Here is a 57,671-nt window from a genome sequence, read left to right as displayed (position 1 = left end):
GTCTACCGCGTGGTGCAGGAAGCGCTCACCAACGTCCACAAGCACGCCGGGGGCGCCAGGGCCCATGTCCGGCTCGCCTACCGCGAGCTCGAGATCGCCGTCCTCGTTCTCAACGGGCCCTCCGACGGCACCCCGGCCACGCCGCTTCCCAGCGGGGGGCACGGGCTGGTCGGCATGAAGGAACGTGTCACCACCCACGGCGGGGGCTTCGCCGCGGGCCCCACGCCCGACGGCGGTTTCCGCGTCTCCGCCTTGTTGCCCCTGGCAGCCCGCCCGATCTGACGCCCGCTTGGCGCGGGACGGTAAGCCGCTCTTCGAGGGCGGGGCCGGGGCGGTTCTTCTCCCAAGGCGGCTGGCCGATCCTTGAGGGGCGCGGGGAACTGCGCGCTCAGCCACCGACGGTGGCGCGGCCTTTGGCCACCGGCCCCCGCGGGGCAGACGCGGTTGTTGTCGGGCTGACAGCCCGGTGGGGGCGGGCCGCGCAGTTCCCCGCGCCCCTCAAGACAACGCCCTGCGCAAGGGCAAGGCACCTTCCCCTCGCCCCTCAAGACAACGTCCTGCGCAAGGGCAGCGCACCTTCCCCGCGCCCCTCAGGACAGCGCCCTGCGCAATGGCAGCGCGCTTTCGGGGTCAGGCCGGGTCGGACGGGTCGGCTTGTTCGGGGAGGCCGGGGGCGCCCTGGGCTTCGGGGTGGTCCGGCCCGGAGGGCGGGAGGTGGCGGCCGGTCAGGGAGGCGAGGGTGGCCCGTACGTGCGCGAGATGCGCGCGAATCTCGTCGCGGTGCTGCTCGTGCTCGCGCAGCGAGCGCTCGCTCTCACGGCGGGTGCGCTCCTCGTGCATGCGCGCCTGGGCGAGCAGCTCGGACGCCCGCTCCTCGGCCTCCTGCTGCTGCACCCGCAGGGCCTCCTCGGCGTCGGCACGCTCCTGGTGCGCCTCGTGGAGGCGCCGTTCGGCGTCGCCGAGGAGGTCGGCGAGCCTGCTGTCGACCCCGGCCTCGCGCTCGGCGAGCTCGTGTTCGAGGGTGTCGAGCCGTTCGCGGCGCTCCTTGTCGACCTCGGCCAGGGTCCGGCCGACGTCCTGCCGCATGGCGTCCAGGGCGCGGCCCGCCTCGCCGCGTACGGCCTCGGCTTCCGCGCGGGCCTGGCCGAGGATCTCGGAGGCGCGTCCGCACGCCTCGTCCAGGAGCCGTTCCGCCTGCTCCTCGGCGGCGGCGAGCCGGGCGGAGGCGGCGGCGCGGGCCTCGTCCTGGAGGGTGCGGCGGGCGGTCTCCGCGGTGTCGCGCGCGTGCTGCGCCTCGGCCTCGGCGCGGTCGCGTACGGCGGCGGCCTCCTCCTCGACCAGCCGCAGCAACTCCTGGGCGCCGTCGCCGAGCGCGTCGAACGAGGTGGCGCCGAGCGCTTCGACCTGGTGCCGCAACGAGGCGCACTCGGCGTCCATCTCGTTGGCGAGCACCGTCAGCCGGGCGGCCCGTTCCCAGGCGGCGTCCCGGTCCTCCGACAACTCGTCGAGGAAACGGTCGACCTGTTCCGGCCGATAGCCGCGTCCGCGCGCGGTGTCGATGTTGCGGGCTGACGATGCGGTGTTGCTGCTCATGCCCTGCCCCTCGCCGTCGGCCGTTCCGTCCTGCCTATTTTTGGCTTATGTCCGAATTGTACGGGCTGCGACACTCCGACCTGTCTCCTACCCATCCACTCCCTTCCCGATGGCCCCGAACGCAGACGGGCCGGGTGAAGAAGGGAAGTGCCCTTCGTCACCCGGCTCTTCGCCGCGTGCGGGGTGGGGGTCAGCGCGCGAGGGAGACGGCGAACGGCGTGAAGCCGTTCCGGCGCAGGACGTGGGGCACGACCAGGATCATGGCCTCGGCGGCGCGGGCGGTGCGAATGCCGCCGAGGTCCTCGATCCATGCGGGCCGCCAGCCCAGGTCGGCGAGCAGACCGGTGACGGTCTTCTTCGCGTCCTCGTCGTCCCCCGACACATAGGCGGTCGGCGGGGTGGCCAGGATCTCGGGAGCGGTCATGACCATGAACAGCATGGTGTTGAGGGTCTTGACCACACGGGTGTCGGGGAGCGCGGCCTGGAGGTGCTCGGCGAGGCTGCCGCCGGGGTAGCACAGGTCGCCGGGCAGGCCGTCCTCGGCGTCGCGGGTGGCGTTGGAGACATCGACGAGGATCTTCCCGGAGAGTTCGGCGCGCAGGCCGGTGAGGCGTTCCAGCGAACTGTCGCCGGGCGTCGCGTTGATCACGATGTCCGCGCCGCGGGCGGCGGTGGGCTGGTCGGCGAAGGCGACCGTCGGGGCTGCCCCGGCGGCGCGGGCGGCGGTGTCCACCGGGGTCCGGCCGCCGAGGGTGACCTGGTGTCCCGCGGCGGAGAGCTTGTTGGCGAGGTGGGTCCCGACGCGGCCCGCGCCCAGGATGCCGATGGTGGTCATGAGGTGATGCTCCTTGCGGTGTCGAGCGGGTAAGGGCGGGCGTCCGGTCAGACGATCGGCGACAGGACCTCGCGGGCGGCGGCGTGGACGCCGGGGGCCGCGGCCAGGAAGTCGCGGCTGCGGGTGCTCCAGGGCTCGCCCGCCAGGTCGGTGACGGTGCCTCCGGCCTCGGAGACCAGCAGGGCGCCGGCGACCAGTCCCGAGCGCACGTCGGAGAACTGCCAGAAGGCGTCCATCCGTCCGGCGGCGACGTGGATGAGCTGCATCGTGGCGGGCACGGACACGCGTACGACCAGGCCGTTGACGAGCATGGCGGTGACGGAGTCGCCGATCCGCCGGAAGGTGCGCTCGTCCTCGCCGGGCCTGGCCTGACCGGTGCCGATGAGCGAGGCGGCCAGACCGGTCTTGGCGGACACCGACAGGGGCCGGTCGTTGAGGCGGGCGCCGCCGCCGGCCACCGCGGTGTACGTGTCACCGGTCAGCGGCAGATGGACGACGGTGAGCACTGGCTGGTTGTCGCGGACCAGGGTGGCGGTGACGGCCCAGTCGTCCATGCCGTGCACGTGGTTGATGTTGCCCTCGGCGGGGTCGACCACCCACCACTCCCCGGGCGGGAGCGCGCCGCCCGCCAACTCGTCCTCGGCCCACCGCGATCCCGGCCGGGCCCGCAGCAGCGGTTCGCGCAGCACGCTCAGCACCGCGTCGTCGTTGGCGTGGATCTCCGCGACGACCTCGTCCAGGCTCACGCCGCGGGCGTGCGTGGTGTGGCGGGCGCGCAACGTGCGACCGGCGGTCCGCACCGCGGCCGTCACGTCGGACAGGAGGGTCGTGCCGGCGGCGAAAGGCATGGCTGTGCTCATGGGGGGCTCCCTGGTGTCGATGGCCGCGGGGCGGTTCTTCTCGCGCCCGCACTTCGACGGTAGGTTGCCCGTGGATTAACAACAAGTGCATGCTTTTAACTTGTAGATTTACTGTCATGCAACTGGATCTGAACCTGCTCACGGCCCTGAATGCGCTGCTGGAGGAGGGGAGCGTCACCGGCGCCGCGGCCCGCCTCCATGTGACCGCGCCCGCGATGAGCCGGTCCCTGGGCCGTATCCGCAAGGTCACCGGTGACCAGATCCTGGTCCGCGCCGGGCGCGGCATGCTCCCCACCCCTCGCGCGCTGGCCATGCGCGCCGAGGTCCACGCCCTCGTGCAGCAGGCCCACCGCCTGCTGTCCGCCCGGCAGAGCCTCGACCTGGCGGCTCTGGACCGGGTCTTCACCGTGCGCTGGCACGACGCGCTGACCGCGGCCTGCGGCACCGCCCTGACCACGGCCGTCCGCGAGCAGGCGCCCGGCGCCCGGCTGCGGCTGTCCGCCGAACCCGGCACGGACACGCCCGAGTCGCACCGGGGCGAGGTCGACCTCGAATCCAGCTCCGGCCGGTCGGCGCTTCCCGACATCCGCCACCGCCTCGTCGGCAGGGACCGGCTGGTCGTCGCCGTCCGGCCCGGCCACCCGCTGGCCGAGGGCCCGTTGAGCCCCGAGCGTTACGCGGCGGCGGAACACCTCACCGTCTCCCGGCGCGGAAGCCTGCGCGACTCGGTCGACGACGCCCTGGCCGCGCACGGCCTCGAACGGCGCGTCGCCGCCGCCGGGCCCACCGCCGCCTTCGCACTGCGGCTGGTCCTCGACACCGACCTCGTGGTCACCGTGCCCGACGCGGTCACCCGCGAGGCCAGGGACCACCTCGGCCTGCTCACCCTGCCGACGCCGCTCCCGCTGCCCGACGTCCCCTTGTACCTGCTGTGGCACCAGCGGTACGACGAGGACCGCGCCCACGTCTGGCTGCGCGACCTGGCCACCGAAACCGTCCAGGCGCTGTTCGCACCACTGAACGCCTGACCGGGCCGCCAGATCAGCACGCTTGACCGGCCCGCCTGAACGGCACAGCGGACGGCCCCGCCGCGGCGGGGCCGTCCGCTGACGCCTCTGCTACGACCCGGCGCGGCGGTACAGCCGTCGGCCGGGCCCTCGCGGGGCCGTTACAGCAGTCCGTCCCACATCTGCTCGATGAGGACCGACCACCAGTGGTCGGGCGAGGCGATGGCCGCCGGGTCCTGCGCGGCGAGCTGCGCCTGGAAGTCCACCGTCCAGCGGCCCGCCTGATCGGGCGTCAGCCCGATCCGCAGCCGCCACATCCGGCCCAGCAGCGCCAGGCAGCGGGCGAATTCCGGCAGGCTCGAATTGACGAACTGCGGCGGCGCGGGCTGTCCGCCCGGACCGGCCTCCAACGGCACCGCCACGATGTGCGCGGTGCCGTACTGCACACAGAGCTGACGGCCGAAGTCATTGCCCATCACCAGATACGAGCCCGCGTCCGACGCCGCCTGCACGCCGCGCTGCTGGGCCAGCTCCGCCAGCGTCGGCACCGGCTGGCCCGGCTGGGCCTGCGCCCAGAAGAACGGTCCGAAGTCCACCGGCAGCCCGGCCCACACCAAGGTCTGCGCCACGATGTCGGGCACGCCCTGCCGGGACACCGCCCGCTGGTCGAAGCGGAACAAGCCCTGCGGCCCGAAGGCCGACGCCAGTTCCTGCCCGATCACGTCGAGCGGCACCGGCGGCACCCGCAGCACACTGTGCGGGTCGGGCATCGGGACCCGCTGCGGCTGCGGGCGCGCGGGCGCGCCCGCCACCTGGTGCAGCTCGCCCTGGTGCGTCAGCAGATGCTGGACGCCCTGCTGGCGGCTGGCGTGGTCCCTGCCGTACGGCGCGGTGTGGCTGATCCGCACCTGCGGCCAGGTCTCGCGGATCATCCGCGTGCAGTAACCGCCCGGCAGGTCGCACGACTCCAGCTCGGTGTGCAGTTCGAGCACCTGCTCGGGCCGCACGCCCATCGAGCGCAGCTCGTGCAGGATCTGCCACTCCGGGTGCGGAGTGCCGGGCGCCGAACGCCGGATGAGCTGCTGCTCGCTGCCGTCCTGGCCGCGATAGCGGAGCACCGCCATGTAGCCGGGTCCGACCGTGGGCACCGCCGTCGGCTGCGGGTAGCCGTAGCCGGGCGGCGGGGGCGGGGCCATGCCGCCGCCACCGGGCGGGGGCGGCGGACCCATGGGCGCGCCGCCGGGACCCGCGAGCATCGTCGCCGCGTAGTGCGGGTCGTTGCCGCCGGGCCGGCCGGGCGCGCCGGGGCCCGCGCCGGGCGCCTGGGGTCCGGGCGGCCCCGAAGGCCCTGCCAGCATCGTGGCCGCGTAGTGCGGGTCGTTGTTCCCCGCGGGCGGCGGGGGCGGCGACATGCCGGGGCCGGGCGGCGGCGGGGGCGGTCCCGTCGGACCGGTGGGTCCGGGAGGTCCGGGCGGGCCGCCGGGGCCCGCGAGCATGGTCGCCGCGTAGTGCGGGTCGTTGCCGCCGGGGCGACCGGCGCCGGGCGGCGGCGGTCCCTGCGGGCTCTGACCACCCGGCGGATTCTGCGGTACGAGCTGCGTCGGGAGGTAACCGCCCGCAGGAGCGGCGGCTCCCGGCGGGGGCGGCGGCGCGTCCGGGCTGCGGACCGGACCGCCCGAGGGCGGCGGCACATGGCCGCGGGCGGCCTTCGCCGTCTCCAGGTCGGCGATGTCGGCGGCACCGCGACCGGGGCCACCGGGCGGAGGCACGGATCCGGCGCCGAGGCCGCCGGGCGGCGGCAGCGGCACCGCGGGTCCGCCGGGCGGCGGGAATTCCGAACCCCCCACGGTGTGCGGCACGCCGGGCCTGGCGGGCGGCACGGGAGCCTGCGGCTCCACGGGCGGGGCGATCCGGGTCTTGGGCAACCCGCTGCCGCTCGGCAGCAGTTCGGTGCGGGCCTGCTCGGCCTCGGGGTCCTGCGCGACGTCCACCTGGTCGGAGCCGCTGATCGGCGGCGCGAAGACGGTCGCGGGCACCGGGACCGACTGGCCCTCGCCGCTGTCGCTGGTCGTCTTGCCCGCCCAACTGCCGCCGGGCACGGCCGGTTCCGCGGGCGCCGCGGGCGCCGCGGGCGCGTCGGCCGCCGGGGCCGGGCGCCGGTAGTCGATCCCGCCGGACGCGGCCGGTGCGACGGGAGCGCTGTCAGCGGGGGAGGGTGCGGGCGTTGAGGCGCCGGAGGAGGCGGGCCGCCGGTAGTCGATCCCGCCGGAGCCGGAGCCGGAGCCGGAGCCGGAGCCGGAGCCGGGCGCGGAGCCCGTACCGTCGCCCGGTCCCGAGGCGGGACCCGAGGCCGCCGCCAGGCCGTACCCGCCGTCGGCGTCGGCCGCCGGGGCACGGTCGGCCGGGGCGCCGTCGGACCCGGGGGCGGCGGCGTGCCACGCGGGAGCGTCGGCGACCGCGCCCGCGGCGATACCGGCACCGTTGGTCCGGCTCGACCGGCGGTTGTCGGGGATGCCCATCTTGTCGGCCGCGTCCTGGAGCCACTGCGGCGGGCTCAGCAGGAAGGACGTGGCCTCCAGGTCGATGCGTTGCGGCGGGTCGGGCACCGCGTCGTTCGGCACCGGGCCGTACTCCTCCTCGTAACGCCTGATGAGCTCGCCGACGGGCAGGCCGGGCCACAAGGTGGCCTCGCCGCTGTCCTTGGCTATGACGACGCGGACGTCGCCGCCGTCGCCCGCGGACGGGCCGCCCTCGCGCGGCTCCGACCAGACGATGAAGCCGAGGTCGAATTCGCGGACCCGGATCTCCCGGGCCTCGTACGCGGGGACGTCGCCGTTGATCCAGCGCTCCGCCCGCTCCTGGGCCTGCGCGAAAGTGACCATGTCCGGCCTCATCCCTCCACCGGGACGGCGCTGGCGAAGCCCCCGTCCACCATCAGGTTCGCGACGGTCTCCAATTCCGGCGGATTGCCCGCGAGCCGGAGCAGGAACGCGTCGAGTGACTCACCGCAGGGCAGCAGCAGTTCCGCGACCCGGTCGGCGGGGGCGGCCCAGCGGTCGCCGTCGCGGACGTCGTCGTACGCGCAGAACCAGACCGAGCCGGTCCGCTCGCCCTTGACCTTGACCGCGAGCAGGCCGCCCTGGAGGTAGGAGATCGCCAGGAAGTCCTTGGTCAGGTGGTCGCGCAGGCACTTGTTCACGTACACCAGGTCGTTGACCGCGGCGTCGTCGCGGACGGTGAAGAACGGTTGGTCGATCAGCAGGCCGAGGTCCGGGTCGAGCGCGACGCCGCTCGGGGCGCAGCCGCCCGCCGCCTTCAGGAAGGTGCGGTAGCCGCCGGGCAGCCGGTAGCCCAGCTCCTCCTCGACGTCACGGACCTGCGACTCGGTGACCGCGACCGGGTCCTTCGGCAGTCCGAAGTGGACCGGGCGGGTCTCCTGGAGCGGCCGGGTGCCGCGCTTGGCGTGGTCGGCGGAGGAGGCGGCGAGGCCCCCGTGGTGCCGCAGCAGCGCCTTGACCTCGACCGGGATCAGCTCCATCCGGCGGGTCCCGATGACGTGGTGCCAGGTCCAGCCGTGCGGGGTCGCGACGGGGGAGAGGCTGCCCCACAGCTCGTGGCCCGAGGCGTGCAGCGCCGCGTTCGCCGACACGTAGTCGGTCAGCCGCAGCTCGTCTATCCCGAAGCCCTCGGGGGGCTCGGCGATCTCCGCCACCGCCCGCGCGTACGGCGCGAAGTCCGGAATCCCGTTGTCGTCCACCCAGACACCCTGGGGATGGCGGGCGGCGCGTACCGGGTCGGGAAAATGCACGACCTGTCCGGCGTAGGCCGCGTTCGGCGGCGGCACGATACGTCCCCCGGCCCGCGGACCGGGAGGTGCGCCCAGCCCTTGCCGACCTGTCGTCATGGCGGTTGCCCCCTGCTGCGTCTGGCTGATGACCACAGCCTAGGGCCTCACCACCAGGGCAGAGCCAGGGCCTGTGGATAACTTGCCTGATCCGCCCGCCGCCGGGCCCGCGTCGGCAGCCGCCGATTCCGCGCCGATTCCGCGCCGACTCCGCCTCGACTCCGCGTCGGCGGCTGTCGGCCCCCGCGTCGGCCCCGCGTCGGCAGCCGCCGGGCTCAGTCGCCGGTCGCCGCCGCCCGCAGCTTCTCCGCCTGCTTCAGCGCGATCGCCGCCCGCAGCGTCGCCGTCTTGTGGTCGGCGCGCACCGTCTCGTACGCGGCCGTGGCGCCGCCGGACCTGACCACGGTGACAAGGACGACGCCCGCCGCGCCGCGCGCGGTGTCGGCGATCGTGTACGCCACCTCCTGGTCGCCCAGCGCGGGCCGGCCCGCGGGCGGCGCCACCGGCCGGACGGTGTAGGAGGTGACCCCGCCGTCGCGGGTGGCCTTGAAGCCGCGGCAGGTCTTCAGCGCCGTGGTCAGCTCGTCCAGCACGGTCTTGGCGGTGCCGGGAGCGTAGGAGGCGATCACCTCCAGGCTGATCGCCTTCGCGTTCTTGTCCTTGTCCGCGGTGTCGGTGACCATCGCGCCGGTGTACACCTGCCGCGTGTGCTTGGGCCGGCTGCTCCACTGGTCGGCGACCGGCTGGCAGGCCGCGTTGTCGACCGTCGTGGCCGGGCCGAGGAGCTGCGTCTTGCTGCCCGCGGGCAGCACCTGGACGTGGGGGACGTCGGAGGACGTGAGCAGCGCGGAGGTGAGCTTGGCCGTCGACACCGCGCCGGACGCGCGGACCGGGCCCGGCTCCTTCTTCGCCTTGTCGTCGCCGCCCCCGCCGCCCCCGCAGGCCGCGGTGAGCGCGAGCACCGGCACCAGGGCGGCGGCCGCCAGCACGGCGGTCCGCGTGTGCGGGCCGCCGCGTCGCAGGTCAGCGGCCGACTCCCGGCTACCGGTCAGTAGGCGACTGCGTGCACGTATCGGCATCTGGTGTTCCCCTGTGTTGTGTCCGTCCCCGGGATCGCACGGGCGACGGTCCGTTGCCGCGCGACTTTACGGCACCAGGGGCGCGATTTCGCCTGTGGGGCCGCTCACAAAGAGGCGCGCGAAAGCGGCCCCGGGGCGTGCCCCGAGACGGTCCCCGCAGGCCCTTCAGCGGACGGTCACTTCGCCTGCGCCGCCTTCAGCTTCTCGCTCTGCTTGCGCGCGACGTCGATGGGCAGGGTGCCCGCGCCGCCCGCCGACTTCACCGACAGGTACGCGGTGATGGTGTCGCCGGTCCGCACGACGCTCACCAGGGCCGCGCCGGACTTCTTGTCCGCGGTGTCGGCCATCACATAGGAGACGGCCTCGTCACCGGTCGGCACCGCGGGGCCCTTGGCGATGGTGAACGGCGTCTTGGTGCCGGTGTTGTCCGTCGCGGTGAAGCTCTTGCAGGTGCCCAGCGCCGTCTTCACCGACTCGATGACCTTCTCGGCGTCACCGGGCGCGTGACTGGCGACCAGCATCTGGTTGATCGCGTCGGGGGTGGCGCTCGACGTCGTCTTCGCGAAGGCCGCGCCGACGAACGCCTTGCGCGGGATCTTCGGCTTGCTGCTGGTGATGTCGGCGAGCGGCTGGCACGCGGGCTTGTCCGCGGTGAGCGTGGAGGTGTCGGCGGAGTCGTCGGTCTGCGAGACCTGGATCGTCCAGCCGGGCACGTCGGCCTCGGCGATCAGCGCCTTGGTGAGCTGCGCCTTGGTGAGCGCCGAGCCGTCCGACGGACTGTCGGCGCCGCTCGTCGGAGCGGAGGCCGAGGCGGAGCCCGTGGCCTTGCCGCCCTTGCCGTCGGCGTCCTTGGAGCCGTCGGACGAGCCGGAGCAGGCCGCGGCGAGGACGAGGGCGGGGAGCACGGCGGCGGCCAGGCGGAGCCGGGTCTTGCGCATGGGGGGTCACGTTCCCTGATCGGCGGCAGCGGGTCCGCGGGCGCGGACCGACTGCCGATACTCCCGCCATGTCGGGCGCGCGTCCATGCCGCGCCGAAGCTGTGTCGCGGCTGTGCGTGCCTGACGCCCCCGCGGGGCGCGGCCCCGCCGCCGACATGTGTTCGGGTAGCGCCGGCCGGGGACCGGCCGTCACCCTGCGTCGACCGTCCGCGCCCGTACGACGATCGCCCGCGACCGTATGGCGGCCGGTTTTGTGCACATGCTGTGCCCGCGCTGCCGACGCTCCGTCACACGACGGTGACATGGCCCACACACGATGGGCGCGGTGCCGCGTCCGGCTTCCCGTCGCATGGCCTGTTTGGCACTCTGAACGACATACGGGGGATCGCCCGCCCAGGCGGGCGGATGGAGGGACGCACACAGATCATGACAAGTCAGACCCAGGCGGCGGGGGCCGCCGATCCGCGCTTGAGCTGGAGCGGTTCGGACGATCCGGTGGGCCCGCCGGTGCTGCGGCACCGCAGGGACGGCATCATGCCCGCGGTCGCCGCGGCGCTGCTGATCCGCGACGACGTACTGACCTGCACCGGTGCCAAAGGTGAGCAACCGCCCGTACTGCACCCGATCGTTCAGGACTTCCTGGACGCGCTGCCGGTCGCGCAGCGGGAACGGTTCGCCGGGCGCTGTCCCGAACCGGTGCTCATTTCACGCCACTTGACGGCAGTCGAGGCAAACCGGGGCAAGCGTGCGTCCCGCAAGCCGCTCACCCAGGGTGAGGCCCGCAAGGCGCTGCGCGGGGCGAAGCTCACCTCGCGGCGCATCCGGGAGGACGGCGACCCGACGCACGGCGCGTACGCCCCGCCCTGCCGCTCGTGCGCGCCGCTGCTGTCGCACCTGGGGGTCAAGCCGGTGGATCCGGCGGCCGAAGGAGTGTGAGCATCCCGATGGCGGGCACCACCCGTTTCCCGGTCGGCGTCGACGCCGCGCTGCGCGCCGCGGGCTGGCGGCCGGGGCGCTGGGACATCAAGCAGGCCGAGTTCTGGGCGGACCGGCTGCGGGCGTACGAGTCGCCGGGCGGCCACCGGCACGCCGTCTTCCCCGCCGCGGTCGAGGCGTGGGCGGAGTTCGGCGGCCTGCTGATCCCCGGCGCCTCGGGTCCCGGCCGGCAGATCGCCCCCACGGCCATCGCCGTCGACCCGCTGCGCGGCCTGCACCTGGCGCGGACCTTCGGCGATCTCGGCCGCGCCCTGGAGACCGACATCAGCCCGCTCGGCGAGGAGCCCGCGTCCGGCGCGCTGCTCGCGATCGACGCCGAGGGCCGCGTCTACACCGTCGACCACACCGGCGACTGGTACGTGGGCCCCGACATCGACCGCGCGCTGACCGCCCTGATCGGCGGCGTACGCCCGGTGCGCCTCACGATGCACTGACCTTCGGCGCGGTGAGCCGCGATGCACTGACCTTCGCCGGGTTGAGCCCCGAAAGACCGGCTCACGGCGAACCCGTCCACGACGGACCGCCCGCGTCCGCGGCCGTGGACGCGGGCGTCCCCCGGGCCATGACGACCCCTCAACTCCCGTACGTGTAAAGGACACCTTCGCGCGGTCGCGGCGACGTCCCCGACACGGGGATGAGCCTCAGGTAGCAGACCCCTAGGGGGAGGTACCTACTTTTGGTGGCCATCGGTTCGTACCGGCGGATGACGATCCCGGGCCGTCCGTTCCATACGGTCATGAGGCGGGGTGGGGATAGCCCCACCCACAAGACGGAGACCTCCCCCATCGTGCCGGGGGACGGCGCTCCGACAAGCTGAGCACACCGGCTCAACAGGGCCTGGTCAGGGCCCGCATCGACCTCACAGGAGATTCACGTGACAACGGCAGTGACGATTCCCAAGTCCGGGGGCAGCGGAGAGCGTCCGGCCGTTGCCGCAGCAGGCCGAGCGGTGACGAAGGCGTACGGCAGCGGCGAGACGCGCGTCCTGGCGCTCGACGCGGTGGACGTCGACATCGCGCGCGGCCGGTTCACCGCGATCATGGGCCCCTCGGGCTCCGGCAAGTCCACGCTGATGCACTGCCTGGCCGGGCTGGACACCGTGTCCGAGGGCCGGATCTGGATCGGCGACACCGAGATCACCACCCTCAAGGACAAGAAGCTCACCCAGCTCCGCCGGGACAAGATCGGCTTCATCTTCCAGTCCTTCAACCTGCTGCCGACGCTCAACGCGGCGGAGAACATCACGCTGCCCATGGACATCGCGGGCCGCAAGGTGGACCGCGACTGGTTCGACCGGGTGGTGGAGACCGTCGGTCTCGCCGGGCGCCTCAAGCACCGCCCCACGCAGCTCTCCGGCGGTCAGCAGCAGCGCGTCGCGGTCGCCCGCGCCCTCGCCGCCCGCCCCGAGATCATCTTCGGTGACGAGCCGACCGGAAACCTCGACTCCCGCGCCGGCGCCGAAGTCCTCGGCTTCCTGCGCAAGTCGGTGGACGAACTGGGCCAGACCATCGTGATGGTCACCCACGACCCGGTCGCCGCCTCCTACTCCGACCGCGTGCTGTACCTGGCGGACGGCCGGATCGTCGACGAGATGCAGAACCCGACCGCCGACGGCGTCCTGGAGCGCATGAAGTCCTTCGACGGTCGCGGGAGGACCTCGTGACCGTCCTGAAGACATCGGTGCGCAACTTCCTCGCGCACAAGGGACGCATGGCGCTGTCCGCCGTCGCCGTCCTGCTCTCGGTGGCGTTCGTGTGCGGCACGCTCGTGTTCACCGACACCATGACCGCCACCTTCGACAAGCTCTTCGGCTCCACCGCCTCCGACGTCACCATCAGCGCCAAGAAGGTCGACGACGCGCAGGAGACCGGGCGGCCCGACACCGTGCCCGCCTCGCTCCAGCAGACCCTGCTCAAGGTGCCGGGCGTCGCCAAGTCCTACCCCGACGTCACCAGCGACCAGGTGACGGTCGCCGACGCGAACAACAAGAGCATCAGCCCGACCAGCGGCGCCCCGACCATCGTCAGCAACTGGGACCCGACCGAGACCAAGGCCGTCGAGCTGTCCTCGGGCAACACCCCGCGCGGGCCCACCGACGCGGTGATCGACGCCGACACCGCCGACAAGCACCACCTGAAGATCGGCGACACGCTGCGGGTCATCGCCGCCCCCGGCGACTTCCACGTCACGATCTCCGGCATCGTCACCTTCAAGACCACCAACCCCGGCGCGGCCGTCATCTACATCGAGACCGCCACCGCCCAGGCCAAGCTGCTCGGTGACAGCCACGCGTACACCGGCTACGGCCTGACCGCGGCCAAGGGCGTCACCGACGACCGCCTCAAGGCGGACGTCACGACGGCCATCGGCGCGGGCAAGTACACCGTCGACACCGCCGCCGAGACCAAGAAGAAGGACAAGGACGACGTCGGCAGCTTCCTGAACTTCATGAAGTACGCGATGCTCGGCTTCGCGGGCATCTCGGTCCTGGTCGGCATCTTCCTGATCGTCAACACCTTCTCCATGCTGGTCGCCCAGCGCACCCGCGAGATCGGCCTGATGCGGGCCCTCGGCTCCAGCCGCAAGCAGGTCAACCGGTCGGTGCTGGTCGAGGCGGTGCTGCTCGGCGTCGTCGGCTCGGTGCTCGGCATCGGCGGCGGCATCGGCCTGGCCATCGCCCTGATGAAGCTCATGGGCCAGGCGGGCATGAAGCTCGACACCTCCGAGCTGACCATCAAGGCCACCACCCCGATCGTCGGCCTGGCCATCGGCGTCATCGTCACCGTGATCTCCGCCTACATCCCGGCCCGCAGGGCCGGACGGATCTCCCCGATGGCGGCGCTGCGCGACGCGGGGACCCCCACCGACGCGAAGTCCGGCCGGATCCGCGCCGCGATCGGCGTCCTGGTCTGCGCGATCGGCGCCGTGGCGCTGGTCGGCGCGGGACAGTCGGACAAGGCGTCCTCCGGCGGCGGACTGCTGGGCCTGGGCGTGCTGTTCAGCCTGGTCGGCTTCGTGATCATCGGCCCGCTGCTGGCCGGTGTGATCGTACGAGCGGTCAGCGCGGTCATCCTGCGGTTCTTCGGACCGATGGGCCGCCTCGCGGAGCGCAACGCGCTGCGCAACCCGCGCCGTACCGGTGCCACCGCCTCCGCGCTGATGATCGGCCTCGCGCTGGTCGCCGGCATGTCGGTGGTCGGCTCGTCCATGGTGGCCTCCGCCGACGACCAGCTCGACAAGTCGGTCGGCGCGGACTTCATCCTCCAGCCCGACGGCGGCCAGCCGCTGACCCCCGCCCTGGTGGCGGCGATCAAGTCGGCCTCCCACATGGAGCACTTCACCGAGTACGCGGGCGTCAACGCCAAGGTCACGCTGCCCGACGGCAAGACGGTCACCAAGCAGTTCAGCGCGGTCAGCCCGACCTACGCCGACGACCTGCGGCTCAAGACGGTCAAGGGCAATCTGAAGGACGCGTACGCGAAGAACGGCATGTCCGTCAACGAGGCGTACGCCAAGGACCACCACATCAAGATCGGTGACGAGCTGCCGGTGACGATGATCGGCGGCACGCCGACCAAGCTCCGCGTCAACGTCATCACCAGCGACGACACCACGGTCGACCACGGCGCCTGGTACACCAACCTGGCCACCGCCAAGCAGTACCTCCCGGCGGACAAGCAGCCGCTCGACCAGATCATGTTCGCCAAGGCCGTCGACGGCCAGGCCAAGGAGGCGGGCGCCTCGCTCACCGCGGCCGTCAAGGACTACCCGCAGCTCAAGGTCCGCGACCAGTCCGACTTCAAGGACCTCATCCACAAGCAGGTCAACCAGCTCCTGTACATGATCTACGGGCTGCTCGGCCTCGCGATCATCGTCGCCATCCTGGGCGTGGTGAACACCCTCGCCCTGTCGGTGGTCGAGCGCACCCGGGAGATCGGCCTGATGCGGGCGATCGGCACCTCCCGGCGCCAGCTGCGCCGGATGATCCGCCTCGAATCGGTGGTCATCGCGCTCTTCGGCGCGCTGGTCGGCCTCGGTCTCGGCCTGGGCTGGGGCACCACGGGACAGAAGGTGCTGGCCTCCCAGGGGCTCGGCGTCCTCCAGATCCCGTGGACGACGATCATCCTGGTCTTCATCGGCTCCGCGGTCGTCGGCCTGCTGGCCGCGCTGCTCCCGGCCTTCCGGGCGGGGCGGATGAACGTACTGAACGCGATCGCCACGGACTGACGCCGCCGGTCGGACCGGCCGGTGGCGCAGGTCACCACAGACGCGGCCCCGGAAGCGCAACCCCCCGCGCTCCGGGGCCGCCCGCGCGTCCCGCACCCCGGTCCGCCCCCCCGCCGGGCGTCCCCGCCCACGGGCTCCGCGGCCTTGCGCCTCACGCGATGGCCTGTGGCTGTCGGCGGTACGTCGTACGCTGGAGGTACCCCCGGCCCGTGACACGTGTCGGGTGCTTCGCGTTGCCTCTGCCCCGGGACGGAAAACCCCTCATGAGTCTGAACGGTCTGGTCGACGTCGTCGTCGAGGACGCCGCCCTCGCGGAAGCGGTGGAGGCCGCCGCCTCCGGCGCCCGGCCGATGGTGGACCTGGTGGGGCCGCCCGCCGCGCGTCCGCTGGCCATCGCGGCGCTCGCGGCCCGCGCGCACCGCACCGTACTGGCGGTCACGGCGACCGGCCGCGAGGCGGAGGACCTGGCCGCCGCGCTGCGCACCCTGCTGCCGCCGGACGCCGTCGCCGAGTACCCGGCGTGGGAGACGCTGCCGCACGAGCGGCTGTCCCCGCGCAGCGACACCGTCGGCCGCCGCCTGGCCGTCCTGCGCCGCCTGGCGCACCCGCGGGCCGACGACGCGGCGACCGGACCCGTACAGGTCGTGGTCGCCCCCATCAGGTCCGTGCTGCAACCGCAGGTCAAGGGCCTGGGCGACCTGGAGCCCGTCGCCTTGCGGACCGGGCAGAGCGCCGACCTGGGCACCGTCACCGAGGGCCTGGCGGCAGCCGCGTACTCCCGCGTCGAGCTGGTCGAGAAGCGCGGCGAATTCGCGGTGCGCGGCGGCATCCTCGACGTCTTCCCGCCGACCGAGGAGCACCCGCTGCGGGTGGAGTTCTGGGGCGACGACGTCGAGGAGATCCGGTACTTCAAGGTCGCCGACCAGCGCTCCCTCGAAGTCGCCGAGCACGGCCTGTGGGCGCCGCCCTGCCGCGAGCTGCTCCTCACCGACCAGGTGAAGGAGCGGGCCGCGGCGCTGTCGGTCGCCCACCCCGAGCTGCACGAGCTGCTGGACAAGATCGCCGAGGGTATCGCGGTGGAGGGCATGGAGTCCCTGGCCCCGGTGCTGGTCGACGACATGGAGCTGCTGCTCGACGTGCTCCCGGCGGGCAGCATGGCCGTGGTGTGCGACCCGGAGCGGGTCCGTACCCGCGCCGCCGACCTGGTGGCGACCTCCCGCGAATTCCTGGAGGCGTCCTGGGCGGCGTCGGCCGGCGGCGGCGAGGCGCCGATCGACCTGGGCGCGGCCTCGCTGTGGTCGATCGCCGACGTCCGCGACCGGGCCCGCGAGCTGGGCGTCCCCTGGTGGTCGGTGAGCCCCTTCGCGGCCGACGAGGCCGACGACCTGGCCGCCGACACCCTCAAGCTGGGCATGCACGCGCCCGAGCTGTACCGCGGCGACACCGCCCGCGCGCTCGCCGACACCAAGGGCTGGCTGGCCGACGGCTGGCGCACCGTCTACGTCACCGAGGGCCAGGGCCCGGCCGCCCGCGTGGTGGAGGTGCTGGGCGGCGAGGGCATCGCGGCCCGCCTCGACATCGAGCTGGCCGACCTCGCGGCGTCCGTGGTCCACGTGGCGACCGGCTCCATCGAGCACGGCTTCATCGACCCGGCGCTCAAGCTCGCGGTGCTCACCGAGACCGACCTGTCGGGGCAGCGCTCGTCCACCAAGGACATGGGCCGGATGCCGTCCCGGCGGCGCAAGACCATCGACCCGCTCACCCTCCAGGCGGGCGACTACATCGTGCACGAGCAGCACGGCGTCGGCCGCTATGTGGAGATGGTGCAGCGCACCGTGCAGGGCGCCACCCGCGAGTACCTGCTGGTCGAGTACGCGCCCGCCAAGCGCGGCCAGCCGGGCGACCGGCTCTTCGTCCCCACCGACCAGCTCGAACAGGTCACCAAGTACGTCGGCGGCGAGGCCCCCTCGCTGCACCGGCTCGGCGGCGCGGACTGGACGAAGACCAAGGCGCGGGCGAAGAAGGCGGTCAAGGAGATCGCCGCCGACCTGATCAAGCTGTACTCGGCGCGGATGGCCGCCCCCGGCTACACCTTCGGGCCCGACACCCCCTGGCAGCGCGAGCTGGAGGACGCCTTCCCGTACGCGGAGACGCCCGACCAGCTCACCACCATCGCCGAGGTCAAGGAGGACATGGAGAAGTCCGTCCCCATGGACCGGCTGATCTGCGGCGACGTCGGCTACGGCAAGACCGAGATCGCCGTGAGGGCGGCCTTCAAGGCCGTGCAGGACGGCAAGCAGGTCGCCGTGCTGGTGCCGACCACGCTGCTGGTGCAGCAGCACATGGGCACCTTCGCCGAGCGGTACGCGCAGTTCCCGGTCAAGGTGCGGGCGCTGTCGCGGTTCCAGACCGACAGCGAGGCCAAGGCCACCATCGAGGGGCTGCGGGACGGCACCGTGGACCTGGTGATCGGCACCCACCGGCTCTTCTCCTCCGAGACGAAGTTCAAGGACCTGGGCCTGGTCATCGTCGACGAGGAGCAGCGCTTCGGCGTCGAGCACAAGGAACAGCTCAAGAAGCTGCGGGCCAACGTGGACGTGCTGACCATGTCCGCCACCCCGATCCCGCGCACCCTGGAGATGGCGGTCACCGGCATCCGCGAGATGTCCACCATCACCACCCCGCCGGAGGAGCGGCACCCGGTGCTGACCTTCGTCGGCCCGTACGAGGAGCGGCAGATCGGCGCCGCGATCCGGCGTGAACTGCTGCGCGAGGGCCAGGTCTTCTACATCCACAACCGGGTGGAGTCGATCGACCGGGCGGCGGCGCGGCTGCGCGCCATCGTGCCGGAGGCGCGGATCGCCACCGCGCACGGGCAGATGGGGGAATCGCAGCTCGAACAGGTCGTGGTCGACTTCTGGGAGAAGCGGTTCGACGTGCTGGTGTCCACCACGATCGTGGAGTCGGGCATCGACATCGCCAACGCCAACACCCTGATCGTGGAGCGCGGCGACACCTTCGGGCTCAGCCAGCTCCACCAGTTGCGCGGGCGCGTCGGCCGCTCGCGCGAGCGCGGCTACGCGTATTTCCTGTACCCGCCGGAGAAGCCGCTGACCGAGACCGCGCACGAGCGGCTCGCCACCATCGCCCAGCACACCGAGATGGGCGCGGGCATGTACGTCGCCATGAAGGACCTGGAGATCCGCGGCGCGGGCAATCTGCTGGGCGGCGAGCAGTCCGGGCACATCGCGGGCGTCGGATTCGACCTGTACGTACGGATGGTGGGCGAGGCCGTCGCCGACTACCGCTCGGCGCTGGAGAGCGGCGGCGAGCCGGAGGAGACGCTGCTCGACGTCAAGATCGAGCTGCCGGTGGACGCGCACGTCCCGCACGACTACGCGCCGGGCGAGCGGCTGCGGCTCCAGGCGTACCGGGCCATCGCGGCGGCCAACACGGCCGAGGACATCGCGGCGGTCCGCGAGGAGCTGACCGACCGCTACGGCAAGCTGCCGGAGCCGGTGGAGAATCTGCTGCTGGTGGCGGGGCTGCGGATGCTGGCCCGCAAGGTCGGCGTCAGCGACATCACCCTCCAGGGCGTCAACGTCCGTTTCGGCCCGGTGGAGTTGCGCGAGTCGCAGGAGCTGCGGCTGAACCGGCTCTACCCGCGCACGGTGCTCAAGCACGCGACGAAGCAGATCCTCGTCCCGCGTCCGACGACGGCGCGGATCGGCGGCAAGCCGGTGGTGGGCCGCGAACTGCTGGAGTGGACGGCGGAGTTCCTGACGACGGTGCTGGACAACTAGGGCTGTTCCAGCCGGTTTCCCACCGCCCGGCGGACGTTCAATGGTCTGGACCTTGACAGGTCCAGACCATTCCGCTTGAGTCTGTCCCGACCCCACTCGAACCCCCACAAGGAGTGGTCACGTGTCGAGACAACGGCTCATAGCGTTCCTCACCGCACTCGCGGTCGCGATAGGAATCGCCATCCTCGTACCGCTGGCGTCCACCGCCTCCGCCGCGGGCTGCTCCACCGCGTGGAACTCGTCGTCGGTGTACACCGGCGGCATGGGCGCGTCGTACAACAGCCATAACTGGCTGGCGAAGTGGTGGACCCAGGGCGAGACGCCCGGCGCCGCCGACGTCTGGTCGGACCAGGGCGCCTGTACCGGCGGTTCGGGCGGCACCGGCGGCACCACGGGCGGCACCGGCGGGACCTGCAACTACCCGGCGTGGGTCCAGGGCCACAACTACGTCGCCGGTGACATCGTCAAGTACAGCAACGGCAACTACTACAAGGCCTCCCACGACAACCCGGGCTACGACCCCACCATCAGCACCTGGTACTGGGACCCGTTCGGCTGCAACGGCGGCGGTACGACCACCCCGCCCGGCAACCCGAGCGGATTCGTCGTCACCGAGGCCCAGTTCAACCAGATGTTCCCGAACCGGAACTCCTTCTACACCTACAGCGGCCTGACCGCGGCGCTCAGCGCGTACCCCGGTTTCGCGAACACCGGCAGCGACACGGTGAAGAAGCAGGAGGCCGCGGCTTTCCTCGCCAACGTCAGCCACGAGACCGGCGGCCTCGTCTACATCGTCGAGCAGAACACCGCGAACTACTCGCACTACTGCGACACGAGCCAGTCCTACGGCTGCCCGGCCGGACAGTCCGCGTACTACGGCCGCGGGCCGATCCAGTTGAGCTGGAACTTCAACTACAAGGCCGCGGGCGACGCGCTCGGCATCGACCTGCTGCACAACCCCAACCTGGTGCAGACCGACTCGGCCGTCGCCTGGAAGACCGGCCTGTGGTACTGGAACACCCAGACCGGCCCCGGCACCATGACCCCGCACAACGCCATGGTCAACGGCGCCGGATTCGGTGAGACCATCCGCAGCATCAACGGCAGCATCGAGTGCAACGGCGGCAACCCCGCGCAGGTGCAGAGCCGGGTCAACTCCTACCAGAGCTTCGTCTCGATCCTCGGAGTCCCGGCGGGCAACAACCTGAGCTGCTGACCCGGCGTCGCCCCACGGACGCACGCAAGGCCGTACACAGGTAAGGCCGTACGCGCCCAGCCCGTACGCACGCTTCATCCGACGCGCCCCGCTCACCACGAGCGGGGCGCGTTAGTGTGAGCGGCTGTGACGATCACCGGAGCGGGGACGAACGTACGGCCGCTGGCGGCGGGACAGCGCGCGCGGCTGCTGGTCGGGGACATCGACGGCGGCGAGCCGCGCCTGGTGTACGAGACGGCGGACAGCGCGCTGGAGGCGCCGAACTGGTCGCCGGACGGCCGCTGGCTGGTCTTCAACCAGGACGGGCTGCTGCTGCGGATCGCCCCCGGCGGCGGGGCGCCCGAGGTCATCGACACCGGCGGCATCACGGACGCCAACAACGACCATGTGCTCTCCCCGGACGGCGGCACGGTCTATCTGTCGGCGGGCGACGGGCACATCCACGCCGTGCCGTTCGAGGGCGGACCCGCGCGCCGGGTCACCAACGACCGCGGCCCCGGACCCTTCCGGCACTTCCTGCACGGCGTCTCGCCCGACGGCCGCACGCTGGCGTACGTGGGCGTCGAGCCGTACGGCGGCGACGAGTGGGGCTACCGCAACATCTTCACCGTCCCCGCGGCCGGCGGCCCCGACACCCGGCTGACGGACTCTCCCGCGCCCGCGGACGGCCCGGAGTTCAGCCCCGACGGCGCCTGGATCTACTTCAACTCCGAGCACGGCGCGACCGTCCCCGGCCACGCCCAGCTCTTCCGGATGCGGCCGGACGGCACCGAGTTGACGCGGCTCACCTCGGACGCGCGCGTCAACTGGTTCCCGCACCTGTCACCCGATGGACGACACGTCCTCTACATCAGCTTCCCGCCCGGCACCGAGGGGCACCCGGCCGACCGCGACGTCGTCCTGCGCGTCATGGACCCGGACGGCGGCGCCCCGCGTGACGTCCTGGCCTTCCCCGGCGGCCAGGGCAGCCTCAACGTCAACAGCTGGGCCCCGGACAGCCGCCGCTTCGCCTACGTCGACTACCCGACGGCCTGAGCCGGTCCCGCTGCGCCCGGCCCGCCTAGCCGTTCGGCGGGCTCGTCCGGTGCATGATCACATAGCCCTCGGCGTTGACGATCTGCTGATATTCGGCATTCGGGTGGAGCTGCTTGGCGTAGGTGAGCGGATCGGGCACCCAGCCGGAGGAGTTGTCGATCACGATGTAGTCCGGGCTGATGCCCTGCGTGTCGCCGACCCAGTACACCGTGGTCCGGTGGACGAGACGGCTGATCGGCCCGACGTTCGCCTCCACCGAGGAGCCGCTGGGCACCGTCTCGAGCAGCTTCTCCACGGCCTTGGTGTGCGCGTCGACCTTGTAGGTGTCGGAGTCGCTGAGCGAGGCCAGCGGCATCGTCAAGGTGAGCGCCAGCGCGGCGCCCGCCGCCGCCGCGGGCAGCCCCGAGGCGTACGAGCGCAGCCAGGGCCGCGGGCTCCTGCGGGAGAGCGCCGCCGCGTCCACGAGGGCGAGGAAGACCACCGGCATCAGCACCGCGCTGTAGTGCCAGTCGGTGCCCCAGTAGTGGTCGTCGTGCGAGATGAACCGCCAGCCGATGGTCGGCAGCGCGGCCAGCAGCAGCGGCGAACGCAGCGCCAGCAGGCCGGTGGTCGGCAGCAGAATCCACAGCAGGGTGTGCACGGCGGTGCCGAACGGGATGTGCCCCGGCATCGGCGCCCCGTTGCCGTTCAGCTTGTTCCAGTAGTCGTATCCGCCCGCGCTGTTGAACGCCGGGATGATCACCGCGAAGGCGAGCGCGGAGGCCAGCACCCCGAGGCTGACCAGCCCCAGCGCGTACGGCCCGTACCGCATGCCGTCGCTGAGCCGCGGCGGCTCCTCGGCCCGCGTCCCGCTCCCGTCGGCCTCCGGGGCCTCCGGGGTCTCGCCGCCGTCGGCGCGCGGCGCCGGGACGACGTCCTCGCCCCGCGCGGACCCGGACCCGCCGACTGTCCCGGACCCGCCGACCGACCCCGCCCCTGACGGCGCCCCGGACATGGCCTCGGACCCGGCGTCCGGCTCGGTCTCCTTGCGGGTCCGCAGCCACACGATCGCGCCGATCGCGGCGGCCGTGACGCCCATGTCCTCCTTGACGAAGATCAGCGGCAGCGCCCACCACATCGCCGGCGCCCACTTCCGGCGCAGCACCGCCTCCAGCGAGAACGCCAGCAGCGGCATCGCGAAGGCGATCTCGTGGAAGTCGAACTCGACCGCCCGCTGCACGCCCCACGACAGCCCGTACGCCACGCCGACCGCCAGTCCGCGCCCGCGGCCCAGCAGATGGGCGGCGCCCCGGGTCACGGGCACGATCGACAGCGCGAACAGCAGCGCCTGCGCGACCAGCAGCGTCACCGGGCTCGGGAACACCCGGTAGAAGGGGGCGATCAGGGCGGTGATCGGACTGAAGTGGTCACCGAGGATGTTGAAGCCGGGGCCCTTGAGGTCGGCGACCGGCGCGTGGAAGTGCGCGTAGGAGCCGACCGCCTGCTCGAAGATGCCCAGGTCCCACGACATCGTGAGCATCCGCCGGTAGCGGGTGACCGACAGCGCGAGGAACGCCGCGAAGAAGACGGTGGCCAGCAGATACGGGTCGACGCGCGGCCCGATGCCGCCGAGCCTGAAGCCGGTCGTCGGCGCGTCGTCGACCGTGGTGCCGCCGGGCGCGGCGGCTCTGGTGTCCTGCGCCGGTATGACGGCCTCGGCCCTGTCCATCGTCGGTCCTCCCGCGGAAGCTGGGTCGGGGTCTGCCGGAAAAGATACGGGACGCGGCTGTGCCGGGGGCACTCCTGAACCCGCCATCCCCACTCACCTCCGCCACTCGCGTCCCGGCACCACGGGCCCGCCGCTCCCGGCGGACCGGCACGGCCCCGCGGTGTCCGTCCCGTATGCACCGTTATGCGGTGCTTCACCGCGAGAAAGATACCCCTCGGCCGCCGCTGTCCCGGCGGCCCGCGCCGCATATGCTGCCCGCCGTGAAAACGTGGACGAACGCGCATCGGCTCTGGATACTCCTCGCGGGCGCCGCGGCCGTGGCGGTGGCCGCCACCGTGACCGCCCTGGTCCTGACGTCCTCCGGCCCCGGCAAGGAGCGGGCCCTGCCGCCGGCCCGGGCGCGTACGTACACCGACCAGCAGGCGTGTCTGCTCACCGGGGAGCGCGGTCTGGCGGACCCGGCGGCGGCGCCGGTGTGGGCGGGGATGCGGGACGCCTCGGCCGGGACGCACGCGAAGGTCAGCTATCTGGCGATGGCGGGGGAGCAGAGCGCGGCGGCGGCCGGGCCCTATCTGGCGACCCTGGCCGACCGCAAGTGCACGGTCGTCCTGACGGTCGGCGCGGGCCCCGACGGCGCGGTCCCGGCGGCGGGACCGAAGTTCCCCGGCACGCGTTTCGTCGTCGTGGGGGAGAAAGCCGTGGGGGAGAAGGCGGGCGGTACGGGCGGTACGGCTGACGCGCCCGGTGCGAATGTCACCGCCGTGCCCGGGGGCTCCGCCGCGAGCACGCGCAAGGCGGTCGAGGCCGCCGTGACCGACGCGCTGCGTCACTGAGGCGTCGTTGAGGGGTCGTTGAGGGGTCGTTGAGACGTCGCTGAGACGTCGTTGAGGGGTCCACCGGGAGGCCCGCGCGGGCTTGACCTCTCTTGCCCAAAAGCAGGGCGAAAGGCGGACCAAACCCCTCCATCGTAAAGATCGTTCCCGGAACGAACCGGGACAGGGGTCACAAGTCGCCGCGCTTGATGATGTACAGGCAAAGAGTGTCCCCGGATCGTCCCCACGATCTATCCGCGGGTGAGGAAAACGGTCACGATCGGCAAGTTTTCTGTGTCGATCCTGTCAGGAGCCTGTGCCGTGCGCGCATCCTTCGCCCGTCGTTCGTCCCGGAGAACAACCCTCCGTCGCCGGTGGCTGCGTGCCACCGCGATGCTGTCGCTGATCGCGCTGGCACTGGTGCTGACCACGGAGCAGGCGGCGGCGGACGGGGCGACCCTGCCCGCGCTGTCGATGCCCAGCCTCGCCTCGCTCACCGCGTGGCTGAAGCACCCGCACTGGGGGCGCGTGCCGCAGCAGGAGAGCGGCACCGCCGCCGGGCACAGCCACCGGGCGACCGCGGACTCCACCCGCGCGCACGTCGGCGCGGGGCACAAGCCCGGCAAGGCGCCCGGCGAACTCGACGCCTACCACCCGTTCCGCAAGGCGTCCACGTCCGGCCGCAGCGGTGTCGTCGGCGGCTACTCCGCCCGCACCAGCAAGCGGAACGCGGCGAAGTCGACCGACACCGTCACGGTGTTCGACAACGCGGACGGCACGCACACCCGCCGCGTGTCGCAGACGCCGGTCAACTACCGGGACGCGCACGGCGCCTGGCAGCCGATCGACACCAGCGTGCACCGCCGGGCCGACGGCCGCCTCCACGAGGCGGCCAACTCTCTCGGCGTCGACTTCGCGCCGCGCTCCTCCGCGCCGGACCTCGCCACCTTGCGCACCGACGCCGCGCACTCCGTCGCGTACGGCCTGTCCGGCGCGGCCGACGTCACCGCCGCCGTGTCGGGCGACCAGGTCACGTACCCGGACGCCCTGCCGCGCACCGACCTGGTCGTCGCCCCGTCCGCGACCGGCGTCAAGGAAGCCGTCGTCCTGCACGCGGCGAGCGCCGCCAACTCCTGGCTCTTCCCGCTCAGGCTCCAGGGCCTGACCCCCGTCCAGGTCAAGGACGGCTCGGTCGAACTGCGCGACGCCGCGGGCAAGGTGACCGCCCGGATACCGCGCGCCTACGCCTACGACTCCAAGGTCGACCGCCGCTCCGGCGAGCCGACGACGACCTACGCGGTCGACTACCGGCTGGTCGCCGACCACGGCGGCACCGCCCTGAAGGTCACCCTCGACCCGGCGTGGCTGCACGACCCCGCGCGGGTCTTCCCCGTCACCGTCGACCCCAGCATCGTCGACGGCTGGACCACCACCTACGCCGAGTCCGGCAACCCCGCGGGCGACCACTCCTTCGAGCAGACCGTCAAGATCGGCTCGTACGACTCCGGCACGCACTCCGCCAACACCTTCGTCAACCACTGGTACGGCGGCTGGGACGGCTCCAAGGTCACCGTGACCGCCGCGTCGCTGCACCTGTTCGAGACCTGGGCCTCCACCTGCACCGCCGAGCGCTTCGACGTCGCGCTGATCACCGCGCCGTGGACCCCGACCGGCGTCACCACCTACCCCGGCCCCTCGCACGGCGCGTCCATCGGCAACCTCACGCCCAGCGTCCCCATCGCCTGCGCCAACACCGCCGCCGACCCCACCAAGGGCAACGCGGTGGAGGTGCCGCTCACCACCGCCTCCATCCAGGGCTGGATGAACGGCACCACCCCCGACTACGGCCTCGCGGTCTACGCGGCCACCACCGACGCCCTGCACTGGAAGCAGTTCGGCTCCTTCGCCGACGCGGGCAAGGGCCCGTACATCGACGTCACGTACACCGGCACCACCCCGCCGCAGGTCTACCAGCAGTACCCCAACGACAACGAGGTGGAGTACACCACCACCCCCCAACTGACCGCCTGGTCCGGCGGCGCCAACTCGCAGGCGAACACCACCACCAAGTACGACTTCCAGATCTACGACAACACCAACACCAAGGTCGTCGACTCCGGACTGCTCACCACCGGCTCCTGGACGGTCCCGGCGGGCAAGCTCAAGTGGGGCCAGAGCTACTCCTGGACGGTGCAGTCGCAGGACGCGGGGCTGTACTCCGGCGCCACCTGGTACCAGATGGCGATCCAGGTCCCGCAGCCGCTGATCACCTCGGGGCTGTCCCAGAACAGCAGCGACCACGGCTACGACCCGTCGATCGGCAACTACACCACCTCCGACACCGACGCGACCGTCTCCACCGTCGGCCCGAGCCTCGACGTCGACCGCGACTACAACTCCCGTGACCCGCGCTGGACCGGGGCGTTCGGCGCGGGCTGGTCGAGCATCTTCGACGCCCGCGCCACCGAGCAGTACAACCCGGCGGGCGCCGTCGTCTCCAACGTCGTCACCTACCCGGACGGCTCCCAGGTCGGCTTCGGCAAGAACGGCGACGGCAGCTACTCGCCGCCCGCGGGCCGCTTCGCCACCTTCAAGGCCGTCACCGGCGGCTACACGCTGACCGACAAGAACGCCACCGTCTACGCCTTCACCCAGTCGCTGGGCTCCGGCGCGTACGGCATCACCTCGGTCACCGACGCCAACGGCCGCGCCGTCACCTTCACCTGGACCAGCGGCCACGTCACCACCATGACCTCGGTGACCTCCGCCCGCGCCCTGCACCTGACCTGGCAGACACCCACCGGCGCGAGCGCCGCGCACGTCGCCACCGTCGTCACCGACCCGGTCACCGCGGCCGACCCGAACTCCGCGCAGACCTGGACGTACGGCTACACCAACGACCAGCTCACGAAGGTCTGTTCGCCGATCTCCAGCACGCAGTGCACCGCGTACAACTACACCGCGGGATCGCAGTACCAGAACGCCGCGCTCGACCTCGACCCGCGGGCGGTGTGGCCGATGTCCGAGGCGTCGGGCACCGTCGGCAAGGACGCGGTCCTCGCCAACCAGGGCACCAAGAACCTCGCGTACAGCGGCGTCACCTACGGCCAGGCGGGCCCGCTCACCGGGTCGGCCGCCACCGCCATCGGGTTCAACGGCACCAGCTCGTACGCCACGCTCCCGTTCGACATGGGCAACAACACCGACTCCGGCGCCCTGTCGCTGTGGTTCAAGACCTCCGCCGGGCCCGGCGTGCTCTACTCCTACGCCTCGCAGCCGGTCACCGCGGGCGACTCGCCCGGCGGCTACACCCCGGCCGCCTACGTCGGCACCGACGGCAAGCTGAAGGCCGAATTCTGGTACAGCGGCGGCATCGCGCCGATCAGCACCACCGCCTCGGTCGCCGACGGCAAGTGGCACCACATGGTGCTGTCCGCCGCGGGCAACAGCCAGACCCTCTTCCTGGACGGGGCCAAGGTCGGCTCGGTGTCCGGCTCGATCTCCATCCAGCCCGGCATCGCCTTCGGCAAGAACCAGCCGTACAACACCCTGGGCGCGGGCTTCCTCGGCGGGGCCTGGCCCGACCAGCCGCACTCCAGCACCACCGACAAGACCGGCTACGCCACGTACTTCAACGGCGCGATCGCCGACGCCGCCTGGTACGACCGCCCGCTGGTCGCCGCCGACGCGAGCGCGCTGCGCACCTACGGCACCCACGCCGCGAGCCTGCTGAGCACGGTCACCCGGCCGTCCGCCAAGACGTACCACGCGATGACGTACGACCCGGCGACCACGGCGCTGACCCAGCTCACCGACGAGAACGGCGGCGTCTGGAAGCTCGGCGCGCCGACCGTCACCGGCTCCAGCCAGACCTACCGCGGCGCGGTGCTCGGCGGCGCGCCCGCCACGTACTTCCGGCTGGGCGAACCCGCGGGCGCCACCACGGCGCTGGACGAGACGCGCGGCGGGACCGGTACGTACAACGCGGTGACGCTCGGCGCGACCGGGCCGTTCAGCGACCAGAAGGCCGCCACGTTCAACGGGACCAGCTCCTGGGTGAAGGTGCCCGACACCGTGACCGGGGACACCGCGGCCTCGGCCGAACTGTGGTTCACCACCACCCACGGCGGCGCGATCCTGCTCAACACGCAGAGCGCCGCGATCGGTTCGACCGTCTCCTCCACGACACCGCAACTGTGGATCGGCAGCGACGGCAAGCTCTACGGCGGCTTCTACACCACGTCCGGCTCGGTGCAGATGGGCACCACGGGCACCGTCACCGACGGCAAGTGGCACCATGTGCTGCTCAGCGCCGGAGCCACCAGCCAGACCCTGTACCTCGACGGCGCGCAGGCCGCGACCAAGACGGCCACGGCCGCGCTGTCCAACAGCGCCAGGACCACCGCCTACATCGGCGCGGGCACCACCGGCTCCGGCTGGACCGGCCTGACCAACGGCACCGTCGCCTACTTCAACGGCACGCTCGCCGACGTCGCCACCTACCGCACCGCGCTGACCGCGCAGGACGCCGAGAGCCACTTCCAGGCGGGCAAGAACTCCACCGGCCTGCTGCCGGTGGAGACCGTCAAGGTCACCTCCCCGGCGAACAAGGTGACGACGTACACCTACGACGTCGTCAACAACGAACGCCAGCTCACCGAGACCGACGGCCTCGGCAACAGGACCAGCTTCGGCTACGACACCGGCGGCTACGAGCACACGGTCACCGACCCCAACGGCGCGATGACCGTCACCGGCCACGACGTCCGCGGCAACGTCGTCTCCTCGACCACCTGCCAGAATCAGGCGGCCAAGGTCTGCTCCACCGAGTACTACACGTACTTCCCCGACGACACGACGGAACAGCTCACCACCGCCGACCCGCGCAACGACGTGCTGCTCACCGAGCGGGACGGCCGCTCCTCCTCGGCGACCGACCCCACGTACCTGACCTCGTACACCTACGACGCGTTCGGCGACGAGACCGCGGTGACCGGACCGCCGGTCGCGGGCTTCCCCAACGGGCGCGCCTCGTCCACCGTGTTCAGCGACGGCACCGCCACCTACCCCGCCGCCGACAGCGGGAACGTGCCCAAGGGCCTGCCGGTGCGGTCGGTCTCGCCCGGCGGCGCGGTCAACTCCGTGTCCTACTTCCACAACGGCGACGTGGCCTCCTCCACCGACGCGGTGGGCCTGGTCACCAGCTACACCTACGACGGCCTCGGGCAGGTGCTCACCAAGAAGGCCGTCTCCGACACCTACCCCGCAGGTCTGACCACGTCCTACACGTACGACAAGGCCGGGCAGATCACCGAGGAGGACGACCCGCAGCTCACCGACCGGGTCACCGGCGCCACCCACGCGGCGGCCACCACCACGGTCTTCGACGCCGACGGCGACATCACCTCGCAGACGGTCAAGGACCTCAGCGGCGGCGACGCGCCCCGGACCGAGACCCAGACCTACGACGCGTACGACCACGTCCTCACCCAGACCGACGCCAACGCCAACGCGGGCGGCACCAACGGCGGGACGACGACGTACACGTACGACACGTCGGGCAACAAGACGCAGGAAGTGTCCAAGTCGGGCACGGTCACCAACTACACGTACGACGACAACGGGCACCTGCTGACCCAGACGCTCCAGTACACCGGCGACCCGGTCAGCCCGCAGGCCGCCACCACGCTGACGGAGTCCTCGCGCGCGTACGACCCGGCGGGCCGGCTGGCGTCGGTGACCGACTCGATGGGCGCCACGACGTCGTACACCTACACCGACAACGGCCTGGCGGTCACCGCGACCAAGAAGAGCGCCGACGGCACGGCCTCGACGGTGCTCCAGACCACCACGTACGACGCGGCCGGGAACCAGTTGTCGCAGACCACCGACAACGGGCAGACGGTCGTCAACTTCACGGTGGACGCGGCCTCCAGGACCACGAGCACCACCGTGGACCCGACCGGCGTCGACCGGGTGACCAGCGTGTCCTTCACCCCGGACGACCAGGTCGCCACCCAGAACGAGCACGACTCCTCGGGCTTCGACCGCACCACCTCCTCCACCTACGACGCGGCGGGCAACACCCTGACCGAGACGCTGCACGGCGACGCCTCGGGACACCCCTCCGCCTGGTGGAAGCTCGACCAGACCACCGGCTCCACCGTCACCGACACCTCGGGCAGCGGCTACACCGGCGCCGCCTCGGGCGTCACCTGGGGCGGCGACGCGGCGACCTTCGCGGGCACCTCCGGCCAGCAGATCGCCACCAACGGCCCGGTGCTCAACACCGCCGGGTCCTACACCGTCTCCGCCTGGGTCAACATGGCGTCGCTGCCGACCCACAACGCGACGATCGTCGCCCAGGGCGGCACCACGGCCAGCGCCTTCTACCTCCAGTACAACTACGCGCACACCAGCGCGCCGCTGTGGAGCATGGAGCAGACCAGCGCCGACACGGCCGCGCCGACCTTCCCGTCCGCGTACTCCACCGCCGTGCCCAAGACCAACACCTGGACGCATGTGGTCGGCGTGTACAACGTCGCCAACGGCGCCAGCCAGATCTACGTCAACGGCGCGCTGTCCGGCAGCGGCACCAACACCGCGCCGTGGTCCGCGAACGGCCCGCTGACCATCGGCGCGGGCAAGTACAACGGCGCGCCGACCGACTTCCTGCCCGGCGCGGTCTCCAACGTGCAGGTCTACCCGCGCGCGCTGACCGGCACCGAGGTCAACACGCTGTACGGCAACGGCCGTACCGGCGGCACCGTCGGTTCCTCCACCGAGCAGACCACCCGCTACACGTACGACAAGCGCGGGCTGCCGAAGTCGATGACCGACGCGGACAACTTCACCACCGACTACTCCTACGACGAGGCGGGGAATCTGGCGGTCACCACCGCACCCGCCGTCCAGGTCGAGACCGGCGGCGGCCAGCCGGTCACCCAACGGCCGGTCACCACCAGCGGATTCGACACCTTCGGCGAGGCCGTCGAAGAGGTCGATCCGACCGGCAACCAGACCACCACGGTCTACGACGCCAACGGCAACAAGGTCTCCGAGACCCTGCCGCCGTACACCCCGGCGGGCGCGTCCGCCCCGCTGGCGGCCACGTCGACCTGGTCGTACGACTCCGACGGCAACCAGATCTCCTCCACCACTCCGGGCGGGAAGACCACCGGCTTCCTGTACGACCAGCTCGGCGACCTCGCGCAGGTCACCGAGCCGGACGGCACCAAGCTGCACACCACGTACGACACCAACGGCGACCAACTGTCGGTGACGGACGGCACCGGGGCCGTCACCCAGGCCACCTGGGACTACCTCGGCCGGCAGGTCACCGCGACCACGCTGGAGCGCTTCCCCTCCAACCGGGTGCTGACCACCACCAACTCGTACGCGGTGACCGCCGGAAATCCGTACGGCGCGAATCTGGCGTCGACCACGACGCCCGCCGGGGTCACCACCACCTACGGGTACGACCGGGCCAGCGAGGTCACCTCGGTCACCGACGGCGCGGGCAACACCACCAAGTACACGTACGACTTCATGGGGAACCGGCAGAAGACGATCCAGCCGGACAACACCTGGACCGAGACCGACTTCGACGTCGCGGGCAACCCGACGCTGAGCACCCAGTACGACGCCGCCAACACGCAGCTCAGGCAGACCCACCAGGTCTACGACGGCGTCGGCAACCTCACCGCCTCCACGGACGCGAACGGCAACACCAGCCACTTCACGTACGACGCGGCGGGCACCGTCACCCAGGAGATCCAGCCGGTCACCGCGACCACCTCGATCACCACGTCCTTCGGGTACGACGCGGCGGGCAACAGGACCCGGTTCACCGACGGCCGCAACAACTCCTGGCTGTACGGATACACCCCGTGGGGCCAGCAGGAGACGGTGAAGCAGCCGGCCACCGCCCAGTACGGCTCGGCGGCCGACTCCACGACCACCAACGTCTACGACCTCGACGGGCAGTTGGTCTCCAGCACGCTGCCCGGCGGCGTCACCCACACGATGACGTACGACCAGCTCGGCAATCTGAAGACCGCCTCGGGACAGGGCGCCGACGCCGCCACCGCGACCCGCAGCTTCACCTACGACCACGACAACCAGGTGACCGCCGCCGACACCGCGGAGGCGGGCACCACCGGCGCCAAGGACCACCAGGCCGCCACCCACGAGACGTTCAGCTACGACGACCGCGGCGACCTGACGTCGGCGGGCGGCTCCGGCGGCTCGTCCAACTTCACCTACAACGACGACGGTTCACCGCTGACCCGCTCGGACGCGGCCGGCACCACCTCCTACGGCTACGACACCGCGGGCCGGCTGTCCACGCTCAACGACGCGGCCTCCGGCACCGCGCTCACCTACGGCTACAACACGCTGAACCAGACCGCGTCGGTCAAGTACGGCGCGAGCGGCCAGACCCGCACCTTCACGTACAACACCGCGCACGACCTCACCGGCGACACCCTGACGCAGGGCGCCAGCACACTGTCGGCCATCACCTACGGCTACGACAGGAACGGCAACCTGACGTCGAAGAACACCGTCGGGGTCGCGGGCGCCTCCAACAATGTCTACACCTACGACCAGGCCGACCGCCTCAGCTCGTGGAACAACGGCACGGCCACCACGAACTACTCCTACGACGACTCCGGCAACCGCACCCGCGTCGGCGCCGACGTCTACACCTACGACGCCCGCGACCAGCTCACCTCGGACGGCGTCCACAGCTACGCGTACTCCGCGCGCGGCACCATGACCTCGGACACCTCCACCGCCAACGGCCAAGTCGCCTACTCCACCGACGCGTACAACAACCAGATCACCGCGGGCACGCACTCGTACACGCTCGACGCGTCGGGCCGGAACATCACCGACGCCAACTCGGCCGACCAGTCCTCGCGCGCCTTCCAGTACTCGGGCGCCGACAACACCATCGCCGCGGACGGCAACTACAGCTATACGTACGATCCCGGCGGCTCGCTGATCGGCATCAACGGCGGCACCGCGCCGGGCACCGGCCAACTGGCCCTGACCGACAGCCACGACGACGTCATCGGGAACTTCGCGCCGGGGGCGACCACCCTGGCCGGTTCCACGACGTACGACCCGATGGGCAAGGTCACCGCCAACAACGGGCTCATCGGCCACCTCGGCTTCCAGTCCGGCTGGACGGAGGCCGACACCGGCAAGGTCGGCACCGCGTCACGCTGGTACAACCCGGCGACCGGCACCTTCATGAACAAGGACTCCGCGTCCGTCAACCCGGTGCCGAACGAGGCGGCGGCCAACCCCTTCGCGTACGTCGGCGACAACCCGCTCGACGGCACGGACCCCTCGGGCAACTGGGGCCTGGGCAGCGTCTGGCACGCGGCGAGCCACGCCGTCAGCCACGCGGTGAGCAGCACCTACCACGCGGCCACCTCGTACGCCTCCAGCAGTTGGAGCTCCTTCAACTTCTACGCCTCGTACGCCTACTACCACTACACGCCGCCGATCGTGCACAAGGTCGTGCACGCCGCCAAGCGCGTGGTGAAGAGGGTCGTCCACCACGTGCGGGACGTCTACCGCGCCACCGTCCGCTACACCCGCCGCGTCTACCACTACGCGGCGCGCAAGGTGAAACGCGTCGTCCACGCCGCCGTGCACGCCGTCCACTCGGCCTACCACGCGGTCAAGAAGGTCGCGAAACGCGTGGTCCACGCGGTGAAGAAGACCGCCAAGGCCGTGGCGAAGGCATCCAGAACCGCGTATCACGCCACCGTCAAGGCCGTGAAAACCGCGGCCACCTACGCCAAGCACCATGCGGCGGCCATCACGTCCTTCGTGGTCTCCACCGCCGTCTTCATGGGCTGCGAGGCGGTCACGGCGGGCGTCGGCTCCATCGGCTGCGCGGCGGTCGCGGGCGCGGCCGGGTCACTGGTCGAGCAGGGCTTCAAGTGCGCCGAGGCGGGCGGCGCGGCGTGCAGCGCGGGCGCCTTCGCGACCTCCGCCGTGACGGGCGCCGTCGCGGGCGCGATCGGCGGGGCGCTCGGGTCGCTGGGCGGCAAGGTGCTCAGCAAGTTCGCCCCCAAGGCGATGGAGGCCGTCGGCGGGCTCTTCGGCAAGGGCGCCACCGAGGCCGAGGAGGCGGCGGCGGGCGACGCCACCCAGACCGCGGCGCGCCAGGGCGAGTCGGGAGCCGCCAAGTCGGCCACCGACAGCGGGACCTGCCACAGCTTCACGGCCGGCTCCCGTGTCCTCATGGCGGGCGGCGGCACCAAGGCCATCGACCGGATCAAGGTGGGCGACTCCGTCGTCAACTCGGTGCCCGGTGCCTCCGGCACGCAGAGCCACAAGGTCACCGCGGTGATCGTGACGACGACGGACCACGATTTCGTGGACGTCGGGGTGAAGCCAGTCGCGGCCAACGCCGTGACGTCCGCCGCGAAGAAGGTGGTCCGGCGCGCGGCCCTCGGCCTCGCGGCCTCCGCGGCGGTCCTGGGCGCCCTGGGCGCGACCCACCACGCGGCCGACTCCCACCCGGCCACGGCCCCGGTGGCGGCGGTCTCCCCGGCCGCCCCGACGCCGGTGAACGGCCACCTCACCACCACCTTCCACCACCCCTTCTACGACGAGACCCAGTCCGCCTTCATCGAGGCCAAGGACCTCCACCAGGGCGACCTCCTCCAAACCCCCACCGGCACCGCCCAGATCACCACCGTCCGCCTCTTCCACGCCCACACCACCACATACGACCTGACCATCGGCGACCTCCACACCTACTACGTGGAGGCCGGCGCCACGCCGGTCCTGGTCCACAACTGCAACACCGCAGTCCAGAATGAACTGGGCCAGATGCGCCAGGACATGAACATGGACTCCGTTGCCAAGGAGGACGCGGACGTGCTCGCCAAGGTCAAGGGAGCCAAGAAGAACACCTTGGGGAAGATGGTCTTCGATGGGGACCGGGAATCCGTGTACGGGCAGAATGGAAAACTTCCTCGGCCGGTGAAATTTCCGGGATCCGGTAACCGTATGACAGCGACTTCGTACGAGGACCACGCCGAAGGAGACATGGTCACCCAGGCCATGAGCCGCGGGTATTCCGGAGGAAATGCCGAGATCTACACGGACCGGGTCACCTGTAGATTCTGCAGGAACTCCATGGCGGGATATGGCGAACAACTGGGTCTGGACTCCCTGAAGGTCTTCGACCCTCTCGGCCATGTCGGGACGTACACTCGGGCCGCCGGAAAGTTTGTCCCCGCCCCTGGAAGGTAAGCGCATGTCCAACGTAGTGACCGTGGAGACGTGGGACCCGGCCTACCGGAACTCGAAGGTCCCTCTGTCGGACCTCGCAACGGTGGTCGGCGCAGTTCCGGCGGGCACGTCGATGGGTCTGACGTTGGACGACGGTGAGGACGACTGCGTCATCGTGACCGTGGAGCCGGAGTTCTCCACGGTCACGTTGCTCCGGGACCGGACGTTCTACAACCTTCAGACGTCCGACGACTCCGAAGAGACGGTGATCACTGTCGCAGGGGAGGAGATCACCTGGCCGAAGGGCTGCCTTCTACCTCCCACAATGGGACTCCAGGTCCTCCTGGAGGCCGGTGACCGAGAGGCGCTGTGGGAACGGTACACATGGGTCGAACAGGGCTGAGTGAGACAGTCGGCGGTGAAGTGGCTGTCTCCGGGTTCGCGGTACGTCATGGTGGAGTGGCCGTGGAGGGTGACTCACGACTCCGCGAATTTCCGGTAGGGCCGAACGGTGGCCGTGCCGTACGGCCAGTGGCATCCGGAGCGGGTTCCGTATCAGCTCGAACCGGCGGCATCGGAGCTGCGGGCGGGAGATGTGTGTACGGTTTCCCTCCCTCCGACGCGTCTCTACGTCGGCCATTACGAGGAGTACGACCCGCCGCGCAATCTGGGGTGAAGTCCCTCGCCCCCGGCGGGAATCTACGTGATCCCGCCAGAGCGGTGGCCGACACTTAGAGGGGATGCGGGTGTGCACGCGGATCCGGTTCCTGGGCAAGGGCTGTCGGCGCAGGTCGCGGCCATGGGGCGGGGGCAGCGCTGCCAGGCGGCGTATTTCGCCCTGCGGAGACTGCGGGGGCCGTTGGTCGGTATGGCGATGCCCGAGGAGTGGGGAGTGGACCCGGCGGCGCTCGCGGAACTGCTCCGGGCCGGGGCGGACGTGGCGGACGGCGGGAGCAGTGCGGAGATCGCCCGGGCGGTCGCCGCGTTGACCGCCGCCCCGCTGTTCGAGTCGGAGATCGAGCCGGAGTTCGCGGAGAGCTTCCAACTGGAAGCCCTCAACGGCTGGTTGATGCTCGCGGACGCCCTCGGCGAGATGAGCGAAGCCGACACCGAGCGCATCATCGACCTCGCGCGAGCGATGGCGGTCTACCTCGACGACTACAGGGCGGGATCGCTCACCGAGATCGACCAGCGCGTCTACGGTCCAGGGCACTTCGGCGCACGGAACCTCGCCGTCGAGGCCGAGTGTCACGACGCCGTTCTCGCCGCCCCGGCCGGTGCGGATCTCCTCACGTCCCCTGTCGGCCGACGCCTTGAGGCCGCCTGTGATGAGTACAGCGGCCAACTGACCGCTGTCCTGCGGGTGTTCGCGGCGCGATGACGCGCGGAGACGGAGGACCCGTCCTGCCGGAACGACTTTCTTCGTTCATGTGACGACCCGGAGGAAGAGCGGTCTGCTTGGCTGGCGAGGAGCGCCGGAGGCAGACCGGCGACCTGGCTCCCGTATGAGAGCCGTACGGGAGGGGGAAGCGTGGGACCGGGACGGCACAGGAGCCGGCGCGGAGGTATGTGCGGAGAATCCGGGATGTCATCGAGTGAAGGTCGGGGGCGGAAGCGGTGACGGGGGAGTTCGCGCGGAGCGCGACGCGGGTGCAGGCGGCGGTGTTCGGGGCGGCCTGCGCCGAGCGGGCGGCGGCGATCTTGTTCTGGGTGGTGGCCGGGGACGGGCGCACGGCGGATCTGGAGGCGTACGCAGCGGAGTTGGAGGCGCTGTGGACGCCCGGAACGCTGACGGAGGGGCGCGGGCGCATCGAGGGGATGCGGGAACTGGTCGAGGGCGACGGGGCGTCGGGGGCGCGGGCGTTCGCGTATCAGGGGGCGGTGGCGCTGCACACGGCCATGGGCGCGGAGCCGGTCCTCGGGTGCTCGTCGGTCCTGCGCGACATGGCGTTCCGGCTCGGGCGGCGCTGCGGCGCCGATCTGCTGACCGGGGAGGACGAGACACAGCGGCGGGACATCGCCGACCTGACGTCAGGGGCGGCGGACGGCGCGATCCGCGAGAGGTCACGGGAGGCGGGGCGGCGCTGGCTGGCCCTGGCGGCCGGTCAATTCGGCGGGCGGCCTGGGGAGACGGGGAGATGAGGACGACGTAAGTGGGGCACGCCGGGGCAGGCGTGATTGTGTAGGGGCAGGGGGGCGGTGCCGTTGCGTCCCCGGACGACGACCTCCGAGGTGCGTACATGGACAGACGGATATCCCGGCGCCTCGCCTGCGCCGCGACCCTGCTCGCGGTGATCGGCGTGGCCGGGTGCAAGGACACGACGCTCGGCGCCGACCCGACGGGCAGCGCGAACCCGTCGGGAGCGGCGGGCCCCGCGGCCGGCAACGGGCGGGCGGTGAGCCCGCTGGACAACCCGGACGGGACGAAGGCCGGTCTGGCCGCGATCACCTCGGACGCCGACAAGAAGAAGGCGCGCGACCTGATCGCCAAGGTGAAGACCAAGGGCCGCGGCCCCAAGACGGGTTACTCGCGGGCGCAGTTCGGCGCCGCGTGGATGGACTCCGCGCCCTCCGTCCCCTTCGCGCACAACGGCTGCGACACGCGTAACGACCTGCTCAAGCGGGACGGCGACGACGTCCACTACAAGGGCACGTCCAAGTGCGTGATCGCGACGATGACGCTCAACGACCCGTACACCGGCCGGGTCATCAAGTGGACCAAGACCAAGGCCACCACGGTCCAGATCGACCACGTGATGCCGCTGTCGTACGACTGGCAGATGGGCGCGGCGCACTGGAGCAAGGACAAGCGGGAGTCGATCGCCAACGACCCGCTCAACCTCATCCCGGTCGACGGGCCGTCCAACGGCTCGAAGAGCGACTCGGGACCGGCGTCCTGGCTGCCGCCGAACAAGCAGATCCGGTGCTCGTACGCGGTCCGGGTCGCACAGGTCTCGATCAAGTACCAACTGCCGGTGACCAGCGCGGACAAGGGCACGATGCTCGCGCAGTGCGGAGGGTGACGCCGGGGGGCCGCGGTGTGATTGTCAACGGCGCGCGGCCCCGCCATACTTTGCTGGCCGCGCGCACCGCGATCACTCCGATCGCCTCTGGTGGATCGCGCCGCCCGAGCCCCCAGAGGACCCCGTGTCGAACAGCCGTCGCCTGCCCAAGCCGATGCGGTACCGCGTCATCGCGACAGTCGCCGCAGTGATCGTCGTCGGGGGCGGCGGCGCACTCGCCGTGGGCGCCACGTCCGGCGGCGGTACGGGCGGGTCGGCGGCGGCCGGCCAGGCCGCCAACCGGTCCGCCGACGCGAACGCCCCGCAGGGCGCGACGAGCACCCTCAACGCACCGAACGGCGCCAAGAACGCGGCCCCGAAGGGCTCCCCGGCCGGCACCCCGAGCGGCAGCCCCTCCGCGTCGCACGCCCCGGCCGCCGCCCAGACGGCCAAGCCCGGCAACCCGGTCGCCTCGGTCCCCGGCTCCCTGCCGTCCGTACCCCGCCAGACCCGCCGTCCGGCCGCGCCGTTCAGCGGCTTCGTCCGCACCTTCACCGGCCTCGCCTTCGACACCTGCACCGCGCCCAGCGCGAGCAAGATGGCGTCCTGGAAGAGCGGTTCGCCCTACGGCGCCGCCGCGGTCTACATCGGCGGCGCCAACCGCGGCTGCGCACAACCCCAGTTGACGTCCTCGTGGGTGACGACCGTCAGCGCGGCGGGCTGGAAGCTCATCCCGATCTACGTCGGCGCGCAGCCGCCCTGCCAGACCGGCAACAGCCCCGAACGGCTCACGGCGGCCAACGCGGCCACGCTCGGCGCGCGCGACGGCGCCGACGCGGTGAAGAAGGCCGCGGCCCTCGGTATGCGCCCGGCCAGCGCGCTCTACCTCGACATGGAGCCGTACGCCGTCTCCGACACCTCGTGCAACAACGCCGTCCTCACCTACGTCCAGGCGTGGAACCGGGCGCTGCACACCGGCGGTTACCTGGCGGGCTTCTACGGCTTCAGCTCGTCCAGCGCCGCTGCCGTGGCGGCGGCCAAGGCGACCATGGACGACATGCCGGACGCCTTCTGGTACGCCAAGTACGACGGCGTCAACAGCACCACCTCCGGCTTCCCGTTCGCCGCGAATCTGTGGACCGGGCACCGGCGCGGACACCAGTTCCTGGTCAACTCCAAGGAGACCTACGGCGGCGTCACGCTGACCGTGGACCGCGACGCCTGGGACGGCCCGGTCGCCGTCGTCTGACGGCGGGGCGGTGAGGGTGGCGGGGACAAAGGCGGCAGGGCCCACCGGGTGCGCGGCGGCCCGGCCGCGAGGCGTACTCTCCCCCGCGAGGAGAGCCGTTTGCGCCGAGTGCTGGAAATCGGCGGGCCCCGGTCCATATCCTCGTACTCGATCATCGCTTCAGTACCGCTAGGTCGTTCCCATGCCGGGAGGCACCATGGTCCGCCGCCGCACCGCCGTCTCGATCGCCGCAGCCGCGCTGCTGGCGGCATCGCCCGCCCTCACCGCGTGCGGTTCGGGACCCGCGCACCCGGGGGCCGCGGCGGTGGTCGGGGACCAGAAGATCTCGATCGCCACGCTCCAGCACGAGGTCGACCAGGTGCGCGACGCGCAGAGCAAGTCGCCGCAGGCGGCGCAGCTCATCGGGCAGAGCGGCAAGCTGCCGCAGCAGACGCTGAGCATGCTGGTGCAGAACAAGGTGATCGACAAGGCCGTGTCCGACGCCGGGCTCTCGGTCAGCACCGCCGAGGTGCAGCAGTCGCACGCGCAGGCGTTGCAGCAGTTCGGCGGTGACGAGAGCCAGTTCGAGGCGGCGCTGCTCCAGCAGTACGACATCGTGCCGTCCGGCATCGACACCTTCCTGCGGACCAACATCGCCGTCGGCAAGCTGATCCAGAGCCTCGGCTTCCAGCCCGGCAGCGACACCGGGAACGCGGCGGCCATCGCCGTCATCTCCAAGACCGCGAAGTCGCTCGGCGTGGACGTCAACCCGCGCTACGGCACCTGGGACGCCAAGAAGGCCATCGTCGGCGCCACCAACGAGCCGTGGGTCGTGACCAAGACGGCGACCCCGGCGGACCCGAGCGCGTAGGCGGACCCGGCCGCGCGGTCCGTGCAGCGGCCGCCCGCAGGGCATGTCGGTGGTCCGGGGTACGTTCGAGGGGTGAACGACGTAGACGACGCGAACGCGCCCGGGCGGCTGGTGCTGCTCACGACCAGCCACCGGGTCGCGCCGGGACAGCTCTCCTGGCCCGCCTGGCAGACGCTGCGCGAGGCCGACCTCGTGGTCTGCGCCGACCCCGAGCATCCGCAGCTCCCGTATCTGCGCGAGGCGGGGGTACGGGTCGAGCTGGCGACGCCCGGCGGGCGCGAGCTGGTGGACGCGACGGCGGGCGGCCGTACGGTCGTCTATCTGCCGCCCGGCGGCGGCGCGGGCGACCCGGCCGTCACCGACGAACTGGCCAGGCTCGGCGGCTCGGGACGGGTCGCCATGCCCGACCTGGAGCTGCTGCCCGGCTCGTACGACCTGCCCGGCGCCCGGCTGCTCGACCTCGTCCAGGTGATGGACCGGATCAGGGCCGAGTGCCCGTGGAGCAGTCTGCGGACGCACGAGGACCTGGCGAAGTACGGCATCGAGGAGATGTACGAGCTGGTCGAGGCGATCGAGGAGGGGGACCGCGCGGCGGTGCGCGAGGAGCTGGGCGACGTCTTGCTCCAGGTCGTCTTCCACGCGGCCATCGCGGAGGGCGACCCCGAGGAGCCGTTCGGCATCGACGACGTGGCCGGGGGACTGGTGGACAAGCTCGTCCACCGGCACCCGCACATCTTCGGCGACGAGGTCGCCGAGACCCCCGAGCAGGTGCGGGCGAACTGGATCCGTCTCAAGGGCGTCGAGAAGTCCCGCGACTCGGTCACCGACGGCGTGCCCCTCGCCTCGCCCGCCCTCGCCCTGGCCGCCAAGCTCGCGGGCCGCGCCCGGGAGGCCGGCCTCCCGCTCCCGGCCGACGACACCCCGGCTGACGGCACCCCCGCCCCTGCCACCCCCGCCACCGACGAGACCGCCCTCGGTGACCACCTCCTAGCCGAGGCCGCCGCCGCCCAAGCCGCGGGCCTCGACCCGGAAGCCGCCCTGCGCCACGCGGCCCGCCGCTACCGCGACGCGATCCGTACGGCGGAGCGGACCCGTACCGCCGAGCCACCCCGTACGACCGAGGCGGGCTAGCCCCGATGCGCGTCGACGTGCCGCACGCGTGGCCGGCCGACGAGGCGGAGGCGCTGGCGCTCCAGGACCGGCTGCGCCCGCTGGCCGACCACCGCGGCCCCGGACCGGCCGCGCCCCGCCTGGTCGCCGGGCTCGACGTCGCCTACGCGGGCGACGGACGCGGCACCGGGGACCTCGTCGCGGCGGCCGTGGTCGTCATCGACACCGCGACGCTCGACGTGGTCGAGCGCGCCACGGCCACCGCGACCACGACCTTCCCGTACGTGCCCGGACTCTTCGCCTTCCGCGAACTGCCCGTCCTCGTCGAGGCGTTGCGCACCCTGCGGGCCACCCCCGACCTGCTGCTCTGCGACGGCCACGGCCTGTCCCACCCGCGCCGCTTCGGCCTCGCCTGCCACCTGGGCGTGCTCACCGGGCTGCCGACCGCCGGAGTCGCCAAGACCCCGTTCGTCGGCCGCTACGACCCCGACGCCCTCGCCCCGGAGCGCGGCGCGTACGCCGACCTCCTCGACGGCGGCGAAACCGTCGGCCGCGCCCTGCGCACCCGGACCGGCGTCAAGCCCGTCTACGTCTCCACCGGCCACGGCATCGACCTCGCCACCGCCTGCGCCCACACCCTGACCCTCGCCCCCGCCTACCGCCTCCCCGAAACCACCCGCCAGTCCGACCGCCTGAGCCGCGTCGCCCTGGCGTCCACAACCTCAGAGAGCCTCGGACGCCCCCGCCCCCGCCCCCGCAACGGCCAGGTCCCGGTGAGCCGGGAACGCGGCCGGGCCGGATAGCGTCGGCGCATGACCGACCCCACCACCGACCCCACCGCCGACTCGCCCACCGGCCCCACCCCCGCCCCCACCGACCCGGCCGACGGCGGCCCCACCCTCTTCACGTGGGAATTCGCCACCGACCCCTACCCCGCCTACGCCTGGCTGCGGGAGCACGCGCCCGTGCGGCGGACGACGTTGCCCAGCGGGGTGGAGGCGTGGCTGGTGACGCGGTACGCGGACGCGCGGGAGGCGCTGGCGGAGGGCCGGCTGAGCAAGAATCCGGTGCATCACGCGGAGTCGGCGGGGGCTAAGGGGAAGACCGGGATTCCGGGGGAGCGCAGCGCGGATCTGATGACGCATCTGCTGAACATCGATCCGCCGGACCACACGCGGCTGCGCCGCCTGGTGTCGAAGGCGTTCACCCCGCGCAGGGTCGCGGAGTTCGGGCCGCGGGTGCAGGAGCTGACGGACCGTTTCATCGACGGCTTCGCGGCGAGCGGCGAGGCGGACCTCATCCACGACTTCGCCTTCCCGCTGCCGATCTACGCGATCTGCGACCTGCTGGGCGTGCCGCCGCAGGACCAGGACGACTTCCGGGACTGGGCGGGGATGATGATCCGGCACGGCGGCGGCCCGCGCGGCGGAGTGGCGCGGTCGGTGAAGCGGATGCGCGCGTATCTGGTCGAGCTGATCCACCGTAAGAGAGAAGACCCGGGCGAGGACCTGATCTCCGGTCTGATCCGGGCGAGCGACCACGGCGAGCACCTGACCGAGAACGAGGCCGCCGCCATGGCCTTCATCCTGCTCTTCGCCGGTTTTGAGACGACTGTCAACCTCATCGGCAACGGGGTGCACACCTTGCTCCGCCACCCGGAGCAGCGCGCCCGCCTCCAGGAGTCGCTGGCCGCGGGCGAGACCGGCCTGCTGGAGACCGCGGTGGAGGAACTGCTGCGCTACGACGGCCCGGTGGAGCTGGCCACCTGGCGCTACGCGACCGGCGACCTGAGCCTCGGCGGTCAGTCGATCGCGGCGGGCGACCCCGTACTGGTGGTACTCGCGGCGGCCGATCGCGACCCCGCGCGCTTCAACGCGCCCGATACCGTCGATCTGGCCCGGCGTGACAATCCCCACCTCGGTTACGGCCACGGCATCCACTACTGCCTGGGCGCGCCGCTGGCCCGGCTGGAGGCCAGGACGGCGCTCGCGTCCCTTCTCACCCGCCTCCCCGACCTGCGGCTCGCGGCGGATCCGGCCGAATTGCGCTGGCGCGGCGGACTGATCATGCGCGGACTGCGTACGCTGCCGGTGTCGTTCACCGCCGAGGCCGCACAACAGAAGTGACGGCGCGTCACGGTCGTGATCGCGACGTGATGATCGCTACACCGACTTGTGATCCGTTGGCCAACACCGCTACGTTCTGCGGTCAACGCGAGAAGCGCGGTCGCTCGTACGGGCACGGTGCGTACGGACGGCCACCTCTCGCGGACGGCTCGCGCCAGACGCGGCGGACGTCACGGAAGCGGAAGCGGAAACAGCAGCAACAGCACCAGCAACGTCGGCGGGCTCCGGCCCGCTCCCCGCCGCCGTCACGTCACGCACCGCGCTCCGGCGCGTAAGGCTTACGAGAAAGGCGACCGCATGCTCTCGTCCGGGAACGGCCGGCACCGCCGACCGCGACAGGCCCCGGCGGCCATGGTGACCGTCGCGGCGACCGGCGCGGGGATCGCACTCCCGCTCCTCGGCGCGGGGGCCGCGCACGCCGCGGACTCCAGCACGTGGGACAAAGTCGCGATATGCGAGACCGGCGGCCTGTGGAGCGCCGACCCGAGCAACGGCTTCTACGGCGGCCTGGCGATCACCCAGGACACCTGGAACGCCTACGGCGGCCAGGCGTACGCGCCACGCCCCGACCTCGCGTCCAGGACGGAACAGATCGCCGTCGCCGAGCGGATGCTCGCCGACCTCGGGCCGAACGCCTGGCCCGGCTGTGAGGACGGTACGGGGCTGCTGGACGCCGTGACGCCGCCCGTGGCGGGCGGCACGCCCGCGGCCACCCCCACCACCCCGGCGCCGTCCGCCTCGACCCCGCCCTCCGGCGACGCCACGACCGGCGGCTCCGGCGGCACCGGGGGCTCGAACACCGACCCGTCGCTGCCGACGATCATCCCGACCGCGCCGGGGACGGACACGCCCACCGGGCCCGCCGACGGCTCGACGGTCACCCCGGTGACGCCCACGGCGCCCACCGCCCCCGTCACCCCCACGTCGCCCGGTGACGGCTCGCGGACCACTCCGGGCTCGCCCACCGCCGACGCGCCCGCGACGCCCGGCACGGGCCGCCACGCGAAGCCGTACGTGCCCACCGACGCCGAGCTGGCCGCGGCCGACCAGGCGACCCGTACGGAGCTGACCGCCGTCACGGACGCGGGCGCGGACAGCGGTACGGACACCGGCAAGGGCTCGGACGACGGCAGCACCGGAGCCACCGGCGCCAGCGACACCGGACACAGCGCCGACGGCGGCCACGACTACACCGTCGCGTACGGCGACTCGCTCGCCGGTATCGCCTCCAGCCACCACGTCCAGGGCGGCTGGAGCGGTCTCTACGACGCCAACCGGCAGGTGATCGGCCAGGACCCGAACCTCATCAAACCGGGTCAGATCCTGACACTTGACCTCGGCTGAGGGCTCCGCGTCTTCCTGACCGTCCGTCACGGCCGCGGGGGCAAACCGGACGAACCGTACGACGTCCTCCGCGGCCCGTGTGACAAGCCTCTCGCCCGCCCCTGTGACCGCCCGCTCGCAGAGCGCTGAAACCGGCCCCTGTGACCTGCGATTCTCTGAACCCGCCCTGGGGGCGGGAGCGGTGCGCGGGCGGAACGCGGATGTTTGTCCTTTCCGGCGCCTGTGCTTAGCGTCGTCATCGCTCGCCACAGCGGGCCCCGCCGGTCAGGAACGCCGAGTCCTGCCGCCGACCGACGGGAACAGTCGACGCGAAAGCGCCGTAGGCAGGAGCGGGGGACCCAAGGTCTTTCGCCGGTCACGTTCGTACGGCACGCAGCCTGCGGAACGCACCGGCTCGGGGTTAAGCACGGAATCCGCGGTCGCGGATCCGGCCGGGCAACTCACGCCCGAACCCGACAGCTCACCTCGCAGGCGTCGGTGAGGACACGAACCATGGCTAAGCACCGCCGTACGTCCAAGCTCGTCCGCATCGCCGCGCTCGCCGGTGTCACCGGCACCGCGATCGCCGTACCGCTCCTCGGAGCCACCTCCGCCTCCGCCGCCTCCGTCTCCACGTGGGACGCCGTCGCCCAGTGCGAGTCCGGCGGCAACTGGTCCATCAACACCGGCAACGGCTACTACGGTGGCCTCCAGTTCTCGCAGTCGAGCTGGGAGGCCGCGGGCGGCACCCAGTACGCCGCGCGCGCCGACCTGGCCACCAAGGACCAGCAGATCGCCACCGCCGAGAAGCTGCTCGCCATGCAGGGCCCGGGTGCCTGGGCCTGCGCAGGCGCCGGCAACCTGACCTCGGGCGGCTCCGCGGCGAACGTCGACACCTCGTCGCCGTCGTCGTCCTCCTCGTCGTCGTCTTCCAGCTCCTCCGGCTCCAGCAGCTCGGACTCCTCGAACACCGGCTCCTCCGACAGCTCCTCGCAGCCGTCGCAGCAGCAGAGCACCCCGGCCCCGGCCGAGACCTCCGCGCCGGTCACCCACCACAAGAGCCACGGCAAGGGCAACGGCGAGTACACCGTCGTCTCCGGCGACTCGCTCTCCAAGATCGCCACCGCGCACCACGTCTCCGGCGGCTGGCAGCACCTGTTCGACCTGAACAAGGACATCGTGCAGGACGCCAACCTGATCTACCCGGGCCAGCACCTGCACCTGGGCTGAGGCCACGGGATGTGATCCCCGGCCGGGCACGTACTCTCCCCCGAGCGTGCCCGGCCGGGGCCTTTTTCCGTCTCAGGGTCCGGGCTCGGTACCGGGCGCGACACCGAAGACGGTTAGGCTCAGGTCGAAAAAGACAGAGACATCTCAGAAGGACTGAAGGAGACACTCGTGCCGTCCATCGACGTCGTCGTAGCCCGGGAAATCCTCGACTCGCGAGGCAACCCCACCGTCGAGGTCGAGGTCGGCCTCGACGACGGCAGCACCGGCCGCGCGGCGGTCCCGTCCGGCGCCTCCACCGGCGCATTCGAGGCCCTCGAACTCCGCGACGGCGACAAGAACCGCTACCAGGGCAAGGGCGTCGAAAAGGCCGTCCTCGCCGTCATCGAGCAGATCGGCCCGGAGCTGGTCGGCTACGACGCCACCGAGCAGCGGCTGATCGACCAGGCGATGTTCGACCTGGACGCCACGCCCGACAAGTCCTCGCTCGGCGCCAACGCGATCCTCGGCGTCTCGCTCGCCGTGGCGCACGCCGCCTCCGAGGCGTCCGACCTGCCGCTCTTCCGCTACCTGGGCGGCCCGAACGCGCATGTGCTGCCCGTGCCGATGATGAACATCCTCAACGGCGGCTCGCACGCGGACTCCAACGTCGACATCCAGGAGTTCATGATCGCCCCCGTCGGCGCGGAGTCCTTCTCCGAGGCGCTGCGCTGGGGCGCCGAGGTCTACCACACGCTCAAGGGCGTGCTGAAGACCAAGGGCCTGTCCACCGGCCTCGGCGACGAGGGCGGTTTCGCGCCGAATCTCGGCTCGAACCGCGAGGCGCTCGACCTGATCATCGAGGCCATCAAGCAGGCCGGGTACGCGCCCGGCCAGGACATCGCGCTCGCGCTGGACGTCGCCGCCTCCGAGTTCTACAAGGACGGCAAGTACCAGTTCGAGGGCAAGGAGCGCTCGGCCGCCGAGATGACCGAGTACTACGAGGACCTGGTCGCCTCCTACCCGCTGGTCTCCATCGAGGACCCGCTGTTCGAGGACGACTGGGCGGGCTGGAAGGTCCTCACCGAGAAGCTCGGCAGCAAGGTGCAGATCGTCGGCGACGACCTGTTCGTCACCAACCCCGAGCGCCTGCAGAAGGGCATCGACAACGACACGGCGAACGCGCTGCTGGTGAAGGTCAACCAGATCGGCTCGCTCACCGAGACGCTGGACGCCGTCGAGCTGGCCCAGCGCAACGGCTACAAGTGCATGATGTCGCACCGCTCCGGCGAGACCGAGGACGTCACCATCGCCGACCTGGCCGTCGCCACCAACTGCGGCCAGATCAAGACCGGCGCCCCGGCCCGCTCCGAGCGCGTCGCCAAGTACAACCAGCTCCTGCGGATCGAGGAGATCCTGGACGACGCCGCCGTGTACGCGGGTCGCTCGGCGTTCCCCCGCTTCAAGCACTGAGCCGTCCGTTTCCGGGCCCCGGCCTCCGTACGTCCCCGCACCCGGTCCCGTACCGTGGGCGGGGACGTACTGGCGTGCGCGCCCGTACGGCAGCGTGTGGACGCGACGGCGTGCGAGGACGGCGAGGGGAGACACGGCGTGGGGGCGGATCGGTTCTCCACCTCGGCCCGGCTGAAGGCCATCGGCCAGGAGGCGCAGGCCCGGGTGTACCGGGCGGCGGCCAAGCGGCGCCCGCCGCGGCGCAACAAGCTCACCGGCCGCGCGGCGCTGCTCGCCCTGGTGCTGTGCGCCCTGGTCGTGGCGCTCGCCTACCCGACACGGCAGTACATCGCCCAGCGCTCCGACATCGCCGACCAGCGCCGCGAGGCCCAGAAGGCCCGCCAGCGGGTCGAGGAGCTCCGCGAGGAGAAGGCGCGCTGGCAGGACCCGCAGTACGTACGGACGCAGGCCCGCGAGCACCTGCACTTCGTCCTGCCCGGCGAGACCGGCTACAACGTGGCGGCGCCGGCCCCGACCGGGGACGCCGCCGCCGACCACCGGACGACGAACGAGGCCGCCGCACACCGCCCCTGGTACGACAATCTGTGGGACAGCCTCGACCACGCCGACGCCGCCGCCGCGCCCCGGCACTGACCCCTCGCTCCCCGCGTACCGCCCCCGACCTAGAACGGCCCATGACGAAGCACCCCGAGCCCACCGCCCCCACCCCGCCCACCGACGCGGACGTCGCCGCGTTCACGGCGCAGCTCGGCCGCCCGCCGCGCGGCCTGCGCGCGATCGCGCACCGCTGCCCCTGCGGCAACCCGGACGTGGTCGAGACCCAGCCCCGGCTGGAGGACGGCACGCCCTTCCCGACGCTGTACTACCTGACCTGTCCGCGCGCCGCGTCCGCGATCGGCACGCTGGAGGCCGACGGCGTGATGAAGACGATGACCGCCCGGCTCGCCGAGGACGAGGAGCTGGCCGCGGCCTACCGCGCGGCCCACGAGGACTACATCGCGCGGCGCGACGCCATCGAGGTCCTGGAGGGCTTCCCCAGCGCGGGCGGCATGCCGGACCGCGTCAAGTGCCTGCACGTGCTCGTCGGCCACTCCCTGGCCGCGGGCCCCGGCGTGAACCCGCTCGGCGACGAGGCCATCGCCATGCTGCCCGAGTGGTGGGCGAAGGGCCCGTGCGTCGCCCCCGCGACGGAGACCGGAACCGCGACCGGGACCGGAAACGGAACCGCGACCGGGACCGGGACCGCCCCCGAGACGGAGGAGTCCGCGTGACGACCGCTACGGCGACCGACGGGCCGCGGGGCACGACCGTCCGCGTGGCGGCCGTCGACTGCGGGACGAATTCGATCCGGCTGCTCGTCGCCGACGTCGACCCCGCGACCGGCGCGCTGACCGACCTCGACCGCAGGATGCGGATCGTCCGGCTCGGCCAGGGCGTGGACCGCACGGGGCGGCTGGCCCCCGAGGCGCTGGAGCGGACCTTCGCGGCCTGCCGCGAGTACGCGGAGGTGATCGCGGAGCACGGCGTCAGCGCGGACCGCGTCCGCTTCGTGGCGACCTCCGCGTCCCGCGACGCGGAGAACCGGGACGACTTCGTGCGCGGAGTCGTCTCCCTCCTCGGCGTCGAGCCCGAGGTGATCAGCGGCGACCAGGAGGCCGCCTACTCCTTCACCGGCGCCACCCGCGGCCTGACCGGCGCCGAGGCCCTGGACACGCCGTATCTGGTGGTCGACATCGGCGGCGGCTCCACCGAGTTCGTCCTCGGCGACGACACGGTCACCGCCGCCCGCTCGGTCGACATCGGCTGCGTCCGCCTGACCGAACGGCACCTGGTGGCGGACGGCGCGGTCGTCGACCCGCCGACCGGCGACCGGGTGGCCGCGATCCGCGCCGACATCGACGCCGCCCTGGACGAAGCGGCCCGCGCTGTCCCCCTCGACCGGGCCCGTACGCTCGTGGGTCTGGCCGGGTCGGTCACCACCGTCGCGGGCATCGCGCTCGGCCTGGCCGCGTACGACTCCGCCGCGATCCACCACTCCCGTATCACCGTCGAGCAGGTCGCGGAGATCACCGCCCGGCTGCTGGCCGCCACCCACGCCGAGCGCGCCGCGATCCCCGTGATGCACGAGGGCCGCGTGGACGTGATCGGCGCGGGCGCGCTGGTGCTGCTGCGGATCATGGAGCGCACGGGCGCGAAGGAGGTCGTGGTCAGCGAACACGACATCCTCGACGGGATCGCGTATGCCGTGGCGGAGTCGGCGGGCCGGGACAGGCCCTAGCCGTCCCTGCGGAACAGGGCCGTCCAGAGGAAGGGCTCCCCGAAGTGCGGGGAGTCCTTCGGCTCGTCGCGCATGCGGCGCAGTTCGACCTCGGTCAGGCCGGAGAAGATCCAGCGCAGCGACTCGGGGGTGTAGCCGAGGCCGCCGTGCAGCCGCGCGTCCCGGTAGAAGTCCGCGTCGGGCAGTTCCGAGCCCATCGCCCCCGCGGCGAAGCAGGTGAGCGCGAGATGGCCGCCGGGGGCGAGCACGCGGTCGAGCAGCGCCAGATAGCTGATCCTGCGGTGCGGCGGCAGATGGTGGAAGCAGCCGGAGTCGCAGACCAGGTCGTACGGCCCGCTCAACGCGCCCGCGCCCGCGCCCATGCCGTCGCCGTCGTCGCCCTCGCTCAGCGCGAAGGCGTCCCCTTCGTGGAAGCGGATTCCCTCCACCCCGGCCGCGCGCGCCCGCTCCCGCGCCCATCGCACGGCGGCCGGTGACAGGTCGACGGCGTCCACCTCGAAGCCGCGCCGCGCCAGCAGCACCGCGTTGCGCCCCGGCCCGCACCCCAGGTCCAACGCCCGTCCCGGCCGCACCACCTCCCGGTCCAGGCAGGACACCAGGTTCTCGTCCGGCTTGTCCACGAAGAACGGCACTCCGCGTTCCCGGTCCCCGTAGAACCCGTCCCACCACCCGGCGGCCCCTGCCGTCCACCGGTCCGCGTCCCCGGCGAACAGCCCGTCCAGCAGCCTCAGTACGTCCTCCACCGACCTGATGTCCCGCTCCACGCCAGCCCCCTCTTCTCCGGTCTTCTCCGGCGTTTCCGACAGGGAGAACGCTAGGCCCATCGGGCATGAAAGCCCAGGTCAGAGCCTTTGTGGCGACCCCTTCACGCGCCGCCTGCGGGCCTGGTCCGACCCGGCCGGGGGAGTCCGCCGGGGGGCCGCCCGCACGTCCCCGGCGGCCCCGCGGAAGCCCGGCGAAGGGCCTCCCGGGGCGAGCGCCGGCACACTTTCTCAGCTGAATTCCGTCCGCGCGGCTGCCGCCGCCGTCTCGATGACCGTCACGATGTCCTTCTCCTTCTTCTCTGTGTACGTGACGAGTTGAGCCGGAGCCCGGACACCGCCTCCAGCACGCGGGAAGATGCTGGACAGGGTTGGACGGGGTCGGGCAGGGCTGGACAGGGTTGGGCAGACCGGAACGGCGGGGCATGGATCAGTCGGAGGACCTGTCGGCGGCGGCCGACTTCGCGGTGTGGCTGGCACGATTACGGGCCCACGCGGGCGACCCGTCGCTGGCCGTCCTGGCCCGGCTGACCGGCGCCGTCCCGCGCGGCCGCCCCGTACCGAAGTCCACGCTGGGCCGGGCGTTGCAGGGCGAGAGCCTGCCCTCGGTCGACGACGCCGTCTCGATCGCGGTGGCCTGCGTCCTCCACGAGGGCGGCGGCCGGGAGCGCGCGGAGGACGTCCGGCGCGAGTGCCGCGAGCGGTGGGTGCGGGCCAAGTCGGCCGAGCGGGAAGCGACGTTGACGGCGAAGGCCGCGGCGGTCGGGGAACCGGCGCCGTCGGCCGCGGCCGTACGCACCGCGGCCGAGCAGGCGTTCCTCGCCAAGTACCACCCGTGCGTGGAGACGTTGCTGGACACGATGGAGCTGTTCGGTGTGACACTGCGCCGTTCGGACTTCCGCTACCGGATGAGCACGTCGTACATCAGCCTCACCGTCCAGGGCGAGGGCAGCGCCCAGCGCGTGCAGGAGGCGATCCACGCCGCCAAGCGGGTGCTGATCAGGGGAGACGCCGGTTCCGGCAAGACCACGCTGCTCAAGTGGCTTGCCGTGGGAGCCATTCGGGGCGATCTGCCGGAGCCGATGGGCCGGTGGAACGGCGCGACGCCGTTCTTCCTCCCGCTGCGGCACTTCGCCGAACGGCCGCTGCCCGCCCCCGAGGACTTCCTGACCTACGCGGCCAGGACGCTCGCCGACGTCGCGCCGGACGGCTTCGTCCGGGACGCGCTGGACTCCGCGCACAGCCTGGTGCTGATCGACGGCGTGGACGAACTGCCCGCGAGCCGCCGCGACGAAGTCCGCGACTGGCTGCGCGAGTTGACCAGCGGATACCCGGACTGCCGGTATGTCGTCACCTCGCGGCAGGCGGCCGTGACCGAACGCTGGCTCGCCCCGATGGGCTTCGCCTCCTTCGAGCTGGCCCCGATGAGTCCGTCGGACCAGAACCAGTTCATCGAGCACTGGCACACCACCATGCGGTCCACCGCCGAGGACGCGGAGGAACGGGCGCGCCTGACGACGTACGAGCACGCTCTCGTGCGCAGCCTGTCCGAGCGGCGCGAGCTGCGCAGACTCGGCGGGAACCCGCTGCTGTGCGCCCTGCTCTGCGCGCTGCACTGGGACCGGGACATGCAGCTTCCCGACGACCGGGTCAAGGTGTACGACGCGGCGCTGGAGATGCTGCTGGTCCGCCGCGACCAGCAGCGGAACATCGCGGTGGAGGGCCCGCGGCTGCGCAGCGGAGTCCAGGAGATGCTGCTGCGCAGGCTCGCGTACTGGATGATCCGCAACGACCTGACCGAGATCTCCTTCGCCCAGCTCACCGGGCGGGTGGCCGCGTACCTCGCGGACTCGGCGCAGTACCCCGAGGAATCCGCCGCCGTGGCCCGCCAACTGCTGGAGCGGTCGGGGCTGTTGCGCGCCCCGGCGCACGACTCGGTGGACTTCGTGCACCGCACCTTCCAGGAGTACCTGGCGGCGGACCAGTTGCTCAACGACGGCGATCTGGCCCTGCTGATCAAGCACGCGCACGAGGACCAGTGGCAGGACGTCGTGGTGATGGTGTCCGGGCGGGCGCGGGACTCCGAGCGCGATCACCTGATCAAGTCCCTGTTGAAACGGGCCCGTCGGGACAAGGCCCACCGGCTGCGGCTGACCGTTCTCGCCGTGGACTGCGTCGGCGACGGCACCGCGATCGACCCGCGCGTCGTCGACGAGGCGAGACGGCGGGCGGCGGAGCTGATCCCCCCGCAGAATCCGGCGCAGGCCGCGGCGCTGGCGAATCTCGGCGAGGTGGTGCTCGATCAGATGCCCGGCCCCCGGCCCGAGTTGGCGCCCGGGGTGGTGCGGGCGATCCTGGAGACCTGCCGCCTGGTCGGCGGGCCCTCCGCCATGCGGCTGCTGGCCCGCTTCGCCGCGGTCCCCGACCTGGAGACCGAGCGGCGGCTGGTCGGCATGTGGCCCGACTTCGACACGGCGGAGTTCGCCCATGTCGTGCTCTCCGAACTGTCCTGGCTCGGGCCGCTGACGGTGGGGCCGCACGAGCTGCCCCATCTCCACCGGCTGACCGGCGTCACGGACCTCACGGTCGACGGCGCCGCCGACAGCTACGCGGTCGTCCGGCGGCTGCGGAATCTGCGCTCACTGCGTCTGGTCGACCCCGAGCCGGGCCTGTCCGGCCTCGAGTTGCCCCCCGCCCTGCTGGTGCTGTCCCTCGACGGTTCCGTCCGGCACGACCGGTTCCCGGCGCCGACGGCGCCGGGCGTCCAGGAACTGTGGTTCGACGACTGCGCCTGTCCCGACTGCGGCCTGAGCGCGTGGCGCATGGCGGGGCTGTGGCCCGCCGAAGCGCGGCGCGCGGTATGGCTGCTGTCGGTGCGGGCCGCCCCGGCCACGCTCGATCCGCGGCTGCTGGCGGAGCGCTTTCCGGGGCTGTCCGTCCTCGCGGTCAGGTCCGACATGGTGTTCGGCGTCGGCGAGGTCGCGGACTACCTCAAACGGCTCCGCGAGTGCTTCCCCGCGCTGACCGAATTCCGGCTCTACTCCCACGGCGACGACGGGCTCGACCAGCAGCTTCAGGAGGCCGGCTTCCTGCACTGGACCCATACGATGGAGGCCGCGCCGGGGACCCGGACGACCCACGTCTTCACCCGCACGGGGGCCGGATGACCCGGCCGGAGGACCCTCCTCCGGAAAAGCTTTGTGAAACTCTTCACATGAAGTTCCCGCCCCGCGGCCCAAATTTTCCAAGGTGACCGCGTGTCAAACCCCCTGAATCCTTGGCGGGAGAGTGTTTCGGCGGTGTGACGGGCGTCGGAACGACGGATGAGCGGTGATCGATCAGCGCTGCTCAGAGGCGGTGGCCGGAGCGGGCGGTGCGGAGGAGTCCGCGCAGGTCAGATAGGCCCTGGTCATGAAGCCGGGCAGGATAGCACAGGGTGTCCAGTACCTTGTGAAGGGGCTCACGAGCACCCCCCTGGGACGTGCTGAATACTTGTCGCCATGAGCACCACGGAGCGTCCACGGATCCTCGTAGTAGGCGGCGGTTACGTCGGCCTGTACGCGGCGCGTCGCATCATGAAGAAGATGCGGTACGGCGAGGCGACCGTCACAGTCGTCGACCCGCGCTCGTACATGACGTACCAGCCCTTCCTTCCTGAGACTGCCGCCGGCAGCATCTCCCCGCGGCATGTCGTCGTCCCGCTGCGACGCGTCCTGCCCGGGGCCGAGGTGCTCACCGGCCGGGTCGTCGACATCGACCAGGACCGCAAGGTCGCCTCGGTCGAGCCGCTCGTGGGCGAGTCCTACGAGCTGCCGTTCGACTACCTGATCATCGCGCTCGGCGCGGTCTCCCGTACCTTCCCGATTCCCGGCCTGGCCGAGAACGGTATCGGGATGAAGGGCGTGGAGGAGGCGATCGGCCTGCGCAACCACGTCCTGGAGCAGCTCGACAAGGCCGACTCCACGACCGACGAGGACATCCGCCGCAAGGCGCTGACCTTCGTGTTCGTCGGCGGCGGCTTCGCGGGTGCGGAGACCATCGGCGAGGTCGAGGACATGGCCCGCGACGCGGCCAAGTACTACCCGAACGTGAAGCGCGAGGACATGCGCTTCATCCTGGTGGACGCGGCGGACAAGATCCTCCCCGAGGTCGGCCCGCAGCTCGGCACGTGGGGTCTGGAGCACCTGCGCGAGCGCGGCATCGAGGTCTACCTCAGCACGTCGATGAAGTCCTGCGTCGACAAGCACGTGGTGCTCGCCAACGGCCTGGAGGTCGACGCCTCCACCATCGTGTGGACGGCCGGTGTGAAGCCCAACCCGGCGCTCGCCCGCTTCGGTCTGCCGCTGGGCCCGCGCGGTCACGTGGACACCGCCCCCACCCTTCAGGTGCAGGGCAGCGACTACATCTGGGCCGCGGGCGACAACGCCCAGATCCCCGACCTCGCCGCGGGCGAGGGCGCCTGGTGCCCGCCGAACGCCCAGCACGCCCTGCGCCAGGCGAAGGTGCTCGGCGACAACGTGGTCTCCGGGATGCGCGGCTTCCCGCAGCAGGAGTACAAGCACGCGAACAAGGGCGCCGTCGCCGGTCTCGGCCTGCACAAGGGCGTCGCGATGATCGTCTTCGGCAAGGCCAAGATCAAGGTCAAGGGCCGGCTGGCCTGGTACATGCACCGTGGCTACCACGGCATGGCCGTGCCGACCTGGAACCGCAAGATCCGGGTCTTCGCCGACTGGACGCTCGGCATGTTCCTCAAGCGCGAGGTCGTCTCGCTCGGCGCGATCGAGAACCCGCGCGAGGAGTTCTACGAGGCCGCCCGCCCCGCTCCGGTTCCGGCCGCGGCGGTGCCGGCTCCCGCCGAGAAGACGGCGGAACCCGCCAAGGCGTCCTGACGCGCCGCGGCGCGCGCGCCGCACCCGCTCCACCGTCCGAAGGGCGCCCGCCATCCGTGGTGCGGGCGCCCTTCGGCGTACCCGGCGCCGTTTCCGGGACCTGCCCGCGCGGCCTGCTCCCGAGCCGCCGGACGCCCCGCCGTGTCCGGTCGGGGCGGCGCCTCGCCGCCCGTCCCGCGCACCCGCGCGGCGTCCTCCGCTTCCGCCGCGCGGCGCCCGCGCCGCCCCCGGTGACCGCCCCGGAAAAAATGCATGTATCCGCAACGTAGATTCGTCAGCGGAGACTGTCTTTCAGTCGTACGCTCGGAAGCATGGCTGACGCGGCTCACAGAATCGTCGAACTCGCCGACCACGCCCTCTCGACTCCGTTCCCGTTGCGCGTGCGCGCCTGGGACGGCAGCGAGGCCGGGCCGCCCGGCGCCCCCGTCCTCGTCATCCGGCGCCGCCGCGCGCTGCGCCGACTGCTGTGGAAGCCCGGCGAGCTGGGCCTGGCCCGCGCCTATGTCTCCGGCGACCTCGATGTCGACGGCGACTTCTACGAGGCGCTCGGCCTGCTGTCCGGGCTGTTCTGGGAGCGCGAGGAAGGGCCCGCGCAGAGTACGGCCGCCGCCGTGCGCCGTACCGCGGGCGTCCTGCGCGACCCGGCGAACTACCGCGTCGCCCGCGCGGCCCTCGCGCTGGCCGGGCCCGGGCTGCCGCCCCCGCCGCCGCCCGAGGAGGTCCGCCGCCGTACCGGGATCGCCCACAGCAGGCCGCGCGACAAGGCGGCCATCGCCCACCACTACGACGTGGGCAACGATTTCTACTCGCTGGTCCTCGGCCCCTCGATGGTCTACTCCTGCGCGGTGTGGGAGGGCGAGAAGACCACGCTGGAGGAGGCGCAGTCCGCCAAACTCGACCTGGTCTGCCGCAAGCTGGGCCTCCGGCCGGGGATGCGGCTGCTGGACGTCGGCTGCGGCTGGGGGTCGATGGTGCTGCACGCCGTCGAGCACTACGGCGTCCACGCGACCGGCGTCACGCTCTCCACCGAGCAGGCCGCCTTCGCCCGCAAGCGGATCGCCGAGGCCGGGCTCACCGACCGTATCGACATCCGCGTCCAGGACTACCGGGACGTCAAGGACGGCCCCTACGACGCGATCTCGTCCATCGGCATGGCCGAGCACGTCGGCAGCGAGCGATACCGCGAGTACGCGCAGGCGCTGTACGGACTGCTGCGGCCGGGCGGGCGGCTGCTCAACCACCAGATCGCGCGCCGCCCGCTGCGCGACGAGGAGTCGTACCGCATCGACGAGTTCATCGACCGGTACGTCTTCCCCGACGGGGAGCTGGCGCCGGTCGGGTCGACGGTGGCCCGGCTGGAGGAGGCCGGGTTCGAGGTGCGGGACGTCGAGGCGCTGCGCGAGCACTACGGGCGCACGCTGCGCGCCTGGGTGCGCAATCTGGAGGACGCCTGGGGCGCCGCCGCGCGGGCCACGTCGGCCGGGCGCGCCCGGGTCTGGCGGCTCTACATGGCGGCCTCCGCACTGGCCTTCGAGCGCAACCGGATCGGGGTCAACCAGGTCCTCGCGGTGCGCACCGCCCCCGACGGCGACCCCGGCATGCCCGCGACCCGCACGGCGTGGCTGAGCTGATCCCGGTTGAGCCGAGCCCGGCTGAGCCGAGCCCGGCTGAGCTGAGCCTGTTGCGCCGAGCCGGCTGGGTTTGTGCTGTGCTGGGTTTGGGTGGTGCTGAGGCGAGTTGAGCGGGGCCCGGTTGAGCGCGGAGGGCGAGATCCGGTCGCGGAGAGCGATTTCGCGTCACTTGTGCGTGGCGACTGATACTGCTGTGAACGGTGCCTGTTCAGCCCAAGAACCCTGGAACTCGTACTAACACCCCGTCAGTAACCCCTAAAATAAGACAACATGGCCGGTTGGGCGCCCTGTTCGGGATCTCCAACCCCGATACGCTTTTCACTGCGCCTCGCCGGCCCGGATGGTGGAACGCAGACACGGCGAGCTTAAACCTCGCTGCCCCTCGGGGGCGTGCCGGTTCAAGTCCGGCTCCGGGCACCACCGCCCTCACCGGCGGTGACCCCGCTCCACCCAGAGGACCGCCCGGTGGGCACCGTGCGAGCACGGTGCCCCCACGCCCCCGGCGCCGCCGGGGGGGGGGGCGGGGGGGGGGGGGGGGGGGGGGGGGGGGGGGGGCTC

The 57,671-nt window shown here is 72.0% G+C and carries 38 protein-coding genes, 1 tRNA gene and 1 riboswitch (1 of these 40 cut by a window edge); of the genes, 30 read left to right on the top strand and 9 right to left on the bottom strand.

Going from position 1 to position 57,671, the window contains the following annotated elements; all coding sequences use genetic code 11:
• Positions 1–282, top strand: partial view of a histidine kinase gene (locus ACFZAM_RS33975; RefSeq protein WP_391051657.1) — the final stretch only. It extends 1,062 nt beyond the left edge of the window; only the last 282 of its 1,344 coding nucleotides appear in the window; its start codon lies off the left edge, out of view; its stop codon occupies positions 280–282.
• Between the two features lie 348 nt (positions 283–630).
• Here the strand turns inward: ACFZAM_RS33975 and ACFZAM_RS33970 are convergent, their stop codons facing one another.
• The 3 genes from ACFZAM_RS33970 to ACFZAM_RS33960 form a co-directional block, all read right to left on the bottom strand.
• Entirely contained in the window at positions 631–1,593 is a 963-nt protein-coding gene (locus tag ACFZAM_RS33970) for a DivIVA domain-containing protein (RefSeq protein ID WP_391051654.1), read from the bottom strand.
• A 190-nt stretch (positions 1,594–1,783) separates the two neighbouring features.
• Positions 1,784–2,428: an NAD(P)-binding domain-containing protein gene (locus tag ACFZAM_RS33965; RefSeq protein ID WP_391051651.1), complete on the bottom strand. Its 645-nt coding sequence runs from the start codon at positions 2,426–2,428 to the stop codon at positions 1,784–1,786.
• Between the two features lie 47 nt (positions 2,429–2,475).
• Positions 2,476–3,288, bottom strand: coding sequence for an inositol monophosphatase family protein (locus ACFZAM_RS33960; protein WP_391051648.1), 813 nt, complete (start codon positions 3,286–3,288; stop codon positions 2,476–2,478).
• Positions 3,289–3,404: 116 nt separating this feature from the next.
• On the opposite strand from ACFZAM_RS33960, the gene ACFZAM_RS33955 reads away from it, so the two are divergent.
• Complete coding sequence (locus tag ACFZAM_RS33955; RefSeq protein ID WP_391051645.1) at positions 3,405–4,316, top strand: LysR substrate-binding domain-containing protein; 912 nt, start codon at positions 3,405–3,407, stop codon at positions 4,314–4,316.
• Positions 4,317–4,456: 140 nt separating this feature from the next.
• Here the strand turns inward: ACFZAM_RS33955 and ACFZAM_RS33950 are convergent, their stop codons facing one another.
• The 4 genes from ACFZAM_RS33950 to ACFZAM_RS33935 form a co-directional block, all read right to left on the bottom strand.
• Positions 4,457–7,177, bottom strand: a complete 2,721-nt coding sequence (locus ACFZAM_RS33950; protein WP_391051642.1) for an SUKH-4 family immunity protein — start codon at positions 7,175–7,177, stop codon at positions 4,457–4,459.
• Positions 7,178–7,185: 8 nt separating this feature from the next.
• Positions 7,186–8,199, bottom strand: a complete 1,014-nt coding sequence (locus tag ACFZAM_RS33945; RefSeq protein ID WP_355346841.1) for an HNH endonuclease — start codon at positions 8,197–8,199, stop codon at positions 7,186–7,188.
• 215 nt (positions 8,200–8,414) lie between these two features.
• Positions 8,415–9,218 carry a hypothetical protein gene (locus ACFZAM_RS33940; RefSeq protein ID WP_391051639.1) on the bottom strand — a complete coding sequence of 268 codons (804 nt, stop codon included), beginning with the start codon at positions 9,216–9,218 and terminating at the stop codon, positions 8,415–8,417.
• Positions 9,219–9,394: 176 nt separating this feature from the next.
• Positions 9,395–10,156 (bottom strand): hypothetical protein, encoded by a 762-nt coding sequence (locus tag ACFZAM_RS33935; RefSeq protein WP_355346847.1) that lies wholly within the window; start codon positions 10,154–10,156, stop codon positions 9,395–9,397.
• Between the two features lie 426 nt (positions 10,157–10,582).
• On the opposite strand from ACFZAM_RS33935, the gene ACFZAM_RS33930 reads away from it, so the two are divergent.
• From ACFZAM_RS33930 to ACFZAM_RS33900, 7 genes are all read left to right on the top strand, one after another.
• Positions 10,583–11,092 carry a YwqJ-related putative deaminase gene (locus tag ACFZAM_RS33930; RefSeq protein WP_355346850.1) on the top strand — a complete coding sequence of 170 codons (510 nt, stop codon included), beginning with the start codon at positions 10,583–10,585 and terminating at the stop codon, positions 11,090–11,092.
• An 8-nt stretch (positions 11,093–11,100) separates the two neighbouring features.
• The gene (locus tag ACFZAM_RS33925) at positions 11,101–11,586 is read left to right on the top strand and encodes an SUKH-3 domain-containing protein (protein WP_391051701.1); all 486 of its coding nucleotides are present in this window, start codon (positions 11,101–11,103) and stop codon (positions 11,584–11,586) included.
• A 440-nt stretch (positions 11,587–12,026) separates the two neighbouring features.
• Positions 12,027–12,815 carry an ABC transporter ATP-binding protein gene (locus ACFZAM_RS33920; RefSeq protein ID WP_188285264.1) on the top strand — a complete coding sequence of 263 codons (789 nt, stop codon included), beginning with the start codon at positions 12,027–12,029 and terminating at the stop codon, positions 12,813–12,815.
• Positions 12,812–15,379, top strand: a complete 2,568-nt coding sequence (locus ACFZAM_RS33915; RefSeq protein ID WP_391051633.1) for an FtsX-like permease family protein — start codon at positions 12,812–12,814, stop codon at positions 15,377–15,379. The genes ACFZAM_RS33920 and ACFZAM_RS33915 overlap by 4 nt, the downstream gene beginning before the upstream one ends.
• A 263-nt stretch (positions 15,380–15,642) precedes the next feature.
• Complete coding sequence (gene mfd, locus ACFZAM_RS33910) at positions 15,643–19,182, top strand: transcription-repair coupling factor (RefSeq protein ID WP_355346860.1); 3,540 nt, start codon at positions 15,643–15,645, stop codon at positions 19,180–19,182.
• Positions 19,183–19,303: 121 nt separating this feature from the next.
• Positions 19,304–20,398 carry a glycoside hydrolase family 19 protein gene (locus tag ACFZAM_RS33905; protein ID WP_355346863.1) on the top strand — a complete coding sequence of 365 codons (1,095 nt, stop codon included), beginning with the start codon at positions 19,304–19,306 and terminating at the stop codon, positions 20,396–20,398.
• Positions 20,399–20,524: 126 nt separating this feature from the next.
• Entirely contained in the window at positions 20,525–21,433 is a 909-nt protein-coding gene (locus tag ACFZAM_RS33900) for a hypothetical protein (protein ID WP_355346866.1), read from the top strand.
• A 25-nt stretch (positions 21,434–21,458) separates the two neighbouring features.
• Here the strand turns inward: ACFZAM_RS33900 and ACFZAM_RS33895 are convergent, their stop codons facing one another.
• Positions 21,459–23,141, bottom strand: coding sequence for a DUF2079 domain-containing protein (locus ACFZAM_RS33895; RefSeq protein WP_391051629.1), 1,683 nt, complete (start codon positions 23,139–23,141; stop codon positions 21,459–21,461).
• 260 nt (positions 23,142–23,401) lie between these two features.
• On the opposite strand from ACFZAM_RS33895, the gene ACFZAM_RS33890 reads away from it, so the two are divergent.
• From ACFZAM_RS33890 to ACFZAM_RS33810, 17 genes are all read left to right on the top strand, one after another.
• The gene (locus tag ACFZAM_RS33890) at positions 23,402–23,974 is read left to right on the top strand and encodes a hypothetical protein (RefSeq protein WP_391051626.1); all 573 of its coding nucleotides are present in this window, start codon (positions 23,402–23,404) and stop codon (positions 23,972–23,974) included.
• A 300-nt stretch (positions 23,975–24,274) separates the two neighbouring features.
• Positions 24,275–35,236, top strand: coding sequence for a LamG-like jellyroll fold domain-containing protein (locus ACFZAM_RS33885; RefSeq protein ID WP_391051624.1), 10,962 nt, complete (start codon positions 24,275–24,277; stop codon positions 35,234–35,236).
• A 4-nt stretch (positions 35,237–35,240) separates the two neighbouring features.
• Positions 35,241–35,618: a hypothetical protein gene (locus ACFZAM_RS33880; protein WP_391051622.1), complete on the top strand. Its 378-nt coding sequence runs from the start codon at positions 35,241–35,243 to the stop codon at positions 35,616–35,618.
• Between the two features lie 465 nt (positions 35,619–36,083).
• On the top strand, positions 36,084–36,596 hold the full coding sequence (locus ACFZAM_RS33875) for a hypothetical protein (protein WP_391051620.1): 513 nt from the start codon (positions 36,084–36,086) through the stop codon (positions 36,594–36,596).
• Between the two features lie 236 nt (positions 36,597–36,832).
• A complete protein-coding gene (locus ACFZAM_RS33870; protein ID WP_391051618.1) occupies positions 36,833–37,357 on the top strand; it encodes a hypothetical protein in 525 nt (174 codons plus the stop codon).
• Between the two features lie 98 nt (positions 37,358–37,455).
• Positions 37,456–38,238, top strand: coding sequence for a DUF1524 domain-containing protein (locus ACFZAM_RS33865; protein ID WP_391051615.1), 783 nt, complete (start codon positions 37,456–37,458; stop codon positions 38,236–38,238).
• A 466-nt stretch (positions 38,239–38,704) separates the two neighbouring features.
• A complete protein-coding gene (locus ACFZAM_RS33860; protein WP_391051698.1) occupies positions 38,705–39,466 on the top strand; it encodes a glycoside hydrolase domain-containing protein in 762 nt (253 codons plus the stop codon).
• A gap of 181 nt (positions 39,467–39,647) precedes the next feature.
• The gene (locus ACFZAM_RS33855; protein ID WP_355346893.1) at positions 39,648–40,316 is read left to right on the top strand and encodes a SurA N-terminal domain-containing protein; all 669 of its coding nucleotides are present in this window, start codon (positions 39,648–39,650) and stop codon (positions 40,314–40,316) included.
• Positions 40,317–40,388: 72 nt separating this feature from the next.
• A complete protein-coding gene (locus ACFZAM_RS33850; RefSeq protein ID WP_391051612.1) occupies positions 40,389–41,447 on the top strand; it encodes a nucleoside triphosphate pyrophosphohydrolase in 1,059 nt (352 codons plus the stop codon).
• A gap of 5 nt (positions 41,448–41,452) precedes the next feature.
• Entirely contained in the window at positions 41,453–42,229 is a 777-nt protein-coding gene (locus tag ACFZAM_RS33845) for an endonuclease V (RefSeq protein ID WP_391051610.1), read from the top strand.
• Between the two features lie 9 nt (positions 42,230–42,238).
• Positions 42,239–43,552, top strand: coding sequence for a cytochrome P450 (locus ACFZAM_RS33840; RefSeq protein WP_391051607.1), 1,314 nt, complete (start codon positions 42,239–42,241; stop codon positions 43,550–43,552).
• Positions 43,553–43,849: 297 nt separating this feature from the next.
• Positions 43,850–44,896 (top strand): transglycosylase family protein, encoded by a 1,047-nt coding sequence (locus ACFZAM_RS33835; protein WP_391051605.1) that lies wholly within the window; start codon positions 43,850–43,852, stop codon positions 44,894–44,896.
• A 305-nt stretch (positions 44,897–45,201) separates the two neighbouring features.
• Positions 45,202–45,385: riboswitch (cyclic di-AMP (ydaO/yuaA leader) on the top strand.
• A gap of 3 nt (positions 45,386–45,388) precedes the next feature.
• Positions 45,389–46,105, top strand: coding sequence for a transglycosylase family protein (locus tag ACFZAM_RS33830; protein WP_391051603.1), 717 nt, complete (start codon positions 45,389–45,391; stop codon positions 46,103–46,105).
• Between the two features lie 168 nt (positions 46,106–46,273).
• Positions 46,274–47,554: a phosphopyruvate hydratase gene (eno, locus tag ACFZAM_RS33825; RefSeq protein WP_355346911.1), complete on the top strand. Its 1,281-nt coding sequence runs from the start codon at positions 46,274–46,276 to the stop codon at positions 47,552–47,554.
• A 138-nt stretch (positions 47,555–47,692) separates the two neighbouring features.
• Positions 47,693–48,187: a septum formation initiator family protein gene (locus ACFZAM_RS33820; protein ID WP_355346914.1), complete on the top strand. Its 495-nt coding sequence runs from the start codon at positions 47,693–47,695 to the stop codon at positions 48,185–48,187.
• Positions 48,188–48,228: 41 nt separating this feature from the next.
• Positions 48,229–48,825: a DUF501 domain-containing protein gene (locus ACFZAM_RS33815; RefSeq protein ID WP_391051600.1), complete on the top strand. Its 597-nt coding sequence runs from the start codon at positions 48,229–48,231 to the stop codon at positions 48,823–48,825.
• Positions 48,822–49,832, top strand: a complete 1,011-nt coding sequence (locus ACFZAM_RS33810; protein WP_391051597.1) for an exopolyphosphatase — start codon at positions 48,822–48,824, stop codon at positions 49,830–49,832. The genes ACFZAM_RS33815 and ACFZAM_RS33810 overlap by 4 nt, the downstream gene beginning before the upstream one ends.
• Here the strand turns inward: ACFZAM_RS33810 and ACFZAM_RS33805 are convergent.
• Positions 49,829–50,596 carry a methyltransferase domain-containing protein gene (locus tag ACFZAM_RS33805; RefSeq protein ID WP_391051594.1) on the bottom strand — a complete coding sequence of 256 codons (768 nt, stop codon included), beginning with the start codon at positions 50,594–50,596 and terminating at the stop codon, positions 49,829–49,831. The genes ACFZAM_RS33810 and ACFZAM_RS33805 overlap by 4 nt on opposite strands.
• Positions 50,597–51,018: 422 nt before the next feature.
• Between ACFZAM_RS33805 and ACFZAM_RS33800 the strand changes: the two genes are divergently transcribed.
• The 4 genes from ACFZAM_RS33800 to ACFZAM_RS33785 all read left to right on the top strand — a co-directional run bounded on the left by ACFZAM_RS33800 (position 51,019) and on the right by ACFZAM_RS33785 (position 57,533).
• On the top strand, positions 51,019–53,760 hold the full coding sequence (locus ACFZAM_RS33800) for an NACHT domain-containing protein (protein WP_391051591.1): 2,742 nt from the start codon (positions 51,019–51,021) through the stop codon (positions 53,758–53,760).
• Between the two features lie 333 nt (positions 53,761–54,093).
• Positions 54,094–55,482, top strand: coding sequence for an NAD(P)/FAD-dependent oxidoreductase (locus ACFZAM_RS33795; protein ID WP_355346929.1), 1,389 nt, complete (start codon positions 54,094–54,096; stop codon positions 55,480–55,482).
• Between the two features lie 311 nt (positions 55,483–55,793).
• Positions 55,794–57,113 carry a cyclopropane-fatty-acyl-phospholipid synthase family protein gene (locus ACFZAM_RS33790; protein ID WP_355346932.1) on the top strand — a complete coding sequence of 440 codons (1,320 nt, stop codon included), beginning with the start codon at positions 55,794–55,796 and terminating at the stop codon, positions 57,111–57,113.
• 334 nt (positions 57,114–57,447) lie between these two features.
• Positions 57,448–57,533 (top strand) — tRNA-Leu (locus tag ACFZAM_RS33785).
• The last annotated feature ends 138 nt before the right edge of the window (positions 57,534–57,671 follow it).

The sequence above is a fragment of the Streptomyces sp. NPDC008079 genome (genome assembly GCF_042957385.1).
Classification (GTDB): Bacteria; Actinomycetota; Actinomycetes; order Streptomycetales; family Streptomycetaceae; genus Actinacidiphila.
This window is presented reverse-complemented; position numbering and strand designations above follow the sequence as displayed.

What these genes read in the sequence shown, in the direction of transcription:
- ACFZAM_RS33970 (WP_391051654.1), bottom strand. Translation starts at nt 1,593, where the DNA reads ATGAGCAGCAACACCGCATCGTCAGCCCGCAACATCGACACCGCGCGC.
- ACFZAM_RS33965 (WP_391051651.1), bottom strand. Translation starts at nt 2,428, where the DNA reads ATGACCACCATCGGCATCCTGGGCGCGGGCCGCGTCGGGACCCACCTC.
- ACFZAM_RS33960 (WP_391051648.1), bottom strand. Translation starts at nt 3,288, where the DNA reads ATGAGCACAGCCATGCCTTTCGCCGCCGGCACGACCCTCCTGTCCGAC.
- ACFZAM_RS33955 (WP_391051645.1), top strand. Translation starts at nt 3,405, where the DNA reads ATGCAACTGGATCTGAACCTGCTCACGGCCCTGAATGCGCTGCTGGAG.
- ACFZAM_RS33950 (WP_391051642.1), bottom strand. Translation starts at nt 7,177, where the DNA reads ATGGTCACTTTCGCGCAGGCCCAGGAGCGGGCGGAGCGCTGGATCAAC.
- ACFZAM_RS33945 (WP_355346841.1), bottom strand. Translation starts at nt 8,199, where the DNA reads ATGACGACAGGTCGGCAAGGGCTGGGCGCACCTCCCGGTCCGCGGGCC.
- ACFZAM_RS33940 (WP_391051639.1), bottom strand. Translation starts at nt 9,218, where the DNA reads ATGCCGATACGTGCACGCAGTCGCCTACTGACCGGTAGCCGGGAGTCG.
- ACFZAM_RS33935 (WP_355346847.1), bottom strand. Translation starts at nt 10,156, where the DNA reads ATGCGCAAGACCCGGCTCCGCCTGGCCGCCGCCGTGCTCCCCGCCCTC.
- ACFZAM_RS33930 (WP_355346850.1), top strand. Translation starts at nt 10,583, where the DNA reads ATGACAAGTCAGACCCAGGCGGCGGGGGCCGCCGATCCGCGCTTGAGC.
- ACFZAM_RS33925 (WP_391051701.1), top strand. Translation starts at nt 11,101, where the DNA reads ATGGCGGGCACCACCCGTTTCCCGGTCGGCGTCGACGCCGCGCTGCGC.
- mfd (WP_355346860.1), top strand. Translation starts at nt 15,643, where the DNA reads ATGAGTCTGAACGGTCTGGTCGACGTCGTCGTCGAGGACGCCGCCCTC.
- ACFZAM_RS33895 (WP_391051629.1), bottom strand. Translation starts at nt 23,141, where the DNA reads ATGGACAGGGCCGAGGCCGTCATACCGGCGCAGGACACCAGAGCCGCC.
- ACFZAM_RS33880 (WP_391051622.1), top strand. Translation starts at nt 35,241, where the DNA reads ATGTCCAACGTAGTGACCGTGGAGACGTGGGACCCGGCCTACCGGAAC.
- ACFZAM_RS33875 (WP_391051620.1), top strand. Translation starts at nt 36,084, where the DNA reads ATGGCGATGCCCGAGGAGTGGGGAGTGGACCCGGCGGCGCTCGCGGAA.
- ACFZAM_RS33865 (WP_391051615.1), top strand. Translation starts at nt 37,456, where the DNA reads ATGGACAGACGGATATCCCGGCGCCTCGCCTGCGCCGCGACCCTGCTC.
- ACFZAM_RS33855 (WP_355346893.1), top strand. Translation starts at nt 39,648, where the DNA reads ATGCCGGGAGGCACCATGGTCCGCCGCCGCACCGCCGTCTCGATCGCC.
- ACFZAM_RS33845 (WP_391051610.1), top strand. Translation starts at nt 41,453, where the DNA reads ATGCGCGTCGACGTGCCGCACGCGTGGCCGGCCGACGAGGCGGAGGCG.
- ACFZAM_RS33840 (WP_391051607.1), top strand. Translation starts at nt 42,239, where the DNA reads ATGACCGACCCCACCACCGACCCCACCGCCGACTCGCCCACCGGCCCC.
- ACFZAM_RS33835 (WP_391051605.1), top strand. Translation starts at nt 43,850, where the DNA reads ATGCTCTCGTCCGGGAACGGCCGGCACCGCCGACCGCGACAGGCCCCG.
- ACFZAM_RS33830 (WP_391051603.1), top strand. Translation starts at nt 45,389, where the DNA reads ATGGCTAAGCACCGCCGTACGTCCAAGCTCGTCCGCATCGCCGCGCTC.
- ACFZAM_RS33815 (WP_391051600.1), top strand. Translation starts at nt 48,229, where the DNA reads ATGACGAAGCACCCCGAGCCCACCGCCCCCACCCCGCCCACCGACGCG.
- ACFZAM_RS33800 (WP_391051591.1), top strand. Translation starts at nt 51,019, where the DNA reads ATGGATCAGTCGGAGGACCTGTCGGCGGCGGCCGACTTCGCGGTGTGG.
- ACFZAM_RS33795 (WP_355346929.1), top strand. Translation starts at nt 54,094, where the DNA reads ATGAGCACCACGGAGCGTCCACGGATCCTCGTAGTAGGCGGCGGTTAC.
- ACFZAM_RS33790 (WP_355346932.1), top strand. Translation starts at nt 55,794, where the DNA reads ATGGCTGACGCGGCTCACAGAATCGTCGAACTCGCCGACCACGCCCTC.